We start from the raw sequence: 57457 nt of genomic DNA on the forward strand, positions 1-57457 counted from the left end.
GTCTACTCCACCAACCTCGATGCCGCCCGACGCGCGTGCGACCGGCGGATGGTCACATTCGCCCACACCGCGCCCGACTGTGCCGAGATCATGTGGAACGAGGAGCACTGGACGCTGGTCTCCATGCCGGTGACCAGCACGCGCGCGCAGTGGGACGAGGGTCTGCGCACCGTGCGCCAGTTCAACGACCTTCTGCGCGTCCTGCCGCCGACCCCGCAGGCCATGGCGAGCCAGGGCAGCCAGGGCGCGCTGGCCCGGCGAAGCGGCTCGCCCAGCCGCCCCCTCACCCCCGCGGCCGGCCGCGGCGAACCGGCGCCGGGCGTCGAGGCTCCGGCCCGCCCCGAAGCGGCGCGCTACCCCCAACAGCCGCCCCGGCCCGACGCACGGCGTCAACCGCCGTCGCGCAACGGACGGCAGTCACCGCACTATCAGCGGTAAGTGGTCTCGCCCGGATCGCGCGACCAGGGGAAGTAGCCTGAAGCCATGTCTCGCCCCGTCGCCCTGATCACCGGACCGACGTCCGGTATCGGCGCAGGCTTTGCGCGCAGGTTCGCCCGCGACGGCCACGATCTCGTGCTCGTCGCACGCGACGCGGCCAGGCTCGAGCGCCTTGCCGCCGAACTGCGCGACGAAGGCGGTGCGGCCGTCGAGGTGCTCACCGCCGACCTTGCCGAGGCCGCCGACCGCGCGAAGGTCGCCGATCGACTCGCCGCAGGTGTTCAGGTGCTGGTCAACAACGCCGGTTTCGGAACGTCCGGCGAGTTCTGGAGCGCGGAGTATTCACTGCTGCAATCGCAGCTCGACGTCAACGTCACCGCCGTCATGCAGCTGACGCACGCGGCGCTGCCCCCGATGCTGGACGCTGCGCGCGGCACGGTGATCAACGTCGCCAGCGTCGCCGGCCTGGTACCCGGCCGCGGGTCGACGTATTCGGCCTCCAAGTCCTGGGTGGTCGCATTCTCCGAGGGCCTCGCCAACGGCCTGGGCGGCACCGGAGTCGGAGTGCACGCGCTGTGCCCGGGCTTCGTGCGCACCGAGTTCCACCAGCGGGCGGGCATCGACATGGACGGCACACCGTCGTGGTTCTGGCTTGAGGTCGACGACGTGGTTCGCGAGACGATGGCCGGCGTCGCGAAAGGAAAGGTCGTGATCATCCCCGGTGTGCAGTACAAGGTGCTCACGACCGCAGGACGGGTGGTACCGCGAAACCTGGTGCGCGCCATGACTAAAGTCGTGGGCCGGGGTCGTGGTCGGACATAGGGCACCGCGTACGTGCGTGCGCTGATCGTGGCGCTGACCGCGATCGTCGTCGTCGCGGCATCGGCATGCTCCACAGACGATGCGTCGATTCACCCCTACGGCGCGCAGACCGCCACCTTGGGCGAATCCCTTGCCACACTGGGCTGGAACATGTCGGTGTCGAACCTGCGCTTCGACGGCGACTACGTGCTGTTCGACGTCGACGCGTCACCCGCGGACGCCGACGGGCCGCACGCCAAGCCGGAAGACATCCGGTTCGGCCTGTACGGGGCGCTCGCGCACCCGATCGAGGCCAACGGCATCGGAAGCTGTCGTGATGCGACCGACCTTGAGCTGCAACCACTCTCGGCCCCCACGCCCGACCGCCTTACCGGCACGGTCTGCATAGGGCCCGCGCGTGACCAGGTGCAGGTGCGCGGCGTGTACGTCTACTCGCCGCGCGACCGGACACCGGGAACCACCGTCGCCCATCCCGCGGCCTTTCCCGTCGGACTGCCCGCGGTCAGGGACAACGACACCGGATTGTCGATCCGCACGACGAGTCTGGATGCGTTCCGCGCCGACGGCGCCATGCTCGCCCCGGCGGCGCTGGGCGATCCGAACGCGTTCACCGGAAACGGCTACATGCTGATCGGTCTCGAGATCAGCGGTGTGGCAGAGCAATACCGCGAGGTCTCGCAGCAGCGCGGTGGGCCGGCGATGGTGCTGGTGTCGCCGACACTGCCGGCACCCGGGCTGAGTCACGCATGCGACGTCTACGGCGCCTCGGTGTTGGTGCTTCCCGATGCCTCCCGCGAGGCCGTCCAGGTGCGGGCATCGCTGTGCACCCAGGGCGAGATCAACAAGGCGCTGCTGTACGCGACCGTTTCGCTCGTCGGGACCCACGCCGCGCTCTGGACGAAGGATGACTGACCCACCGGAACCCGAAGCCGCCGGCCCCACCGAATGGGGCGAGGCGCCCGGCGTCGGCCCGTGGCAGGGGCCCCCACCCGACGACCCGCGCTACGACCCGGCCTTGCTCCGCGACGGGGACACCCGCAATGTCGTTGACGCGTACCGCTATTGGACACGCGAAGCGATCATCGCCGACATCGACCAGCGCAGGCACGCCCTGCACATCGCGATCGAGAACTTCGGCAACGATGCCAACATCGGCGCGGTCGTGCGCACCGCGAACGCGTTTGCCGTCGACACCGTGCACATCGTCGGAAGGCGACGGTGGAACCGTCGCGGCGCGATGGTGACCGACCGCTACCAACGGCTGCGCCACCACGACACCACCGCCGCGATGCTCGCTCACGCGGCCGACGCCGGCCTGACGGTCGTCGCCGTCGACAACGTCCCGGGCGCGGTGCGCATCGAGACCACGCCGTTGCCGCGCGACTGCCTGCTGGTCTTCGGCCAGGAGGGACCGGGGATCACCCCCGAGGCGAGGGCCGGCGCCGCCCTGACCGTGTCCATCGCCCAATTCGGCTCGACGCGAAGCATCAACGCCGGCGTCGCGGCGGGTATCGCGATGCACACCTGGATCACCCAACACGGGGACCTTTCGGCGGCCTGGTAAGGCAGGATCGACACCATGGATCAGCTCTGGGCCAACCGCGCAGCCAGCGCTGAGGCCGCGATCGCCACCCGACACATCAGACGGCTGTGGGGCCTGCCGGGCACCCAACTGGGCGTCGTCGCCTGGCCCGCGACGCGGCAGCACCGGCTGTTCGGGACGTGGCACTACTGGTGGCAAGCGCATCTGCTCGACAACCTCGTCGACGCCCAACTGCGCGACCCCCGGCCCGAGCGGCAGAAGGCGATCGCGCGCCAGATCCGCGCACACCGGCTGCGCAACAACTTCTCCTGGGTCAACGACTACTACGACGACATGGCGTGGCTGGCGCTGGCGCTGGAACGCGCCGCCGCGCTCGCATCGGTCGAGCGGCCCAAGGCGCTGAAGAAACTCTCCGAGCAGTTCATGAACGCGTGGGTGCCCGAAGACGGTGGCGGCATCCCCTGGCGCAAACAGGACCAGTTCTTCAACGCGCCCGCCAACGGCCCGGCCGCGATCTTCCTGGCTCGCTACGACCGGTTGCGCCGGGCCCAGCAGATGTCGGACTGGCTCGACGAAACCCTGATCGACCCGGACACCCACCTGGTGTTCGACGGCATCAAGGGCGGCTCGCTCGTGCGGGCGCAGTACACGTACTGCCAAGGCGTGGTGCTGGGGCTGGAGACGGAGCTGGCCGCGCGCACCGACGACCCCGAACACGCCGCCCGGGTGCACCGGTTGACCGCCGCGGTCGCCGAACACATGGCGGTCGACGGCGTCATCAAGGGCGCAGGCGGTGGTGACGGTGGCCTGTTCAACGGCATCCTTGCCCGCTATCTGGCGCTCGTCGCGACCACGCTGCCGCAGAACGGCGAAGACGACGCGGCGGCCCGTGACACCGCCCGCTCGCTGGTGCTGGCCTCCGCGGAGGCGGCGTGGCAGAACCGCCAGGTGATCGACGGGCTGCCGCTGTTCAGCGCATTCTGGGACCGCACCGCCGAGATCCCCACCGCCGCCGGCGAGCAGGCACAGTTCGTCGAGGGCGCGGTCAACGCCTCCGAGGTGCCCGAGCGCGACCTGTCGGTGCAGCTGGCGGGCTGGATGCTGATGGAAGCCGCCCACGCGGTGGCGGGGGCGTGAGCACCGAAGCCGGTCTACGCATCGCCCGCGTGCTGCCCGCTCGGTTCAGCGCCGGCGCCAAAGCGGCCAAGACCGGGGAGAACGCCGCGGCCGGCTTGCTGCTGCTCTTCACCCTCGCGGCGCTGCTGTGGGCGAATTCGCCATGGGCGCACAGCTATTGGGCGCTGCTGGACACCCATGTCGGGTTTACCTTCGCCGAGCACCGCTTCGAGCTGACCGTCAAGCATCTGGTCAACGACGGTCTGATGGCGTTCTTCTTCTTCATCGTCGGCCTGGAGGTCAAGCACGAGTTCGCCATCGGCGAGCTCACCGACCGGGCCAGGGCCGCCGTACCTGTGGTGGCGGCGTTCGCCGGCCTGGTGGTGCCCGCCGCGATCTTCTTGTTGATCAACCCTTCCGGACAGGACGCGCAGGCGTGGGGTGTGGTGATCTCCACCGACACCGCGTTTTTGATCGGCGCGCTGGCGATCATCAAACCGAAGTTCCCGGCCCGGTTGCGGATCTTCCTGCTCACCCTGGCCGTCGTCGACGACGTCGGCGCGCTGTGCGTGATCGCCCTGTTCTACTCCGACCGCATCGACGTTGTGCCGCTTGTGATCTCGCTGGCGCTGATTGCGGCGATCGCGGTGGTGCGCTTCATGCCCGCCGGCCGGGGACCGGCCTACGCCGTGCTCGGCTTCTCACTGTGGGTGAGCCTGTACATGGCCGGCGTGCACCCGACGCTGGCCGGCGTGGCGGTGGCCCTGCTGATTCCGGTGTTCTCACCCGAGCGCAGCCAGGTCGAGGAAGTGGTCGCGCGTATCCGCGCGTTCCGGCAGTCGCCGAACTCCCGCTATGCCCGCGAGGTGACTCGCGGTCTGCGCGACTCGATCTCGATCAACGAGCGGCTTCAGACCAGCGTGGGCCCGTATGTGTCCTTCCTGGTGCTGCCGCTGTTCGCGTTGGTCAACGCCGGTGTGCAACTCAACGCCCAGACCGTCTCGGCGGCGTTGCGCTCACCGCTGACATGGGGTGTCGTCGCCGGTCTGGTGGTCGGCAAGTTCATCGGCATCACCGCCGCGACATGGATCATGCAACGCAGCGGCGTCGGTGCGCTGGCCCCCGGCCTCACGTTGCGCCGGATCGCCGGCGGCGCTGCGCTGTCCGGAATCGGTTTCACCATCTCGCTTTTCATCGTCGACATCGCGGTCGACGATCCGGGCCGTCGCGAGCAGGCCATCATCGGCGTGCTTCTCGCGTCGGTGATCGCGTTCTTTCTCGGCTGGTTGATCTTCCGGATCACCGACCGGCTCAGCCCGCCCGACCCGGTCGGCCTGAAACTGTTGCGGCCGATCGACCCGGACCGAGACCACATCGCGGGCGAACCCGACGCCCCGCTGACACTGGTGGAGTACGGCGACTTCGAGTGTCCCTTCTGCAGCCGGGCCACCGGTGCCATCGACGAGGTGCGCGAGCACTTCGGCGGCGAACTACGCTACGTGTGGCGCCACCTACCGCTGGAGCGCGTCCATCCCCGGGCCTTCGACGCCGCACGGGCCAGCGAGGCGGCCGCGCTGCAGGGCAGGTTCTGGCAGATGGCCCACGAACTGTTCGGCCACCAGGACGATCTGGAGTGGTCGGACATCTACCGCTACGCCGTGGCCGCGGGCTGCGATATCGAGCGGTTCGACCAGGACGTGCGGGTGCACTCGTCGAAGGCCTATCACCACGTTCAGGACGACGCGCAGGACGCGGAATTGATGGACCTGAACTCGACGCCGACCTTCTTCATCAACGGCAAACGGCACAAGGGTCCGTGGGACGCCGCCAGCCTGATCCGCGCGCTCGAGAACAGCCGAGGCCGCTAGCCCGGCTGCTCTCCGGAGGTGGAGTCGAGCGGGGGCGCGGCGATCCCTGCACGTTTTGCCGCGCGGCGCCGCTTGAACCACTCGATGAACATCGGCAGCACCGAGATCACCACGATCGCGATCACGATCGGCTCGAGCAGCTTCTGCACGGTCTCGAACCGGCCGAGCCAATATCCGAGCAGGGTCAATCCCACGCCCCACACGACGGCGCCGACCACATTGAACAACGTGAACACCGGATAGCTCATCCGGGCCGCGCCCGCGGTCAGCGGTGCGAGCGTGCGGACGATCGGCACGAAACGGGCGATGACGATCGCGAACGGCCCGCGCTGCTCGAAGAACACGTGTGCCTCTTCGAGGTACTTCTGTTTGAGGATCCGCGCATCGGGTTTGAACATCGCGGTGCCGATGTTGCGCCCGATCCAGTAGCCGACCTGACCGCCCAGCACCGCGGCGATGGGGATGAACAGCAGCAACTGCCAGAGCTGGAAGTTGATGACCTCGCCGCCGCCTTCGGCCAGCGCGGCCGTGCCCGCGGCCAACATGCCCGCCACGAACAGCAGCGAGTCGCCAGGCAGGATCGGGAACAACACCCCGGATTCGACGAAGATGACGACCAGCAGCCCGATCAGTGCCCACGTGCCGAAGTAGCCCAGCAGCGTCATCGGGTCGAGGAAGTCCGGCATCAGCGCCAGGTGGTCGGTCGCCGCGAGGGCCATCGACGGTGAGGGGGTGGTCATGGCTCACCAAGATACCGGCGCCGGGGACCGAGTCCCGCGTCCGTGCGTAGGGGATGCGTACACGGGCGCTGCGTCACTAATGTCTGCCTATGCCCACTCACAAGGCGGTTCTCGTCGAATCCGTCGGCGGTCCCCTCACCCTGGCCGACGTCGAAACCACTTCACCGCCGCCGCTGCATGTGCGCATCGCCGTCGCCGCATGCGGCGTGTGCGGTACCGACCACGGCTTCGTGGCCGGCGGCTTTCCCAATCTGAACTGGCCGATCACGTTGGGCCACGAGATCGCCGGGACCATTGCCGAGGTCGGCGAGGGTGTCGGGGATTTCGCGGTCGGTGACCGGGTGGCCGTCGGATGGTTCGGCGGCAACTGCAACCGATGTGTGCCGTGCCGCAAGGGCCAGTTCATGCAGTGCGAGCGCATGCAGGTGCCGAGCTGGCACTATCCGGGCGGCTACGCCGAATCGGTCACCGCGCCCGTCACCGCGCTGGCCCGCATCCCCGAGGGGTTGTCGTTCGTGGAGGCCGCGCCGATGGGCTGCGCGGGCGTCACCACCTTCAACGGGCTGCGGCAGACCAAAGCCAAGCCCGGTGACCTCGTCGCCGTGCTCGGTGTCGGCGGCCTCGGTCACCTCGGTGTGCAGTTCGCCAGGGCGATGGGTTTCGAGTCCGTGGCGATCGCCCGCGGTGCGGACAAGGAGGCCGACGCCCGCGAACTCGGCGCGCATCACTACATCGACTCCAAGGCCGTCGACGTCGCCGCGGCGCTCCAGCACCTCGGCGGTGCGGCCGTGGTGCTGGCGACGGCAGCGAATTCACAGGCGATGGCCGACACCGTCGGCGGGCTGGCGGCCCAGGGCGAGCTCGTCATCATCGGCGTCACCGCCGACCCGCTGCCGATCGCCCCGGTCCAGCTGATCACCGACGGTCTGAGCGTCAGCGGCCATCCGTCGGGCACCTCGCGCGATGTCGAGGAGACGATGCACTTCGCGGTGCAGAGCGGGGTGCGCGCCCGGATCGAGGAGCGCCCGCTGACCGAGGCCGCCGAGGCGTACGCCGCAATGGAGGAAGGCCGGGCCCGATACCGCATGGTCTTGACCATGTGAAACGGCCGTCGCGGTGGGATAATCGCCGAAACGGCGAGAGGACGGCTCATGCCCATCGCAACGCCCGAGGTGTACGCGCAGATGCTCGACCGGGCCAAGGAGCACGGCTACGCGTTTCCGGCCATCAACTGCACGTCATCGGAATCGGTGAACGCGGCCATCAAGGGCTTTGCCGACGCCGGCAGTGACGGGATCATCCAATTCTCCACCGGTGGAGCCGAATTCGCGTCGGGACTCGGGGTCAAGGACATGGTCACCGGTGCGGTTGCGCTCGCCGAGTTCGCTCACGTCATCGCCGACAGGTATCCGATCACGGTGGCGTTGCACACCGACCACTGTCCTAAGGGCAAGCTCGACACCTACGTGCGGCCGCTGCTGGCCATCTCGCAGCAACGGGTTTCCGACGGTGGGCAGCCGTTGTTCCAGTCGCACATGTGGGACGGCTCGGCGGTCCCCCTCGACGAGAACCTCGAGATCGCACGCGAACTGCTCAAGGACGCCGCGGCGGCGAAGATCGTGCTGGAGATCGAGATCGGTGTGGTCGGCGGCGAGGAGGACGGCGTCGCCAACGAGATCAACGACAAGCTCTACACCACCGCCGAGGATTTCGAGAAGACCGTCGAGGTGCTCGGTGCGGGCGAACACGGCAGGTACCTGCTGGCCGCGACGTTCGGCAACGTCCACGGCGTGTACAAGCCGGGCAACGTCAAACTCCGGCCCGAAATCCTCGACGAGGGGCAGAAGGTCGCCGCAGCCAAACTCGGATTACCCACGGATGCACAGCCTTTCGACTTCGTCTTCCACGGCGGCTCGGGCTCGCTGAAGTCCGAGATCGAGGACGCGTTGCGCTACGGCGTCGTGAAGATGAACGTCGACACCGACACCCAGTACGCCTTCACCCGCCCGGTGGCCGCGCACATGTTCACCAACTACGACAAGGTGTTGAAGGTCGACGGGGAGGTCGGCGACAAGAAGGCCTACGACCCGCGCAGCTACCTGAAGAAGGCGGAGGCCTCGATGAGCGAACGCGTGGTCGAGGCGTGCCGCGATCTGCACAGCGCGGGCCGATCAGTCACCGCGAGCGCGTGATTTCGGTGTAGTTGGTTGCGGTCGGCGCGACGAACTACACCGAACTCGCTTATTGGGGGGCCTGGCAGATCTTCCACTGGTCGTCGCGGAATTCCAGGTCGAAGCTGCGCGTCGACCGGGTCTGGGGCGCGTAGGCCATGAACGCGGTCACGTTCGCCTCGGCGTGGTCTCCGTTGATCACCACCTGGTCGATGCTGGCGACCACCGGATACTGCTTGGCTGCGGCGACCCGTTCGTGGATCTCCTCCCACGTCTTGTCGTCGTATCTGACGTAGCTGTCGCGCTTGCTGCCGCAGGTGATACTGCGCAACTTCGCCAGGTCGCCGCTCTGGATCGCGGTATCGAACTCCTCGATGGTGTTGCGGACCATCTCCTCCTGCGACGCCCCCGGCTCCGAGTTCCTGGTCAACAAGACGGTGCCGAGCACCGCGATCGCCACCAGCGCGGCGATGACCAGCACTACGGCCACCACCCATCCCCAGCTGCGGCGCTGCTGCGGAGGGCCGGGAGCATCGCCACGCGGCGGAATAACCTGCGGGGCAACGGGTTTCTGCTGTCCTGCGATGCCGGGAGAGGAGAACACCTCAGTGGCCGGTTCCGCCGGGGTGTCGATCTTCTGGGTCGTGCCCGCGTCGAATCCGGAGGGCGCGGTGAATCGGCGCTCACCCTGCTCGGCGCCCGGCGCCGACTCGGGGTGCGGTTGAGCGGTCGACATCACCTCGGTCGCGGGCTCGTGGTCGGCGTGCGGTTCGATCACCTCGGTGGCCGCGTCGGCGTCGTGAACCTCGCCGGGCTCGTCGCGGGTCTCGTCGGCCAGCGAGTCGTCGTCAGCGGAGTCGGCGGGCCGGGCATCGTCGCTTTCGGGTGTTTCGGGGTTCTCGGAGGCGTCAACGTCCGAGGCGTCCGACCCTTCGGGACCATCTTCCGGCTGGTCAGGCCCTGATGGATTCGACATGCCTGTTGCGGTCCTCCCTTACGACGCTACGGCGGGAAGCTTAGTCACCGCCGCCCAGTCCGCGCTCGGACCCCGTGCGGCGCCGCCCGCAGCGGCGCGCACGGCACAATGGGGGCCATGACTGGGATGGGAGATCTTCTGGGGCCGGATCCGGTGCTGCTGCCCGGCGACAGCGACGCCGAAGCCGAACTCGCCGCGGGGGAGAAGCCCGCGATCGTGGCGGCCGCGCATCCCTCCGCGTCGGTCGCATGGGCGACGCTGGCCGAGGACGCGCTCTCCGAGGACAGGGCGATCACCGCCTACGCCTATGCGCGCACCGGCTATCACCGCGGGCTGGATCAGTTGCGCCGCAACGGCTGGAAGGGCTTCGGCCCCGTGCCCTACAGTCACGAACCGAACCGCGGATTTCTGCGCTGTGTCGCGGCGCTGGCCCGTGCCGCCGACGTGATCGGGGAGACCGACGAGAACCAGCGCTGCCTGGACTTGCTCGACGACTGCGATCCGTCGGCGCGGGCCGAGCTCGGGCTTGCCTGACTATTCCGCTTCGCAGTTGCAGTCCCCGGTGCCGTCGCCGGGTTCCACCTGAACCGTCGCATGATCTAGACCGCGTTCGGTCAGCACGGCGCGCGCATCGTCGAGCACCAGCGCCGAATCGCGGTTGCTGGTCAGGTGAGCGGTGACCATGTCCTTGCCCGGCACCAGGGTCCACACGTGCAGATCGTGCACATCGGTCACGCCCTCGACCGCGCACAGGGCGACCCGCAACTCCTCGACGTCGATGTGAGCGGGCGACGACTCCGACAAGATCCGCAAAGCGGCGCGCGCCAGTGCGAACGCCCGCGGCAACACCCACAGCGCGACGAACACCGCGACCACGACGTCGGCGTACGGCCAGCCCGTCGTGACCGTGACGATGCCCGCGATCAGCACACCGATGCTGCCGACGGTGTCGGCGACGACCTCCATGTAGGCGCCCTTGACGGCCAGGCTCGTCTCGGAGTGCGAGCGCAGCAGCAGCACGACGACGGCGTTGGCCACCAGCCCCGCCAGGGCCACGACGATCATCGGCACGCCGGGCACCTCGGGCGCGTCGCCGATCCGTTCGATCGCCTCGATGAGGATGAACGCCGCGACGCCGAGTAGCAGTACCGCGTTGGCCACGGCGGTGAACACCTCGGCGCGGTGCCAGCCGTACGTGCGGGCCGGGGAGGTACTGCCCCTGCGGGCCAGCAGTACCGCGGTCAGGCCCATGAACATCGCGACCAGATCGGTCAGCATGTGGCCGGCGTCCGCCAGCAGCGCGATCGAGTTGATCATCAGCGCCGTGACGAGCTCGATCACGAAGAAGGCGGTCAGGATCGCCGCGGCGACCGCCATCCGGCTGACTCGGGTGTCGCCTCTGCTGTGATCGTGACCGGCACCCATGCCAGCAATATATGCGGAGATACGCATATGTTGCAAGGAGGTGGCCCGCCCGGCGCTCATCGCGGCGGGATCAGAACCAGGCCGACCAGAACCGGGTCAGATCGCTGCCCAGCCACACCAGCGGGCGCGGCACGCCGGTGAAGTCGAAGAACCACAGCACCACCTGCCAGAACCACGTGTTGAGTCCCGGGGTGAAGAGCAGCAGCAGCAAGACCAGCAGGCCCCACTGCTTGGCCGGAGCCACCGCTCGTTGGGTCTGCGGGCTCAGGTGCGGCTCGAGCGCGCCGTATCCGTCCAGTCCGGGGACCGGCAGCATGTTCAGCACGAAGGCGGTGACCTGGAGGAAGCCCAGGAACGCCATGCCGGCCCAGAAGACGCCGTGCGCGGGGTCGTAGAGCACGCTCGTCAGTACCAGCAGCAGCACCGCGAACACCAGGTTGGTGGACGGTCCCGCCAGGCTGACCAGTGTGCGCTGGCGTCGGGTCATCCAGGCGGTGTGGACATACACCGCCCCGCCGGGCAGGCCGATCCCGCCGATCGCGATGATCGCGACCGGCAGCCCGATCGACAACAGTGGGTTCGAGTACTTGAGCGGGTTGAGCGTGAGGTAGCCGCGCACCGCGACGTCGCGGTCGCCGAACCGCCATGCGGTGTAGGCGTGCGCGAACTCGTGCACGCACAGCGACACCAACCAGCCCGCGATCACGAACGTGAACACCCCGACATAGGCCAGCGGTCGCGAGATCTCCGTCGCGGACCCCCATGCCAGTACGCCGCCGGCCACGGTGGCCGCCACGATCGCGAGGAACACCGGGCTGGGCCGCACCGACCGGTGCAGCGGACGAACGCTCACGGGTCGAAGCTACCCGAGGTCAGCGCACCCGCAGCCAGCCTTCGGTGTGCCGGTAGAACGTCGAGCGCTTCACCGGACGCGCGGCCTTGACGCCGTCGCGGACCACGATGGCGCCGGTGGCGCCGAGCTGGGCCGCCCGTCCCGTCACCCACCGTTGCGGCCGCATGTGACGCGACAGCACGCTGGCGCGCAGACCGGGCATCGTCGGTATCGGTTCGATGCGCACTCCGGTCGCCGCTCCGTCGAAGAGCACCTCGTCGTCGACCACGGCCTCGCCGATCAACTCGGCGGGCGGCGAGCCCTTCTCGAGCCCGCTCTCACCGAGCCAGAACGCGGCGCCGACGAGCGCGGTTCCCCGGTCGTCACGGATCAGCGGCACCCGCGTGGCGCGGCCGCGCAGTGCCCGACGCGCGTGCCACGGCCTGCGCACGTGGGCCACCTCGACACCGAGCCGATCGGTGCGCAGCAGCCGGGTCAGCACCGTCGCCACCTCAGCCTCGGAGCCGACGACGACGAGGCGACGGCAGGGCACATCCGGTGTCTCGGCAACCGGCAGGCCGCGCAGCGCGGTCGGTATCCGACGTCGGCCGAAACGCAACACCACGACTTCAGCGGTGCTCAAGTTCGGCTCCTCGCAAGTTGCTGGGATAGGGTGTCTCACCGGCTGCAACAAGGTTTTGGGTGCAAGGGTAGCCGGAATTGCGAGGTCCAAGTCATGCCGGCAATCGTGCTCATCGGCGCGCAATGGGGCGATGAGGGCAAAGGTAAAGCCACCGACCTGCTCGGTGGACGCGTCCAGTGGGTGGTGCGCTATCAGGGCGGCAACAACGCCGGCCACACCGTCGTCCTGCCGACTGGTGAGAACTTCGCCCTCCACCTGATCCCGTCGGGCATCCTCACCCCGGGCGTGACCAACGTCATCGGCAACGGCGTGGTGGTCGACCCGGGGGTGCTGCTCACCGAACTGCAGGGCCTCGTCGACCGCGGCGTGGACACCGAGCGCCTCCTGATCTCCGCGGACGCACACCTGCTGATGCCGTATCACGTCGCGATCGACAAGGTCGTCGAGCGGTATGCGGGCAGCAAGAAGATCGGCACCACCGGCCGCGGTATAGGCCCCTGCTACCAGGACAAGATCGCCCGGATCGGCATCCGCATGGCCGACGTGCTAGACCCCGCGTTGCTGGCCGAGAAGATCGAGGCCGCACTGGACTTCAAGAACCAGGTGCTGGTCAAGGTCTACAACCGCAAGGCGCTCGACGCCGCCGAGGTGGTCGACAGCCTGCTCAACCAGGCCGAGGGTTTCAAGCACCGCATCGCCGACACCCGGTACCTGCTCAACACGGCGCTGGAGAACGGCGAGACCGTGCTGCTCGAGGGCTCCCAGGGCACCCTGCTCGACGTGGACCACGGCACGTATCCCTATGTGACGTCGTCGAATCCGACGGCCGGTGGCGCCGCGGTGGGGTCGGGCATCGGGCCCACCCGGATCACCACGGTGCTCGGAATCCTCAAGGCTTATACGACGCGCGTCGGCTCGGGTCCGTTCCCCACCGAGCTGTTCGACGAAAAGGGCGAGTACCTGTCCAAGACCGGTGGCGAGTTCGGTGTGACGACCGGCAGGCGACGCAGGTGCGGTTGGTTCGACGCCGTCATCGCCCGATATGCCACCAGGGTCAACGGCATCACCGATTACTTCCTCACCAAACTCGACGTGCTGTCCAGCCTGGAGACCGTGCCGGTGTGTGTCGGGTACCGGGTGCACGGCCGGCGTCTGGACGACATGCCGATGACCCAGTCCGAGATCGCGCTTGCCGAGCCGATTTACGAAGAGCTGCCCGGTTGGTGGGAGGACATCTCCGGAGCGCGTGAGTTCGACGACCTGCCCGCCAAGGCGCGCGATTACGTACTGCGGGTCGAAGAGCTTGCCGGAGCGCATGTTTCGTGTATCGGCGTGGGCCCCGGCCGAGACCAGACGATCGTGCGTCGCGATATCCTGGCCCAGCCGTGATGTGGGGGCACCGCCCGCTTGCGGGGGACGCTTGCGCGAAGAGCCGACAGCGATGACGGATCCGCACCTCGAAGATCCCGACTACGACAAGCACGGCGGATTCCCGAACTATAAACGGGCCGAGCCCGGGCCGGGATTCGGCCGGTTCCTCACGGCGATGCGTCGCGCACAAGACCTCGCGGTGTCGGCCGATCCGGACAGCGACACCTGGGACCGAGCCGCCGAGCAGGCCGAGGCCTTGGTGGCTCTGCTCGACCCCTTCCGCGCCGCCGAAGGTGTCGGCCCGGCCAACCGCGTGCCGTCGCTGCCCGGTGCGGGCAGCCTGCTGATGCCGCCGTACCGGGAGGTGGAGCTCGACCCGACCGGGGTCACCCTCAAGGTCCAGTTCAGTCGGTATCACGTCGGAGGCAACTCCGCCGTGCACGGCGGGGTGCTGCCGTTGCTGTTCGACTCGGTGTTCGGCATGGTGATCCACGCCGTCGGCCGGCCGATCAGCCGCACCGGCTTCCTGCACGTCGACTACCGCAAGGTGACCCCGATCGACACCGAGCTGTCGGCCCGCGGCTGGCTGCGGGAAGCCCAGGGACGCAAGGCGTTTGTCAACGCCGAGCTGCGCGACCCCGACGACAACCTGCTCGCCGAGGCGAACGGGTTGATGATCCAGCTTCTCGCCGGTCAGCCGTGAGGCCGATGACGTGACAACCGACGACACCGGTCCGCGGCCTCGCAACCTGACCGCCCCTCGCTCGGCCGCCCTGGCCGGTGTCGCGTTCGCGCTGCTGTTCGCGACGGCGCTGGTGCTGATCCGCATTGCCCTACCCGAGGGCCGGGAGCCGGGTTCGCAGTGGGTGGCTGAGCACAGCGTCAACATGCGGATCGCGGCGATTTTGATGCCGTTCGCGGGGATCGCGTTCCTCTGGTTCATGGGCGTCCTGCGGGACGGCATGGGCCGCTACGAGGACAAGTTCTTCGCGACCGTATTCCTCGGAAGCGGCCTGCTGTTCTTGGCGATGATGTTCGTCGCCGTCGCCTTGGGTGTGGGTCTCGAACACAGCGGCGCGGCAGCGTATCCCGGTGTCGCCGCGTTCGGACAGATGACGTTGATGACGATCTCGAAGACCTACGCGCTGCGCATGGCGGCGGTGTTCATGATCTCGTTGGCCACGATCTGGTTGCGGACGCGGCTGATGCCGCGGTGGTTGAGCATCGCCACCTACGTCGTGGCGGTGGCGGTGCTACTGGCCGCCGACCTCAGCATGTGGTCGGTGCTGATCTTCCCGGCGTGGGTCCTGGTCGTCAGCGTGCGACTCCTCGCGCACCGACCCGACCCCGACTAATCGACGAGCCGCAAAGCCTGTGACGGGCAGAGTTTCACGGCTTCGCGGGCGTGGTCGAGCTCATCGTCGGGCACCTCATCGACCAGCACCACGACGATGCCGTCGTCGTCCTGGTCGAAAACCGCGTCGGCTGACATCACGCAGTTGCCCGCCTGGATGCAGACGTCGCGGTCGGCGTGCACCTTCACATCCGTCACCTCCAATCCACTGACAACGATTTGAGACCGTAGATGAAGTGGAACGACCGGAACTGCACATCGGCGAAGTCCTCGGCCAGCCGCAGTGCCGGAAAACGTTGCAGCAGAGCGGGAAACGCGATCCGCATCTCCATGCGGGCCAGCGGCGCCCCGAGGCAGTGGTGCACCCCGTGACCGAAGGCGAGATGTCCGGCGGCGCCGCGGCCGATGTCGAGCACATCCGGGGCGTCGATGAAGTCGGGATCGCGGTTGCCCGACGGTAGCGACGCGAACACCAACTGCCCGGCCGGGATCGCGACATCCGCGATCTCGACGTCGGTGGTGGTGATGCGCGGTATCGCGGTGTGCACGATGGACAACCAGCGCAGCAGCTCCTCGACCGCGGGCCCGACGGCGTCGGGATCGTCGCGGACGACGGCGAGTTGTTCGGGATGGCGCAACAGGGCCAGCGTGCCAAGACCGAGCATGTTGGAGGTGGTCTCGTGGCCGGCGAGCAGCAGCAGCCCGGCGATGCCGACCAGTTCGTCGTCGGTGAGCTCGTCGCCGTGTTCGCGAACCAACATGCCGAGGATGTCGTCCCCGGGCTGTCGCCGTGCGCGTTCGACCAGCGACCGCATGTAGGCCCGCCCGGCCCGCTGCAACTCGAGGCGCTCGGTGAACGGCAGCGACAAGTCGAGCTGGCGCGCGCTGCGGTGCTGGAAGTCGTCCCGGTCCTCGTAGGGCACCCCGAGCAGTTCGCAGATGACCAGCGACGGGATCGGCAGCGCGAAGTGCTCGACGAGATCGGCCGGGGCTCCGGCGGTTTCCATCATGTCCAGGTGTGTCTGGACGATCTCGACGATGCGAGGCTCGAGCCGTTTGATCCGCCGGATCGTGAACTCCGGGGTGAGCATGCGGCGCAGCCGCTGATGCTCGGGCGGGTCCAGACCGAGCAGGTTGCCGGCCCTGGCGCTGGCGAGCTCTTCGTCCGACAGCGCCGGAGCGCCGGGGACGACGAATCCCGGAGGGCGGCCGTTGGAGAACCTCTCGTGGTCGGACAGCACCATCTTGACATCGTCGTGCCGGGTGACCAGGTACACCGTCATACCGAAGGCGTTGACCACCGTGCGGACACCGGCGGTGTCGCGGATCTCGGCCAGCGCAGGGGTCGGATCGAAGGCGTCGCGACGCATATGCAGAGGCGGCAGCTCCGGTGCTTGCGTCATGACCCGACGCTACCCGCGAAACGCGGCGTCGCCGAGACCGACGCTTTGGTCGCTTTCACTCGCGTGAATCGACCGAAACGTCCCTTTCGGCGTCCTGCCCCTTGAGCGCGGGCCACCAGATGCGCGGTCCGATCAGCGTGAACAGGGCAGGGATGATCACGGTGCGCACGATGAAGGTGTCGAGCAGGATGCCAAGGCCGACGATGATGCCGATCTGCGTGAGCACGATCAACGGCAGCACGCCGAGCACGCAGAACACCGCGGCCAACACGATGCCCGCGCTGGTGATCACCGCCCCGGTCGCGGAGACGGCGCGCACGATCCCGCCGCGCGTGCCGTGCTCGGGAGTCTCCTCTCGCGCGCGGGTGACCAGGAAGATCGTGTAGTCCACCCCGAGCGCCACCAGGAACAGGAATGCGAACAGCGGTGTGGTGTTGTCGAGCGCGGGGAAGCCGAACACGTGCACGCTGGCCCAGCCGCCGAGCCCCAGCGCGGCCAACGCGCTCAACACCGTGACCGCCACCAGGATCAGCGGTGCCAGCGCGGCGCGCAGCAACACGTACAGCACCGCGAGCACCACGACGAGGATGGCCGGTACCACGACCGCCCGGTCGCGGGACGCGGCGGCGCTGGCGTCGCGGGCGGTGGCGTCCGAACCGCCGACCAACGCCTCCGGATCGGCGGTTTGCACCGAATCGCGCAGCGCATCAACGGTTTCGAAGGCCTCGTCCGAGGCGGGGTCGGCGTCGATGACGACCGACCACTGCGTCAGACCGTCGGGGGTCCGGCCCGCGGGGTTGGCCGACACCACGCCGGGTGTCTCGGTGATCACGCGCTGCACGTCAGCGGCGCGCTCGGTGGACGCGATGACACGGGTGGGATCGGTCAGACCGCTCGGGAAGTGGTCGGCCAACCGCTCGTATCCATAGACCGACTCGGCCTGCACCCGGAACTGTTCGGTCTGCGACAACCCGATCGGGGTGCCGACCAACCCGATGCACAGCACCGCCAGACCGCCGATCGAGATTGTCGCGACGGCACCGGGTCTGCGGGCCACCGCCTCGGCGATGCGGTGCCAGATACCGCTGTCGGTGAGCACCCGGTCGCCGATCTTGGGGATGAACGGCCAGAACAACCGCTTGCCGAACAGACCGAGCAGCGGTGGCAGGACCAGCAGCACGAACACCGCGGCCACGATGAGGCCCGCTGCTGCTTGAACACCCAGGCTGCGAACGCTCGGAGACGACGCGAACACCAGCGTGAGCAGCGCCAGCACCACCGTCGCGTTGCTGGCGATGATCGCCGGACCGGCCCGTCGCACCGCAGTGTCCAGCGCGTCGTGATGGTTCTCGGTGCGGCCCAACTCTTCCCGGTACCGGGAGATGAGCAGCAGCGCGTAGTTGGTACCCGCGCCGAACACGAGCACGCTCGTGATGCCCGAGGTCGAACCGTCCGGGCTCATTCCGACCGCCTGGGTCACCGCGGTGCCGAGCACGGCGGCCACCCGGTCGGCGAATCCGATCACCGCCAGCGGCACCAGCCACAGCACGGGAGAGCGGTAGGTGATGATCAGCAGCAATGCGACAACCGTGGCGGTCACCGCGAGCAGCGTGAAATTGGCGCCGGAGAACGAGTTCGCGATGTCGGCGCCGAACGCCGGGCCGCCGGTGACTTCGCTGCGCAGGTCGGCGGGCAACCCCTCGGAGGCCTCCGCGCGCACGTTTTCGACCGCGTCGGTGAGGTCGAACCCCGACAGCTCGGCGTCCATCGGCACTACGGCCAGGCCGGCCGCGCCATCCTCGGAAATCTGGGCCGCGGGCCACTTCTGCTTGACCGCATCGACGTCGGCCGGGCTCAGCGGGGCACCGTCGGTGCGGGTGATCACGACGATCGCGGGCACGCGGTCGCCGCCGGGGAACTGGGCGCGCAGCGCGTCGACGCGCGCGGACTCGGCGGAGTCGGGTACGGGTACCGGTGACTGCGAGCTCGAATCGTCGCTGCCGACGAGGCCCATCAGGGCACCCGAAGCGAGCACCGCGAGTACCGCGAGTATCCAGGAGAGGCGCCGGGACATGTCTACGAATATTTCAAAAACTTAACTAACAATCAAACCACTCCCGCCGGGTCGGCCTATGCTTTCGGCGTGTCAGAGGACCGCGGCGCGCTGGAGGCGACGATCGCCGCCGACATGCGCGCGATGAACGCCGAATCCGACGAGATCGGCAGGCTGTTCGCAAGCAGACATGATGTCGCGGCCAACGACTTTCGGGCATTACTGCATGTGATGGTCGCCGAGACCGACGGGGTGCCGCTGACGGCGGGGGAGCTGCGCAAGCGGATGGGCATGTCGGCCGCAGCGATCACCTACCTGGTCGAGCGGATGATTGCCTCCGGGCACTTCCGTCGAGAGTCCGATCCGAGGGACCGCCGGAAGGTCATCCTGCGTGTGGCAGATCACGGAGTGGACGTCGCTCGAGGGTTTTTCACCCCGCTCGGTGAACAAACCCGCGCCGCGCTGGCGGATTTATCGGATGACGAGCTGACCGCCGCCCACCGCACGTTCACCGCACTCATCGACGCCATGCGGCAGTTCCGCGGTCAGCTGGAACGGTCCGCCATCCCGAACTGAGCACGCCTGTTCGACGGCGGTCGCCGGTGCGCGACGGTGTCTGGCAGGCTTGAGCCCCGATGACTGATACCCCGCAGACAGCGGTCGAGCCCGCCGATCCGGTGACCGACCCCGAACCGGTCGCCGGCACGCCCGGCGCCTCATCGGTGATGCTGCTCGGCTCGGGCGAACTGAGCCGGGAGCTGGCGCTGGCGTTCCAGCGGTTGGGCGCCGAGGTGATCGCGGTCGACCGCTACGCCGACGCCCCGGCGCACGGCGTCGCCGATCGCCCGGTCGTCGCGAAGATGAACGACGCCGAGGAGCTGACCGCGCTCATCGAGAAGGAGAATCCGCGCTATGTGGTGGCCGAGGGCGGTGTCATCGCCGCCGACGCGCTGATCGCCGTCGCCGAGCGCGGTGTCGCCGAGGTGCTCCCGACCCCGCGCAGCACCCGGCTGTCCCTGGATCGGGAGGGCCTGCGCCGGTTGGCCGCCGACGAGCTGGGCCTGCCCACCGCACCGTTCTGGTTCGCCGGATCGCCCCAGGAACTCAGTGCGGTCGTTCAGCACGCCGGTTTCCCGTTGGTGGTCAAGCCGATCGCTTCGGCCGCGGGTGAGGGCGAGTCGGTCCTGGTGCGCGCCGAGGACGTCGAACCCGCGTGGCAGCGCGCGGTCGCCGCCGGCCGGATCCCGCACAACCGCGTGATGGTCGAGTCGGTGGTCGAGATCGATTTCGAGGTCACCCTGCTGACAATCCGCACAATCGGGCCGACGGGACCCGCGGTGCACTTCTGTGAGCCCATCGGGCACCGCCAGGCCGACGGCGACGCGCTCGAGTCGTGGCAGCCGCAGCGGTTGGCGCCGGCCGCGCTGGACGCCGCGAAATCGATCGCTGCGCGCATCGTGAACTCGCTGGGCGGGCGCGGTGTGTTCGGTGTCGAACTGTTGGTCCGCGGAGACGAGGTGTACTTCGACAACGTGCGCCCGCGCCCGCACGACAGTGGCCTGGTCACGCTGCGCTCGCAGCGGCTTTCGCAGTTCGACCTGCACGCTCGCGCGATCCTGGGCCTGCCCGTCGACACGATCATGATCTCGCCCGCCGCCGCGGAGATCGTCTACGCCGGCGCGGAGGCGCGACCCGCGAGCGGTCAGGACCCGCATGCGGTGCTCGCCGAGGCGCTGGCCGTGGCCGAGAGCGACGTCGCCTTGTTCAACCGCCCCGACGAGACCGAGGACAGGCGGCGACTCGCGGTGGCGATGGCGACCGCGCCCGATCCGATTGTCGCCCGTGACCGCGCTCGACGCGTCACCGCCGCGCTGCGCAGGCTCTGGTAGCGATGGCCGAATCCGAATCCACACCCCGCGACCGGCCCACCGCGGCGCCGTTTCTGATCGGACTCACAATCTTTGTGCTCGTCGTGATCGTAATCGGGCTGCTGAACCTGTTCAGCGGCGAACAGGAGCCCGCCGACCAGCAGGTGGCCCGTGCCGCGGTCGGGCAGAACGACGCACTGCAACGGCAGAACTACTCCGACTACCGCGGCTACACCTGCCCGGAGCAGGCCGGTACCGAAGCGCAAGTGCTTGGCGCGCAACGGGATTCCGTCGCTCAGCGCGGTGAGCGGTTCGTCGATGACGTCACCGAGGTCGCCGTCGCCGGTGACCGCGCCACGGCCAAGGTGACCTACCATTTCAACAACGCGCCCGACGACAAGAAGGTTGTCGAGATGGTGTTCATCCGCGACGGCGACGCCTGGAAGGTCTGTTCCCCCGGTCCCAGGTAGCTGTGGGACACTCAACGACCGTGAGTTACGCCGGAGACATCACGCCCGAAGAGGCTTGGAAGCTGCTGACCGGCACCCCCAACGCGGTGCTGGTGGATTGCCGCACCGACGCCGAGTGGCGCTTCGTCGGCGTACCCGACCTGTCGTCGCTGCAGCGCGACGTCGTGTTCATCGAGTGGAACCGCGCCGACGGCACGCACAACGACGCGTTCGTCTCCGATCTGCGGCGTGAGATCACCGACGCCGGTTCCGGCGTGGGGCCGGTGGTCTTTCTATGTCGCTCCGGCAACCGGTCGATCGGCGCGGCCGAGGCCGCCACCGAGGCCGGGATCGGGCCGTCGTACAACATCCTCGATGGCTTCGAGGGCCACCTCGACGCGAACGGGCACCGCGGCGGTACCGGGTGGAAGGCAGTCGGACTTCCCTGGAAACAGTCATGACGCCGGAGCCCGACGACACCGTCCCGTCGGTCCGCATACCCGCCGAGCTGCCGGAGGGAGTCAGCCAGGCGACCATCGGTGTGCGCGGCGGGCTGTTGCGCTCGGAATTCGAAGAGACCGCCGAGGGGCTGTTCCTCACCTCGGGCTATGTGTATGCCTCGTCTGCTGACGCCGAGAAGGCGTTCACCGGTGAGATCGACCGATATGTGTACTCGCGCTACGGCAATCCGACTATCTCGATGTTTGAGGAGCGACTCCGCCTGATCGAGGGTGCGCCCGCGTGCTTCGCAACCGCGACGGGCATGGCGGCGGTGTTCACGTCGCTCGGGGCGTTGCTGGGCGCCGGTGACCGGCTGGTGGCCGCTCGCAGCTTGTTCGGCTCGTGCTTCGTCGTGTGCGACGAGATTCTGCCGCGCTGGGGTGTGGAGACGGTGTTCGTCGACGGGGACGACCTGTCGCAGTGGGAGCAGGCCCTCTCGGTTCCCACGCAGGCGGTGTTCTTCGAGACCCCGTCCAATCCGATGCAGTCGCTGGTGGACATCGCCGCGGTTTCTGAGCTCGCTCACGCCGCGGGTGCAAAGGTGGTGCTGGACAACGTGTTCGCGACGCCGATCCTGCAGCAGGGTTTCCCGCTGGGGGCCGACGTGGTCGTCTACTCGGGGACCAAGCACCTCGATGGGCAGGGGCGTGTGCTCGGCGGTGCGATCCTCGGCGGCAAGCAGTACATCGACGAGCCGGTGCAGAAGCTGATGCGCCACACCGGGCCTGCGCTGAGCCCGTTCAACGCGTGGACATTGCTCAAAGGACTGGAGACGCTCGCGGTGCGGGTGGACTACCAGAACACGTCGGCGCAGCGAGTTGCGGAGTTCCTGGAGGATCACCCCGCCGTGAGCTGGGTGCGCTATCCGTTCCTCGAGTCGCACCCGCAGTACGACCTGGCCAAGCGCCAGATGACGGGCGGCGGAACGGTTGTCACGTTCGAAGTCAAGGGGGGCGCTAAGGAGCACGCATTCAAGGTGATCGACAAGCTGCGCATCGTCGACATCTCGAACAACCTCGGCGATGCCAAGTCGTTGGTCACCCACCCGGCGACCACCACCCACCGCGCGATGGGGCCGGAGGGCCGCGCTGCGATCGGGTTGGGCGACGGTGTCGTGCGGATCTCGGTGGGCCTGGAGGGAACCGACGACCTGCTCAACGATCTCGATCAGGCGTTGAGCTGAGTGTCCAAGCGCAGCGACGCGAAGAAGGCCCGCCGGCGCAAGCGGCAGGCGGCCCGCAACGAGCGTTGGATACCCGACACGGTTATGGACGCGCTGACCGAACAGACCGCGACGGCGGCGGTGCTCGAGGCCTTCGACGAGCGAATCACCGAGCGCGGCTGGGTGTTCGACGACGAGCTCTCCGACGAGGAGTCCGCGCTGTGGTTCTACCCTCCGTCGCAGGCCGAGGTGGCTGACGAAGATCTGGTGTCGGTGACGACCGTGGTGCTGACCGCTGACGACGCCGCCGACGTCGCGCACGTGGTGTTCGTAGGCACGGCCGACGACTACCAGTTCAACTTCGACGAGCTGTTCGAGTCGCTTGACGTCGTCGAGGCCTACCGGTTGGGCGATCCCGCACCGACCTTCCCGGTCTAGCGCCGGTCAGTCCTCGACGACGCCCTGCGCGGTGCGTGCCCGGTCCTCGTACTTCTTGCGGGCGGTCGTGTCGAAATCGAGGAACACCCGGTCCAGTCCCAGCTTGTTGTTGAGCCAACGACGCCCGCGCGGGCCGAGCATCTGCGCGGCCTGGGCGGTGAAGCGCAGCGGAGTCGGCACGGAGACATGGGTTTTCGGCTTGTCGAGGGTTTTGACGATCGCCGCGGCGATGTCCTCGGGCTCGACCGGTTTGATCGCCCCGCCGCTCTTGGTGCCCGAGATCAGCTCGGTGTTGGTGAACGGCGGCATGATCACCGACACGTCGACGTTGTGCGCTGCGACCTCGTCGGCCAGCGCGGCCGTCAACCCGACCACACCGAACTTCGCGCCCACATATACGACCTGGCCCGGCACCGGGATCAGCCCCGAAAGCGAGGCGATGTTGATGATGTGTCCGCTGCGCCGCGCGATCATGTCCGGCAGCACCAGCTGACAGCCGGTGATCACGCCGTAGAGGTTGACCTCGAGGGTCGACCGGATCGACTGCTCGGTCTCGTCGACGAACGGTCCGATCGGCATCACGCCGGCGTTGTTGATCAACACGTCGATGCGACCGCCGCCCTCGGTGCGGGCCTTGTCGAGGAACGACGCGAACGACTCCCGGTCGGTGACGTCGAGCGGATAGCCTGACGCCTGCCCCAGGTTGCCCAACTGGGCGACGGCCGATTCCTGCAGTGCCACGTCGCGGTCGCCGATCACTACGCGGGCGCCGCGCGCCAGCAGCGCCTTGGCGGTCGCAAAGCCGATCCCGCGGGCGGCACCGGTGATCGCGATGGTCTTGCCCCTGATGTTGTCCATGCGGCCAAACTTTACACGTGTCAAGTTTGGTGGGGAAGTGGCCATTCTCGGATCGGACCGAGCCGTCGCGAGGTACTGGAATGGACGTGCCCGGTTCGCGTTGGACAGTTAGGTGAAACCCGTGTCGACCCAGCCCACGTTCGTCGCCGTCCGCCAGGACGACCCCTTGGCTGAGCCGTTGCTGGCGGAGTTAGCGGTCGAGTACTCGCAGCGCTACGGCTCGCCTGAGAACGCTGTGAGCAGGTGGCTGCGAGGGCATCCGGCCGACGCGTTCGCCCCACCCAACGGTGACCTGGTGGTCGGGCTGCTCGGCGACCGGCCCGTCACCGGCGGTGCCTTCTGCCGGTTCGACGACACCACCGCCGAACTGAAGCGGATCTGGACCGACAGCCGACACCGCCGACAGGGCCTGGCGAAGGCGCTGCTCGTCGAACTCGAGGCCCGGATCGTCAGGCGCGGCTATCGGCGGGTCTACCTGACCACCGGTGACCGCCAACCCGAAGCGGAGGCGCTGTATGCCTCCGCCGGGTACCAGAGGCTGGACCCGCTGCCCGCCGAGGGCGATGTGTTCCCGGTGGCGTTCGCCAAGGCGCTGCGATGAGGGAGCGCCGGCCACCCGCTCTCAGACCGGTCATGTCTGCAACCGGCCTATAGGCTGGGCTGCGGCGCCGGCCCGGAACGGACTTCCGCGGCGCCGGGGGTGATGGTGGCGTTGTCGCAAACGATGATCGGCTGGCTGCTGGTGCTGGGCGGTCTGCTGACGTTCCTGTTCGGAGTGGCCTCGCGCGTGTTCATCGGGCGCCGTCGCGAAACGAAGGCCGTCCGCGTCATGGTGCACACCTTCCGCCGGACCGGGGTGGCGCGCGTGCTGTTCGGGCGGTTCGAGAGCGACGTGCTCGACGACGACGAACTCGACGCCATGATCCTGATGCCGACCATCGTCATCGCATCCGGGCTGTGCTTGACCGCAGTCTTTCTGCTCGGCTACCAGAACCTGGTCTAGGACGTGCTTTGACGCGCGGCCCGTTCGGCGGCGTCGCGGATCGCCCCACGCCATACCGGGCCGTGCCCGGGCAGCAGCACCTCGGTGTCCAGCAGGCTGAGCGCCGACAGGCTACGCACGCAACCGTCCTGGTCGTGGTTGAAGAGCCCAGGCAGAAGCTGCGGCCCTGCGCGCGTCGACAGCGGGTGCCCGGTGACCAGCGCGTCGCCACTCACCAGAACGCCGTCGACCAGGAACGAACAATGCCCACCGGTGTGACCCGGCGTCGGAAGCGCCATCGGCTTGCCGGGCAGACCCGCCGCCACCTCCTCGGTCAGCACCTGCGCGGTGGGTATGCCGTCGCGCACCATGGCGCCCTTGCGGGTGATCGCGACCGACCACGTGAGATAGCGCGGACGCCAGACGTGCTTGGCGATGTCGGCTGGGGAGGCTTGTTCGAGATACTCGCGCTTCGCGTGGCCGACTTCGGCGGCGTGGCAGAAGACCGGGGTGCCGTACGTCTTCGCGAACCAGATCGCCGAGCCGAAGTGGTCGATGTGGGCGTGCGTCAACAGGATTGCGCGCAGATCGTCGACCCCGAAACCGAGCTCACGCAGCGATGCGAGCACATCGTCGCGGCTGCCGGGGAATCCCGTGTCGATCAACATGACGCCCGCTTCGTCGGCCACCAGTGTCCAGTTGACGAGGTCGGTGAACGCGAAATGGACGGTGTCGGTGATGGCGCTCAGGGCTGCTGCCATGCCGCGAGTGTAAGCAAGGGAGTAGAAACGAATCGTGGCTGAAACCAAACCTGGACTGAAACTGGGCTACAAGGCGTCGGCGGAGCAGTTCGCGCCGCGGGAGCTGGTCGAGCTGGCCGTGGCGGCCGAAGAGCACGGCATGGACAGTGCGACGGTCAGCGACCATTTCCAGCCGTGGCGTCATGAGGGTGGCCATGCGCCGTTCTCGCTGGCGTGGATGACCGCGGTCGGCGAGCGCACGACGAACCTTCTCCTCGGGACGTCGGTGCTCACCCCGACGTTCCGCTACAACCCCGCGGTGATCGCGCAGGCGTTCGCCACCATGGGCTGTCTATACCCCGACCGGATCTTCCTCGGCGTGGGCACCGGCGAGGCGCTCAACGAGATCGCCACCGGCTACGAGGGCGACTGGCCCGAGTTCAAGGAGCGCTTCGCACGCCTGCGGGAGTCGGTCAAGCTGATGCGGGAGTTGTGGCTGGGCGACCGGGTCGACTTCGACGGCGAGTACTACCACACCAAGGGTGCCTCGATCTACGACGTGCCAGACGGCGGCATCCCGGTGTACATCGCCGCGGGCGGGCCGGTGGTGGCCAAGTACGCCGGCCGTGCGGGTGACGGGTTCATCTGCACCAGCGGCAAGGGTGAGGAGCTCTACAAGGACAAGCTCATCCCCGCGGTCTCAGAAGGTGCCGAGGCGGCGGGCCGCGACCCCGACAGCATCGACCGGATGATCGAGATCAAGATCTCCTACGACACCGATCCCGAGCTGGCGCTGGAGAACACCCGGTTCTGGGCGCCGCTGTCGCTGACCGCCGAACAGAAGCACTCCATCGACGATCCGATCGAGATGGAGAAGGCCGCCGACGAGCTGCCCATCGAGCAGGTCGCCAAGCGCTGGATCGTCGCATCGGACCCGGACGAGGCCGTCGAGAAGGTGAAGGACTACGTCGACTGGGGACTCAACCACCTGGTGTTCCACGCCCCGGGCCACGATCAGCGCCGGTTCCTCGACCTGTTCCAGCGCGACCTCGAGCCGCGGCTGCGCCGCCTCGGCTGACAAGCGAGAACCACGCTCACACAACATGATTCGAGTACCGGCGACGGTCCTCGCCGTGCCTGCATTCGCGTTGGCGTTCGCCGGTCTGGTGTCGCGCTATCTGCCGGTCGACAACGAGATCGTGCTGGTGCTCGCCTCGGCGTCGCCGTACCTGACCGCCGCGGCGCTGGCGTCGATGGCGCTGTTCGCGGTGGCGCGGCGATGGGCGGCGACGATCCTGGCCGCGGCGCTGTGCGTGGTGATGCTCGCCGTGCTCGCGCCCCGCTATCTGGGGCCGGAGGAGACCGGTGTTCCCGCGGTCTCGGTTCGGGTGCTCACCGCCAACCTCGGGATGGGTGGCGCCGACGCGCGCGCGTTGGTGGCGTTGGCGTCCTCTGCGGCCGACGTCCTCGTCGTACAGGAGATGACTCCGCAAGTGGCCGAAGCCATGTCGGCCGCCGGACTCGACAGGGCCTTCGTCCACCGGGCGATCGACCCCCGCCCGTCGGCCGACGGGATCGGGGTGTGGACCCGCCATCCGATCGTGGCCTCGGCCGCCGTCGAGGGCTACCAGATGCCGATGCTCAGCACCCGGATTCGCGTGCCTGGCGTCAGGCTCGACGTCACCGTGCTCGCCGTGCATCTGGCCGCTCCGTGGGTTCAGCCGCTGCGCTGGTTCTCCGACGACATCGCGCGATTTCCCGAGACGCTGCGGGCGTTAACCGATACCGCCGGCTCCGGTGCGGTCGTCGTGGCGGGCGACCTCAACGCGACCTACGACATGAGTCCCTTCCGTCGGCTGTTGGACGAGGGCTACCGCGACGCGGCCGAACAAGCCGGTGCGGGTCTGGTCCGCAGCTACCCGAGCAGACCGTGGCTGCCGTCGGTGGTCGGCATCGACCATGTCCTGCTGCGTAATTGCGCGGCCTCGTCGGCGTACACCGTGGAGGTGCCCGGATCCGACCACCGCGGGCTCGCAGCCATCGTCAACATCCCCGCGGACCCGCCAGCTGACGGTTTAGACGTTTCTCCAACGTAGTTGAGACAGGCAACGTGAGTGGTTCGGTCGGCGCGAATCTTAGGCCGATAGCGAGCTCAGGTCGTCGTACCCGGTTACTGTTCGGCTATCGTTCGCTGAGCGTCTACTGGGGTTCGGCAGAGTCATCATCTGAGTGAATCACTCGAGAGCATCGGAGCGTCATGCCCGCGTCTGTCGCATTGATCAGTCCAGTGAATCCGTATCCCACTGATGCCGGTAAGAAGGTCGTTCTCGCCGGTTTCGTGGATTATCTGACCGACCGGGTCGGCGCGAACAACGTGTTCTACATGATGGTCGGCGGTGAGTGCGACGATCACTTTCCGGCGGTGCTTCGCCGACTGGGAAAGCCGCGTGGCCGCGCGGCGATCGCCACCCTGGTGACGCGGACGCTGACTGGGCGGTCCAGTATGCAGGAGTCCCTCCTGAACACCCCGCGGCTTCGCGATGCCATCCACCGCACTCTGCGGGACATCAAACCTGACCTCGAGATATACGACACGGTCCGGATGGCGCAACACGTACCCGACACGAGCGGCCGTGCGGTCTGCTACCTCGACGACCTGTTCTCAGAGCGGTACCGCGGGATGCTTCAAGCGGCCGCACGGTATCCCGACGTCGAGCTCCAAGCGATCGGCAATTTTGGAGTTCACGTACCCCGGGGGCTGCGCCCTTTAGCCTCGTGGCAGCCCAGCCAGCGCGCGTTGCTTCGCGTGGAACAGCGGCTCGTGCGGCGAAGCGAGGACAGGGTCGCGCGCCGCTTCGACACCACGTTGTTGATCAGCGAGCAGGAGGCGGCGCTGCTCCGCGCTCGCGCAGGCGTCGACGACACCCGCATCCATGGAATACCACCGCTGCTGAGCGACCGCCCATCGCCGGTGCGGAATTACCGGGGTGCTCCGGATTTCGTCTTCCTGGGGCAACTCTCCCTGACGCACAACGACGACGGCCTCAGGCACTTCCTCACCGCGGTATGGCCCCTCGTTCTCAAGCAGCGGCCCGACGCCAAGTTGACCGTCATCGGCCGCGACCCCTTCCCGAATCTGACTGCGTTGGCGGCACAGTATCCGGACAGCGTGACCCTCGAGGGCTATGTGCCGGAGCTGACGAGCATCCTTTCCCGCAGTGCTGCGCTGGTCAGTCCACTTCGATTCGGCTCGGGCGTCAAGCTGAAGATCATCGAGGCGCTCGGCGCGGGGATGCCGGTGGTCTCGACGTCAATCGGCGCCGAGGGTGTGACGGTGGGAGCCGAATACGGTGTCCTGGTGGGTGATTCAGCGCCAGATTTCGCGCAACTCATGCTCGAGGCAACGGATACTCCGTACAACGCCGACCTGTCCGCTGCGGCACGGCAGCACTTCGACAGCACCTACTCCCGCAAGGCGGTCTTCGCTCAATACGACATGGTGTTCGGTCTGCGCTGACGTCGACGAAGCGTCACCGTCGCCGATCTGGCAGCGCCTGCAGGAACCGGGCGGCGACTTCGTCCCAGGATGCGCGTGTCGAAAGCGCTTGCGCTCCTGCGTCTCCCATTCGACGGGCTTCTGCAGGATCGGAGAGCAGTCGGATCAGAGCATCGGCCAGCGCCTCGGGATCCTCCGGCGGTACCAGCAGGCCTGAGACGCCGTCGTCCACCGCGGTCGGGATGTCACCGACGCGCGATGCCACCACCGGCCGGGCGAAGGTGTGCGCCAGATGTGCGACACCGGACTGACTGCTGCGCTTGTAGGGCAACACGACACAGCGGGCCCCGGCGAAATAGGACGCCACGTGGGGGGTGGGGACATAGCCGAGGTCCAGTCGGATCCGCTCGAGGCGTGACACCCGCATGCGCAGCTCGTGTTTGTCGATGTCGGTGTCGGCGGCGCCGGCGATGACGAGCTCTGCCCCGGGCACGGCTTTCAACACCAATGGCCAAGCGTCACAGAGTGTATCGGTTCCCTTGTAGCGGGTGATGGTTCCGAATGCCAGCGCCACCTGCTCGGTGGCGTCGGCAGGAGGGACAGGAGTGGCGAACAGTCCTTCGTCACCGTGCGGTATGACGTGGATAGGAGCACGCACCGGCCACGTCTCTTTCAGCGCCCGCCGAGCGGTCTCGCCCAGCACAACAGCCACGTCCAGGTCGACGTATGCCCGGCTGAGCGCGCTTCGGGTCACCGATGCGGTGTGGTACATCCCCTCCAGTTCTCGGCGCCGCACCAACGGCCGTGGTTCGTGCGATATCAGAGCCAGGACGGCATGCGGAAGTAGACGCCGTACGACCTGAACGCCGAGGCCGTCGAGTGGAAATTGCCAGATCGACCAGACAACCACGTCCGGTCGTTTGACAAGCAGATAACCGAGCAGCACGACCCAGGCGGTAGCGTGTTGACCGGCTCGTACGCCACGGCGGGCCCGGCGCCACCATTCCGGGGCGTTCTCGCCCGCGTTCGGGTGCCACGTGGGCAGGATGCTGCGGACACGGCAGCCGGGCACTCGCGATGCGAATTCCGGTGTAGGCCCGGTGATGACGTCGACGTCCTCGCCGGCGCTCGCGAGGCCTTCGCCGAGCTGTAGGGCGAAATGGAACAGTCCACCAGAAGGCGCGAACTGCACCAGCGCGATGCGCCGCCGGAGCGCGGTGTCGTCGCCCCCCGCGATGACCTGTCCGTACAGGTCCTGCAACCTCGACGCCCACGTCGTTGCGCTGAAGATGGTCTGGTAACGCTGCCGGGCCGCATTCTCGATGCGCTGCAGCCGGGGTCCGCCTTCTTCGATGATCCTCGCCATATCGGTGATCGCCGCGCCCAAAGCCGCCGGTGCGCCGGGTTCCACGAGCACCCCGCAGTCGGGTGCGACGATGTCGGTGATTCCTCCTGCCCTGGTCGCGACGATCGGTCGCGCCGCGGCCAGCGCCGAGATGAGCGCGGTGGGCAAGGCGTCTTCCCGGGACGGGTGCACGACGAAGTCACAGGCACCGATCAAATCACCGATGTCCGAACGGAACCCGAGTATGCGGACCCGCTCGCGAAGCGACGGGTCTGAGTCAACGGTCGCGGTGATCTGTTCGAGTAGCGGGCCGTCACCCGCCAGCGCCACTGTCAGCGGCGGCTCGTCGGGCACCGTGCGCATGGCTTCGAGAAGATCGGAGTGGCCCTTCTCCGGGCGAAGGAGGCTGACGCACACCGCCAGCAAGCCATCGGGCGTCACACCCAGCTCTTCTCGAACGCTCGCCCGGTCCCGGGTCGTATCGGGTTCGTTCACGCCGTTGGGCAGCACGGTGATCGGTACGTGCTCGCCGGCGATCTCGGTGTACCAGCGGCGTTGGGCCTGCGAAAGGGCGATGACGGTCCGTGCCAGCCGCCGGCGAGCGCTCAATGCCGCACGGACTCGCAGCCGCTGTCTGCGCGAGGTGGCCTTGTCGATGACGTGCAGGGTGGAGACCGCGGGGACACCGGCCAATCGCGCCGCAAGTCCGCCCACCACGTCGGCATGTTTGAGGTGGGTATGGACGATGTCGACGCGCTCCGCACGCAGGATCCGTGCCACGCGCAGCGCTGCGAACGCGTCGTAGCGCGGTGAGTGCAGTTCGAAGACGGCCACGCCCTGAGCCCGCAACGGGGGTACGACGCGGTTGTCGACGCCCACCGATGTGTGGACGTCCGATAATCCGATCACGACCATCCGCATCCCAGCGGCCGGCGCGACCCGCGCGAGTTCCACGAGCACCGCTTCCGCGCCGCCGGCGCCAAGCGAGTGGATGACATGGGCGACGGTGATCGCCGTGTCCGCGCGGTCAGGCCTCACGGATCACCTCTGCATACAGTCGGTTCAGGTTCTCGATCCAGCGGGCCAGTGAATACTTCTCATTGATCAGGGCCCTTCCGGCTCTACCGTATTCAGCAGCGCGCACCGGATCGCCGATGGTGCTCACCAACGCCTCGGTGAGCGCGCGGACATCGCGAACCGGAACGAGGCGGCCCGTGACGTCGTCGATGACGATTTCACGGGTGCCACCGGCGTCTGCGGCCACGACCGGCAGCGCGCAGGCCGCGGCCTCCAGTAGCGCGGTGGGCAGCGCTTCCTCGACCGACGCCGAGACCACGCCGTCAACGGTGGCCAGGACGGCGGCGACGTCCTCGCGGCGTCCCAGAAGCGTCACCGAATCCTGGAGGCCGAGTTCGGAAACCGCGCGTTCGATGTCCGGGCGGGCGGGGCCGTCACCGACGATCAGTAGGCGCGCGCCGGGATGAGCGACCGCCACGTCGCCCCAGGCCCTCAGCAGATCGGCGTGGTTCTTGTCGGGGCGCAGCGCCGCGACGCATGCCCAAACGGGCGCATCGGTGTGGTCACCGGAGCGCCCAGCGCTGAAGCGATCGGTGTCCACACCGTTCGGGATCATCCGCCATGTATGCCGCGCCGGACCGTGCAGCCTGGCGTACTCATCGAATGCGTACTGCGACACCAGGATCAGCCGGCCCAGGCGGGCCGGGATCCGTACCGACAGCCGCTCCTTGAGCCACTCTCGTCGGTTGGTGTGTTTCTGCGGGATGAGGTGGAGGGTGGCGACGACGGGTTTGCGCGCCAGAAGACCGGCGAGCGGCACGAGGATTGCCGAGTATCCGAGGTGCGCGTGTACGACGTCGGCCGAGGTCCGCCGCAGGGTGCGCACCAAGCGGATGAAGCCCCCGATGTCGGCCAACTTCTTCACCCCAAGGTAGGTCGGCTCGAGGCCGGCCTCTGCGATGCGACCGAAGAGCGCGGTGCGGGTGCCGACGGGAGGAGCCAGGCTCGCGGCCGAGATCCTCATCGAGGCGGGGGCGTGTGTCCCCAGTTCGGCGACGAGATTCTCGGCACCTCCGAAACTGAAGGAGTCCAACACCATCAACACGTGTATCGGACGTGATGTGGTGCCGTCAGCCCGCAAGGGTTCCGACATCCTCAACCTCCAAGGCTTGATCGACGGGTGAACGAGCGGGGTTTCAGGCCAAGACCTCCAGGTGCTCCCAGGGGACTTCGATCATGCTGTAATCCCACGGCATGCCGAGGTGCCCGTAGGTCTCGCCCGGGTGGTGATGGGCGGCCGCGGGGTCACGTTCGAAGGAGACGCTCAGAGGCGCGCCGCCGTAGTCGACGACGAAAGCGCCGTAGGTCTGCAACGCCTGGGCGACCACTTTTGCTGCGGGCGCGAGTCCGAGGGCGTCGATGTCGACGTCGGGATCGAGACGAAGCCGAGCGCCCTCGGGAATGCAGTCCGGCCCGTCGTAGGTGCCGTCCGTCTTCACCGCCGGCGCCCGGAAAGTCTCGGCGCATACGCTGTTGCTCTGCAGCGCCAGCGCATGCGGGATCACACCGCGGCGCATCTCGTCGACACGGATCACACCCCCGAGCCGGGATGCGCCGGATGCCGTGCTGAAACCGTTCTCGTACGTGCCCCACCCGGAGCCGTCGAGGTCGTTGATCGCTCCGAAACTCGTTGTCCAGTGGTCGCCGTGACGTTGTGCCCGCCAGAATTCGTAGACAAGGCGCCTGTCGTGGTCGATCACGACCATCGCCCCGTCGGACCCGGGTGAGGGAACGGCCTCCTCGGGGATCGGCACGCGGCGACCGTCGAACGGGCATGGACCCCAGTCTTTGATCCGGCATGACACGCGAGTGCGCGGGGTGTCGTCGTCCGCGGAGTAGATGGGTATCGCGAACTCGACGAGGTTGGCATACATCACGCCGTCTCTGGATATCCGCGCCACCATCGCTGCGCTGTTCGCGTCGACAGGCGCGTCGGTCGCGACAGGAGTTCGAAATGGGCTGTCTTCGGCGAATGGCTCGCTCGGTGGTTTCGTGCGTGAGGAGTCGGTGACGATGGCCACCGCCAGAACAAGGACCAGACACACACCGACGATGATCGGCAGCGCAGACTTGGGCCGACCCATGGCCTGCATTGGGGAACTCCCATCCGCACCGCTGCTTCAGAGCCAGAATACGCAGCCTGCCGTGGTGCCATCCGGGTCAGTGAGTCGGCATCGGAACAGGCGGAGGAACGACCGGGGCCGGACGACGGGCCCGCGGGCGCAAACGCCGATTCAGCAGCGCGAAAGCGCCCAGCCCGACGATCGCCCCCGCCGCCAGCGCCAATGCGCCCGCCAGGGGTGACTGCTCGTTCTTGTCGCGTTGGACGATCGGTCCCACCGGTTGCACCGTGTACAACGATTCGGCGCCGAACCTCTTGAGGTTGGCTTCTGCATCCGTCAGCGCCACTCGGATAGATTCCACGGCGGCGTCGTGGCTGGACGCGGTGACCTCGATCGTGATGATGCCGCGCACGGTGTCGGCGACAGCGGAGGTCTCCGGGCTGTTGGCGCCCATCAAGGCGGCGTAACTCGGCAGCACGACCTCGCGGCTCCGGACGTCGAGCACATAAGCCTTGCCGTACTCGACATCGGTGCCGGGCAGCAGCGTGACGCGCTGACTCGCGGTATGCGTGCGCGTGGTCGACGCCGTGAGGCAGGTGGCTACGACCACCACTGCGAGCAGAACCGCGGCGGTGGCCGCGGTGATGATCCGGCCGCACTCGCGCAGAGGTTCCCGCCATTGGCTCCCCGTCTTCGCCGCCATCGCTGCGGCCAGCGCCAGGAAAATCCCGAACGTACGCAGATACGACAGATGGATGAAGATGCTCGCGACCGACCAGGCGACAATGGCCGCCAACACGGCAGCCGCCAGCGAACGTTCGACGGTTACGGACTGCAGGGCGAGCTGCGCGACCCGAATCGCGATGCACAGAACGACCCCGATGACCAGGACTGCCCACCCGAACAGGCCGACGGCGCCGCTCTCACTTGCCATTTGGGCATACAAGTCGTGCGCTGCGGCAGTGGGGGGATTCGTCACGGCGGTCGGCACGAGCCCCGAATAGCGCTCCACCAGGAGCTGGAACCCGCCGGGCCCGAAACCGAATACCGGGCGGTCGTCGAATATCGCCCAGGCAACCTCGCCGGCGGCCATGCGACTCGCGACCGACGGGTCAATGGAATAGCTCGGCTGTGACCCGTATACATCGAACAACAGGGCGAGCAGTCGGTTACCGATGCCCGGTAGCAGCAGGACCAGCAGCGCGACGGGCAGCACCTTCACCGCTGCGCGCCGGGCACCGGGACCGCTGAGAACGGTCCACACGGCGAGCGCGACGAAAGTAGCGATGAAGGTTCCGCGCGATTGCGTGAGGTAGATCCCTGCCAGCAGCGCGAGGATCGCTGCAGCCCAACCGATCACCGACCACCGCAGGCCCGCACGTTGGGCGCGCACGATGAGCGCGCCCGCCAGCGGCAGTCCCATGATGAGGTGACGACCCCAGAAGTTCGAGTCGGGCAGCGGACCTCCGTAGCGCAACGTGGTCACCAGTTCCCCGCTTGCTTGTGTGACGGTTGCGAATCCGCCGAAGGGCATGGCTCCGCTGAAGAGGACCTGGTTCAACAGGGTGAGCACGCTGAGCACAGCGAAGGAGATCACCACCGCGGCGGCGACCGTCCACTGGCGCTCGGTCATCTGTATCAACACCATCACCATGACGACGAACGCCAAATCGGCGACTTCGTTCTTCAGCAGGCCGAACGCGCCGGCGACGTCAGCAGCACCGATCGAAGCGAGGAGCCGGGTCGTCAAGAAGACGCCCACGAGGCCGATGAACATCAGCGTCCAGCGGTTCAGACGGCCGCGGGCGACCGGGTCGCGCAGCGCCAATCCGAGAGTGATGAGCCCGATGAGAAGTGAGATGCGGAAAAGCGAGATCGGCCCCCAGGGGCCGATCACGCCACTTAAGTTGGCCACCTCGCACACGGCCATCGCCACCACGGCCCACTGCGGCCGCCGCACGAGGTAGATGGCCGCGGCCACCGCGCAGGGCAGGCCGACGACGAGAAGCACCAGGGCAATCCCGATGACCCACGCGGCGGCTGCCAAGACGGCCGCGCCCGCGGCTGCGCCGACGAGGATCTCACTTCGCCCCGCCAACGCGGCGACGTTGTCGGGCACGGCCGGCCTCACCGCGAGGACGGCTCGGATGACATCGGTTCGGTGTGAAGGGTGGACTCTTCAGCGGTGTCGGCGTAGCGAGATCCGGCGGCGTGACGGGCGTATTCCGAGGACTCAAGATTTCTGTTCCCTGCCCGTCGGCCGACAAGCAGTCCCACGCCGGCGCCCAACGCCAATCCTGCGAGACCCGCAGCGCCATAGGCCTGTAGGCCGCCCGGCCCCAAGGCCTGGGCGCTGCCGGCGGGTTGCCTGACCACCTCGAGGCGGAATGGGCCGGCGACAGCGGTCGCGGGCCCGCTCGCATCGCTGAGGACGGAACTCAGCGCTGCCTCGGCGGCATGGGGGGAACCGGCCTCGACGCTGACCTCGATCAGGGTGGTGTCTCGGACTGCGCCGGCGGACGTGGACAGCTCTGACGGCGGCACGTCGGCGGCGGTCGCCGCGGCCTGAAGCCAGTTGCTCTGACCGAACACGATCGCCGCGGACCGCGTCGCCTGCCCGTGGTTCAGCACATCCCAGTACTGTGCGGCCTCGCTGGTGGGAATGTAGGAGGCCGGCAGCATGGCGAGTGTGGCCTGCGCGGAGTATCTCTTCGAATGCCCAAGCAGCACATAGGCAACCAGAAGACCGGCCAGCATCCCGATGACTGTGCACAAGGCTACGATTGACCACCGCCGCCCGGAAAGCGTGTTGACCACTTAGGTGTCCTTCCCCGACTCAGGTGTACTGATCGGAGCAGCCAACTGCGCCGATCGCCGCCGCAGCGAGCGAATGACCGTCATTCCCTGGTCATAAAGCCCGCGTGCGGTCAGCCTCAGCATCAATAGGTAGCAGATTAGCCCGACCGGCACGGCCAGACTCAGTTGAACGGGCGCGGGCCAATTCTCAGTGACGTAGGTGATGCCCACCATCGCGAGTGCCATCACCGCCGCCGCGGGCATCGGACGCAGCGTCGCGGCGATCAGCGGGGTGAACCGAAGCCCGGTCACAGCGCGCACCAGCACCATATTCGCCACCAGCGGAACCAACTCGACCAGCAACAGCACGACGGCGACCATCACGATGCTGTGGCCGGCCGCCCACCAGATCGGCCAGATCAACAGCGCGAGCTTCACTGCGCCGGTCGCTGTCAGGAGTCCAGGACGTCCGATCGCTTTGAAGACATCACCGGCGTGGTAGGACGCCGAGTGGATGAGGGCGTATACCGCCAGGATCGACAACACCGGAGCCGCATCGGCGTAATCCGATCCGTACAGGGTGGCGATCACCGCCGGCGCGGCGGCACCCAGGACGACACAGATCGGTGCCGTCAGCGGCACGACGATCGTCAACACCTGCAGATAGTGCTCGCCGACATGGCGGCGGTCATGCTGGAGCCGGGACAGCGAGCTGAACAGCACCTCGCTGATCACGATGCACAAGCTGAGTACCAGTAATTCGGGGATCCGAAAGGCCAGCGTGTACAAGCCCAGAGCGGTGTCACCGAGTCGCACACCGACAACCGCGTAGTCGACGTTGGCGATGCCGAACGCAAGAAGGGTGACTCCCGTTACGGACAGCCCGTACAGCACCAGCTGTCGCGCCTCGCGCGTGTCGAAGCCGTACTTCAGGGGGGTGCGGGCCACCCACCAGTACAGGCACGTCAGCGCGACGGTTCCTACAAGCTGCCCGTAGACGAGGCTCCACACGCCGAAACCTGTGGCGGCGAGCGCGATCGTCAGAACGGCCTTGACGATCGCGGCGATGAATTCCGGCCAGAGCCTGCGCTTGAAATCGAGCCTTCTTCGTAATAGCGCAGCGGGTAGCACACCGAGTGCGGAGATGGTGACGGCAATGGCAAGAACACGCACCATGTTCGTGAGTTCCGGCTGGTTGAGCGTCGAGGCCGCCAGCGGCGCCGCAACGGCAACTGCTACACCAGCCACCAGGCCGGTCGCGGTGACGAGAGTCAATGCCGTGGGCGCGAACCGTTTCCACGAACCGGGACTCTGCACAAGTGCGGCGCCGACACCGAGGTCTTTGAGGTAGTCGAAGAAATTGATGATGAGGAGCGCGAGTGCGAACAAACCGAAGTCGGCGGGGTCGAGTAATCGGGCGACGATGACGGTGGTGATGAGAGCGGAACTCTTACTCAGGCCGAAGACCAGGTAGTTCCAGGCGGCTTGCCGCCCCGTCTGCGGCGGTGCTAGCCGCGCTGACTCGGTGGCACCGGCGGGGACGGCTTCATCGCCGACGAGGGGGGATACGGCCTGCGCTGGCCGTGCCTTCCTGAACTTCATAGGACGCCGGCTACCAAATCACCCGGCCTGAGGGACAGCGTCAAAACCTCTTCGGCCAGTTGGCGGTTCAACGGGAGGCAAACAGGTAGTCCCTTGCCCAGGGGCGGGGATCGTCATCCCGCCGACGCACGGTGAATCCCGCATTCACCAGCAACTCGTAGACGGCGTCCTTGGTCCGATACGAGTCGTCGCCGGTCTCGTCCGCAAGAAAGTCGTGGCAGCCTATCGCCGCGTTGTGGATGAGCGGGAGGACTTCCGAGCCGCCCTGCAGCGCAGGCAATTCCGCACCCTCGATATTCATCTTCAGGAAGTCGACTCGATCAAGGTCGTACTTGCGGATCAAGCCCGCGAGCGTGAGCGCGGTGACTTCGATACCGTTCGTACCAATCCTGTTCTCGTAGCCGACTTCACTCGGCAGATCGGTGATCATCACCGGCTTGTCGGAATCCATGACTGCTGCGTGAAGGAGTTCGACGTTGCGTACGTCGTTGATCTGACATGCCCGCTTCAGGGTGGCAAACGTCGCCGGATGTGCTTCCACCCCGATGACCTTTCCCGAGGCGCCGACCCACCGGGAGAATGGCAGTGTCTCGGAACCGATTCCCGCGCCGATGTCGAGCACCACGTCGCCAGGCTTGACCGCGTAGTGTCGAAGAAAGACGTCCTGGGTGAAGACTTCGCTTTGTTCGATGCCCATCCCCTGCGGACGTGGCAGCAATATCACTCCCGCCGGTGTCTGCTTCAGCCATGACCCCGTGGCGGGGTCGTAGCTGAACCGTGCTTGTTCCCCCGCGACCCGCGCCCGTCGGTTGGCCACCATTCCGATCAGCTGCCTGCCGGGGCCCCGATCGAGCGCGCTGTACAGCACGTGTTTGAGCGCCACGGCCGCGACCTTAACATCGCTGGTGACGCGCGGCTGTCCCATCGATGAATCCGCCAGAATGATTGCGGCGGTTCGGAACATTTGATGTGATTCCACGGCGTCGCTGCCGGTGCCCGCCGTAGCCTCGCTCAGTCGGCGTAGAAGTCATGCCATTGCGGCATCCAGCGTTGGAGTATGTGGTGAGAGTTCTCGTCACTGGTGGGGCCGGATATATCGGAGCGCACGTAACTAGGGCCCTCCGGTCCATCGGGCATGACGTCGCTGTCCTTGACGACTTCTCCACCGGGAGTCGTGGTCGTCTGACGCCCGACACTTCGGTCTACGAGGGCTCGTTGCTGGATACCGCGTTCGTCGAGTCGGCGTTGCGCTCTTTTTCCGCTGACGCAGTCGTGCACATCGCCGCCAAGAAGGCGGTGGACGAGTCGGTCGCGAACCCCTTGTTCTACTACCGCCAGAATGTCACCGGCATGCAGAGCGTGCTCGAAGCGATGGTCGGCACGGGGACGGGGCGCATCCTGTTCTCGTCGAGTGCGGCGGTCTACGGACAACAGGCCGTCAGCCCAGTGACCGAAGCGACGCCGACCAGTCCATCGTCTCCCTACGGCTGGACGAAATTGATTGGTGAACAGTTGCTCTCCGACGTTGCGGCAGCGCACGGGCTCAGCTGGTCGGCTCTGCGTTACTTCAATGTGGCGGGCGCAGCGACACCGGAGCTGGCCGACCGCGGAGAGAACAACCTGATACCGATGGTCTTTCGGGCGATCAGCTCGGGCGTTCATCCGAGCGTCTTCGGTGCCGACTATCCGACGCCGGACGGGTCGTGCGTCCGTGACTACATCCATGTCGAGGATGTCGCAGATGCCCATGCCACGGTGCTGAACCAGATGGCGGTCGGTGATCTGGCCGCCATCTACAACATCGGCACCGGGAAGGGCACGAGCGTCTTCGAAATCATGGCGGCGGTACGTCAGGCCACCGGCGTCGATTTCGAGTGCGACGTGATAGGGCGTCGTCCCGGTGATCCTCCCGATGTCGTCGCCGATCCCGCGAAGATCCAACGCGACTTCGGTTGGCAATCTCGCCACGGCCTCGCCGGCACCGTTCAGAGCGCTTGGGAGGCGTGGGTCGTCAACGACCAGACCTGAGGTCCGGCACATTCCGGCGGGTTTGTGGACGATCGTGCGATTTTCGCAAACATTCGGACCAACCGAAGCGCCAGATCCCACGCGCCTTTTGGGTCGTTAGCGCTACTATCAGTCGACTCAAAGGGAATGCCTCGGGGCCTTTGGTCGAGCTCGTGACGTCACCCGGTTCTGCGTAGGAAGGTACGTGTTTGATACGGCGTATAGCGTCATCGCTCGTCGCAGTCGGGTGCGTGGTTGCCGTCTCGATGACGGGGGTCCCCGGTCTGGCCGTCGGTCAGCCCGCCGACGACGCCCCGCCGCCGGTCACCGCGTTCGGCTGGCAGCAACTCGGAATCAACCCGCAGTTGTCCTTCGTGGGCCACGACATGACGCAGAGAGTCTCCATACCCGTGCCGCAGGGCCTTGTGCCGACCACGCTCTCGGGTTTGATTGGAGCGGTCACCAATATTCCGTCGGGATTCGTCGAAGCTCAGACCCAGGACGGGCGGTTCGTGGGTTCGGTGCCGATACCCATCGTCCCGCCCGGTCAGCCCCCGGCGCCGTTCACCTTCGACATCAGTTCAGTTCCGGTGGTGCGCGGCGAGATCCAATTGAACTTGGTGTTGAGGGTTAACGACGACGACGTCTGCGATCCCCTGCCGACCCTGGTCATGAGCGAATTGAGCGCGGCCTTCACAGGTGCCGTGCAGCCCCCCAGGACTATCGAGGAATTCCTTCCGGCCATCGCGCCGGTGATCGACCTGTACGTCGACCCGGTACCCACTGACGCCGAGAAGTCCACGACGCTCACTCTCGTCGCCGCATTGTCCACGTACTACCAACCGGGGGTGGTCGGGGTGAATGTGCGTGCGCTGCCTCGAACCGATGCGGGACCACCGCCGGATCGTGACGTTTCGGTCCGTGCGATCGTCGTCCGTGACGTTGCCCAGCCGGAGCCCGGCGTGCGGCTGGTCACCGATACCGGCGCACCTTTTCTCATCCTGAGCGGACAGGGCGACGGCCTCGTCCAGCAGGTCGGTCTGTTCCGGGATGGACTACAGAAGCTGGCCCAGACCGACACCGTCACAGTCGAATCGACCGAAGGCGCTTCGGGCGAACAAGCAGGATCGACCTCGACGTTCGGGCAGCTTCGTATGGGTGGCAACACGACCGTTCTAGGTGAGTCGTACATCTTCTTGAACATCGCTCCCGCCTTGTCCAGAGCAGGCGAGCCGGGCATCGTCGACGTCCGTCTGTTGGCGAATTACACACCGGTTGACGAGAACGAGAAGGGAACGATGGTCGTCACCGCCGGCGAGCTCGTGCTCGCCACCGCCCGTCTCGACGCGTCTGGGCAAGTGGACAGCCGCTTCTCGATTCCTGCCGATGTCGCCGCCAGGGATCAGGATCTGACCGTGACGGTCAGGTATGAGCCGGGGCCCGGGTGTAATCCGCTCACCCTGCCGATGGAGTTCGAGATCGATCCGATGTCGACTGCGAGAGTTCGGCCGGGCGGCGCAGTGGAGATGGGCGGGTTTGCGGCCCTGCCGCAAGGGTTCGTGCCGAGATTCCAAGTAGCCTTCGACGGCAGCGACCCCGACCAACTCGCCCACGCGGCCAAGATCGTCGGGCTGATCCAGAGGCTCACGTCGACGGCGTTGAAACCCGAAGTGGTCAGCGTCGAGCAGGCCGCAACGAGCGATGAAAGCGCTCTGATCATCGCCGGCGCACAAACAGTCGAGGAGAACAACCTCGATCCGCCGATAGCGCCGCGAGGCGGCATGTCGGAGGTTGACCTGCCTTCTTCGACCGTCATCGACATCTCTACCGGCCTAGCGGCGCTTCAGAGTTATGCGCAGAACAACCGGACGATCGTTCTACTGACCACCTCGGGGCCGTGGAGTCTCGCGATCCCTTTGCTCGACTACCTAGCGGGTCTCTCCAAAGGCTGGCGGGACCTGGATGGTGACGTGCTGGTCGTTGGCCAGGGACAGGTCCCCCAGCAGCTGACCGTGCGGGCCGACGGGCCGGTGATGGCAGGCTCGCCTGGCATCAACGCGGATGCGGTCGAGCAGCAATCGGACACGCGCGGATGGTACGAGTGGACACTGCTCGGGGCAGGCGTGCTTGTGATCCTCGCCCTTATCGGCGGCACAATCGTGTTGCTGAGGAAGCGATCTCGCCCCACCGCAAGCGTCGGCCCTCAGTCCTGACCGCCGAACCTTGGGTTGTCACGCCGTGACGATCGGCGGTACGCGAGGGCTGATCCTGATACCTTGTCGACGAATTATGTAAAGCGGGGGCTGCCGATGCGCCGGACAATTCAGATCGAATTCAACGAGTTGAGTCCGACGCTGATCGACGAGTTCATCGGTGCTGGGGAGCTGCCCAACTTTCGGCGGCTGCATGAATCGTCGGCGGTCTTCGTCACCGACGCCTCCGACGAGAACAACCTCGAACCCTGGGTTCAGTGGCCGACGTTGCACACCGGCATCGCGGACCGTGACCACGGTATCCAGCAACTCGGTGAGGCGAAGCGGGTCATCGGCCGAGGCGTTGCCCGCGAGTTGGCCGATGCCGGGTTCAAGGTCGGCGTTTTCGGCTCGATGAACTTGGACTACGGGCCCTTGGACGGCTTCGTCGTTCCAGACCCGTGGAATCCGAGCGCCACCCCGCATCCCGCCGGCCTCGGTGCGTTCACGAAGTTCGTCGTTTCGGCCGTCCAAGAGAACTCCGCGAACACACTGGACAAACAGGCCGCCGTCCCATTCCTCGCCTACATCGCCACCCACGGCTTGGCGCCGGCTACCGCCGCGTTGGCGGCGCGACAGCTCATCAGCGAGCGGCGGGACCCGGGACTGAAGTGGCGCCGATCCATTGTGCTGGACGCGATTTCGTACGACGTCTTCCGGAAACTGGTGCGCCGCCACGACGTCGCCTTTGCCACCTTCTTCTCCAACTCGACCGCCCACTTCCAGCACTACTTCTGGCGTAATTTCCGGCCCGAGAGTTTCTCGGCGCCGCCCCCGCCTGAAGACCATCCGTCGCTGACGGAGGCGGTGCTCACCGGTTACCGCAACTATGACCGTCTCATCGGACGCTTCATGGCCGACTTCCCCGACGACCGGCTCGTGTTCGCCACCGGTTTGAGCCAACAGCCCTGGGACACGACGAAGTGCACCTACCGGCCAAGGGATTTCGACCGGCTGTTGGACCTGTTGGAACTCGACCGGAACCGGACCTCGGTCGCGCCGGTCATGGCCGAGGAGTTCTTGCTGTCGTTCTCGGACGAGGCATCGGCTGGAGAAGCTTTGACACGGCTGAAGGGCTCGTTGGTGGGGGACCAACCGCTGTTTCGATTCGAGCACGCCGAGCCGTTGCGAATCAAAGTGGGTTGCGCGGTCAACGAATGGTCGCCGAGTGTCGGGACAGTGACCCTGCCAAATGGAAGGCAGGCACCGTTCGAAGAGCTCTTCAGTCGCATCCATACGATCCGCAGCGGCCGCCATCATCCCGACGGCTGCTTCTGGGTGAAATGCTCCACACCGCGCAAATGGGGGGAGAAGATACCGCTCACGTCGGTGGCACCCACCATCCTTCGGCTGTTCGGAGTCGATCCTCCCTCCTATATGAAGGACCCAGCGGTCGAGTTCCTCGCCGTGCAAAAGATTGACGTGGTCGTAGCGCCGTCGATCACAGCTCAACGGCGGTTCTGTGGCCAGGTAGCTCGAAACGCCGCCTCGCCGGCCGTACGCTAACGTCGCGTCAGCAGTTCCACCGTGAAAAGCAGCAAGGCAGCGAGTGAACAATCCACCGAAGCGTCGGCCGGTCTCCGCCGTCTACGTCGCATCCCCGGAAGGCGACACCGGTAAATCCACGATCGCGCTGGGCATCCTGCACCGGTTGACCGCCACGGTGGCCAAGGTCGGTGTCTTCCGCCCGATCACGCGGCTCGGCGAGGACAGTGACTACATCCTCGAACTGCTGCTGTCCCACACCACGGCGGGCTTGGCCTACGACGACTGCGTGGGTGTCGGCTACGAGCAGCTGCACGAGGACCCCGACGGCGCGTTGGCCGAGATCGTCGACCGGTACCACCGGGTGGCCGACCAGTGCGATGCGGTCCTGATCGTCGGCAGCGACTACACCGACGTCGCCACGCCCAGCGAGTTGTCGACCAACGCACGCATCGCGGCCAACCTCGGCGCTCCGGTTGTGCTGGCGGTCAAGGCCAAAGATCGCAGCCCCGACGCCGTCGCGAACATCGTCGATATCTGCCTCGACGAGATCACCGCCCAGCATGCGCACACCGCGGCGGTCGTCGCCAACCGCTGTGACCCCGCACAACTGACCGCGGTGCTCGACGCTTTGAAGGATTTCGATCCCGAGTGCTACGCGCTGCCGGAGGAACCGCTGCTGGTCGCCCCGTCGGTCGCCGAACTGCAGCAGGCCGTCGAGGGTGAATTGATCAGTGGCGATCCGGCGCTGCTGTCGCGTGAGGCGATGGATCTGATGGTCGCCGGGATGACGGCCGAACGCGTCCTGGAGCGGCTGAGCGAGGGCGTGGCGGTGATCGCGGCCGGCGACCGATCCGACGTCGTGCTCGCGCTCGCCAGTGCCCATGCCGCCGAAGGCTTCCCGTCGTTGTCCTGCATCATCCTCAATGGCGGGCTGGAACTACATCCCTCGATCTCGGCCCTCGTGTCGGGGCTGGGGCTACGGCTGCCGATCATCGCCACCGAATTCCGGACGTTCGAGACCGCCAGTCGGGTGGCCTCCGCACGCGGCAGGGTGACGGCGACCTCCATGCGCAAGATCGACACCGCCATCGCGTTGATGGAAACCCACGTCGACATCGCGGACATGCTGGATCGGTTGGCCATCCCGATTCCGCAGGTGGTCACCCCCCAGATGTTCACCTACAAGCTGTTGGAGTGGGCCCGGTCGGACCGTAAGCACATCGTGTTGCCGGAGGGCGACGACGACCGCATCCTGACCGCGGCCGGTCGGCTGCTGCACCGCGGCGTCGCCGAGCTGACAATCCTGGGCGAAGAATCTCAGATACGGGCGCGCGCAGCGGAATTGGGTATCGATATCTCCGCCGCCGTCGTTCTCGACCCGCAGACCAGCGACCTGTGCGACAAGTTCGCCGAACAGTACGCCGAAATGCGCAAGCACAAGGGCGTCACGGTGGAGCAGGCGCGCGAAATCATCCATGACGTTTCCTATTTCGGCACCATGCTGGTGCACAACGACATGGTCGACGGCATGGTCTCCGGTGCCCGCCACACCACCGCCCACACGGTGCGACCCGCCTTCGAGATCATCAGGACGCTGCCCGACGTGTCGACGGTTTCCAGTATCTTCTTGATGTGCCTTGCCGACCGGGTGCTGGCGTACGGTGACTGCGCGATCGTGCCGGATCCGACCGCCGAGCAGCTGGCCGACATCGCGATCTCGTCGGCCCGCACCGCGGCCAGCTTCGACATCGAGCCGCGAGTCGCGATGCTGTCCTACTCGACGGGTACCAGCGGATCCGGCGCGGACGTCGAAAAGGTCCGGGAGGCAACCGAACTGGTCATGCAGCGGGAACCGGACCTGCTGGTCGACGGTCCCATCCAGTACGACGCTGCCGTCGACGCCTCGGTGGCCAAGTCCAAGATGCCCGACTCGAAGGTGGCAGGCCGTGCCACGGTGCTGATCTTCCCCGACCTCAACACCGGGAACAACACGTACAAAGCGGTCCAGCGCAGCGCTGGCGCAATCGCGATCGGGCCGGTGCTGCAAGGGTTGAAGAAACCCGTCAACGACCTCTCGCGCGGGGCGTTGGTGGAGGACATTGTCAACACCGTGGCGATCACCGCGATCCAGGCGCAGACGCTCTGATGGCGCGCAGCGTACTGGTGCTCAACTCGGGCTCGTCGTCACTCAAATACGCTGTCATTGAACCGGATTCGGAGACGATGGTGATCGACGGCATCGTCGAGCGCATCGGTGAGGGACAGGTACGCGACCATGCCGAGGCGCTGCAGACGGCGTTCGGCCAGATGGCCGAGGCGGGCCGGGGCCTCGACGCCCTCGACCTCGTCGCCGTCGGGCACCGCGTGGTCCACGGCGGCCCCGACCTTTATGAGCCGACACTGATCGACGACGCTCTCGTCGCCAGGATCGAGGAACTGTCTCCTCTTGCCCCGCTGCACAATCCGCCGTCTCTGCTGGGAATCAAGGAGGCACGCAAGGCGCTGCCCGATCTGCCGCATGTGGCGGTCTTCGACACCGCCTTCTTCCACGACCTACCGGCCGCGGCGGCGACGTACGCGATCGACCGCGACGTCGCTGAGCAGTGGCATATCCGTCGCTACGGTTTCCACGGCACCTCGCACCAGTACGTCAGCGAGCAGGCCGCGGCCTTTCTGGGTGTGCCGTTGGACTCGGTGCGCCAGATCGTGCTGCACCTGGGCAACGGCGCTTCGGCCTCTGCCATCGTCGGGGGCCGACCGGTGGACACCTCGATGGGGCTGACCCCGATGGAGGGCCTGGTGATGGGGACCCGGTCCGGCGACATCGACCCCGGTCTGATGTTCTACCTGTGGCGAACGGCGGACATGAAGGTCGAGGACATCGAGGAGATGCTCAACCGTCGGTCCGGGGTGCGTGGGCTCGGCGGCGAGGTCGACTTCCGGGTCCTGCACCAGCGCATCGAATCAGGGGACTCCTCTGCGCAACTGGCGTACGACGTATACATCCACCGGCTGCGCAAGTACATCGGCGCCTATCTTGCGCTACTGGGCGGCGCGGACGTCATCACCTTCACCGCCGGAGTGGGGGAGAACGACGCGGCGGTGCGGCGCGACGCGTTGAGTGGCATGGCGCCGTTGGGCATAGAACTCGACGAGGTGCTCAACGCCAAAGCCGACAAGAAAGCCCGGCGGATATCGGCCGATCGGTCTCCGACGACGGTGCTAGTTGTTCCCACTGATGAGGAGCTCGCGATCGCCCGCGCTTGCACGAACCTCGTCGAGCACTGAGCGCGGCTTCTCGAGCGGCAGTTCCTGGGCGGAATCGCAGATGGCCAGCAGCCGGCGGACCTGCCTGCCGCAGCGCACCTGCCAGTCGATTCCGTTCCGGGAGCAGATCACGTTGATGTAGTGCAGCGCGGCGAAGCCTGCGCTGCCGAAGAAGTCGACGAGCCGCAGGTCGATCACGAGACGCCGGGTGCCGGCCACCTGACCTTCGACGTAGGTGGCCAGCGCTCTGCTGTTGGTCGCATCGATCTCGCCTTCGACCGTCACGAGCACCGTCGAGCCTTGTCTGTGCGACGCGGTGAAGCTGGCGCGATGGTGGTGTTCGCACTGATCGAAGGACCGAGGGTCGGGACGGAACACCCGGCAGGTTCCTACAGCGGACACGGTGCACTCCTGTTGTCGAGATGCAAATGAAACCGCGGAGGCCGTCAGCGATGCCTGACAGCTGCTAGCCGCAAACGGCGAATGATCCCCGATGGCCTCTGCAGTTTGGCTGTGACCTCAACCTGTGATGCAGATTACTACGAAATCCGCGGCGTGACCATTGAGTGTTACGACATGGGCAAATCCCGTAAAGTCGGCGTGCTGTCCCCAACGGTTTGCTGTAAGCGCCACTGAATCCGTAGTTCTCACACGGCTCGGGGTGGTACCGGTGAGATTGAATTTGCCCCGCTGGCAACGCGTCGAAATCCGCACGCAACCGCCGTCGGCTGGAATGTGTCGATCCGGTGCGACGAAGGGGCACACATGCCGAGTATCTACGAGCAGATTGGCGGCCACGAGGCCCTCGAAGGCGTGGTCGAGGACTTCTACATCCGCGTGCTGGCCGACGACCAGCTGTCCGGATTCTTCACCGGAACCAACATGGCGCGGCTCAAGGGCCGGCAGGTCGAGTTCTTCGCCGCCGCGCTGGGCGGGCCCGAGCCCTATACCGGCGCGCCGATGCGCCAGGTCCACCAGGGCCGCGGAATCACGGTCCACCATTTCAACCTTGTCGCGGGCCACCTGGCGGACAGCCTGACCGCGGCCGGGGTGCCGTCGGAGACGGCAGGGCAGATTCTCGAAGCCATCGCCCCGCTGAGTGACGAGATCGCGACCGCCAGCGTCGCCTGACCGTCAGAACGTGCTGGTCGGACGGACGCTGTTGGCCAGATCCACGAGCGCGTAGCGGTGCGCCTGGGTGGGGGCCACCCGCGCAAGAGCGCGCAGCGAGGCCTCCACGCCCAGCTGCAATCCGTGTTCGGTGAACGGGAACCCCAGGATGTGATTGGTGCTGGCGGTGTTGTCGGCCAGCCAGTCCATCGCGGTGCCCAGCACCAGCGCGCGGATCTGCAGCACCCGCGGCTCGGTGTCGGGCAGCGCCTCGACGCGCCGTGCGGCATCCCGGATCTGCTGTTCGGTGATCTCGCTCGACGAGCGACCGGACAGCAATGTGACTGCGCTGGTCAACCGGGCCGTCGTGAAGTGCCGCGACATCGCGGGCACCTTGTCCAGGGTCTTCACCGCGTCATCGCGCTCGCCGGCGGCCGACTGCGCGCGGGCCAGCCCGAATCCCGCCGAGATCACCCCGTTGTCGGTCGACCACACGGTGTTGTAGAACTTGCCCGCGTCGGGGGTGCCTGCCAACTCGGCGGTGGCGGCCAAGGCCAATTTGGGTGCCAGCTCGCCGGGCATCGTGTCGAGCACCTCGGTGAAATGCTTTGTCGCCGAGTCGTAACCGGCGGTCAGCAGTTCGGACACGGCCTTGAACCAGACGAGCCGCCATGGCCAGCCCACCCGCTCGGTGAGGTCGTCGAGCTTGCGCGTGGCCTTGGCCACGTCGCCGAGGTCGAGCAGCGCGCGCACTTCCATCAGCGGCAGTTCGACCGAGTCCGACAGGTCGATGCCTTCGGAGTCCAGCGCCCCGTGCCTGGCCGCGCGCAGCTGGTCGAGGGCCTGTACGGGCTGGCTCACCACGCTGGCCGACAGCACAGGCGCACCGACGTCGGTCGGGTCGACCAGGGGTACGGGGAGAGCCCTGACGATCTCCTGGGCGGTAAGCCGTTCCGAGTGCACCTGCCCGTCGAGGTAGACGTCGGTGTGGGCGACCAGAAGATCGATGCCGAACGTCGATCGCGTGGGCGAAAACACCGTGGACAGACCGGGTTTGGGGGACCCGGTGTCCTTCGCCACGACTTCGCGCAGCACGCCGAGCAGCTGTCCGGACATCTCGTCGGCGCTGCCGAACCGCCGCCGAGGGTCCGGATCGATCGCCCGGCGCAGCGCCCGGCCGAACGAGTCGTACTCGGCCAGGACCGGATCGTCCTCGGGCAACCCGTCGACGTAGCGGCCCCTGCGCGTGCGCAAATTCAGCGTCAGCGCCGCGAGCGTGCGCCCGACGGTGTAGATGTCGGTGGCCACCGTCGGCCCCGTCCGCACGATCTCGGGAGCCTGGTATCCCGGGGTTCCGTAGAGATAGCCGAAGGAGTTGATGGTCGACACCGCACCGAGGTCGATCAGCTTGAGCTGTTCCTCGGTGATCATGATGTTCTCGGGCTTGAGGTCGTTGTAGGTCAGGCCGAGCGAGTGCAGATAACCAAGCGCAGGCAAGATTTCGAGCATGTACCCGATGGCCTGGGCCACCGGCAGCTTCTCACCCTTGGCCTGTTTGAGCGACGTGCCGCCGACGTACTCCATCACGATGTAACCGACGGGGTTGCCGTGCTGGTCGGCGTGCTCGACGAAGTTGTAGATCTTCACGATCCCGGGATGGGTGACCTCGGCCAGGAACTGGCGCTCGGCCATCGCGATCTTCTGCGCCTCGGCGTCGCCGGAATGCACCAGACCCTTGAGCACGACCGGCCGTTCGTTGACGTTGTGGTCGAAAGCCAGATAGACCCAGCCAAGGCCGCCGTGCGCGATACAGCCCTTGATCTCGTACTGGTCGGCGACCATGTCACCCGGATTCAGTTGCGGCAGAAACGAATACGGGCTGCCGCAGTGCGGGCACCAGCCTTCCGACCGGGCGGGCTTGCCATCGCTGGAACGGCCGACGGGGCGCCCGCAGTTCCAACAGAACCGCTTGTTCTCCGCGACCACCGGGTTGGTCATCAGCGCGTCTAGCGGGTCCTTGGCCCGCACCCGCGGGATCTCGACCAGCCCACCGCCCAGGCGGCGCGTCCGCGACAACGCCCGCGTCGTGGTGGTGGTCTGCTCCTGCGGCTCGGTGTCCCCGGTGCCCACCGACTCGCCGTCGTCGTCGTCGAGGTGGGGCCGGAACACCGCCTCGGTCGCCATCGGGCGGATGGTCGAGGCGGAATCCATGCTCATGTCGTCGAAGCTCGCCGGCTGAGTGCCCGGGCTCTCTTCGTCGTAGTCGTCCAGCTGGGTTTCGGACATCAGTCGTAATACCTCGCGACCGGAGGAGCCGGCGCAGGCCCGAGCACCGTCAACCATTTGCGGTACAACGTGTTCCAGGTGCCGTCGCGGCGGATCCGCTCCAGCGTGCCGTTGACGTACCGGATCAGGCCGGTGTTCTGCCGGTTGACCCCGATGCCGTAGGGCTCCTCGTTGAGGCTCGGTCCGACAATGTGCAGGTACGGATCCTGTGACACCAGACCGGCGAGGATTGAGTCGTCGGTGCTGACGGCGTCGACCTGCCGCTGCTGCAACGCCACCAGGCAGTCGGCCCACGCGACCACCCCGACGATGATCGGCGGCGGCGTGATCTGGCGGATCCGCTCCAGCGATGTCGTGCCCTTCGCGACGCAGACGCGGCGTCCCGAAAGGTCCGACGCCTGCCGGATCGTCGAGTCGCGCGGCGCCAGGATGCGTTGATTGGCGGTCAGATACGTCGTCGAGAACCCGATCATCTTCTTGCGTTCGCACGTGATGGTCATGGTCTTGACGACGACGTCGACCTGATCGTTCTGCAACGCCGCGATGCGGTCCGCCGACGACAGGATGCGGTACTCCACCTGCGACGGGGTTCCGAAGATGTCGCGGGCGATCTCACCGGCGATGTCGACGTCGAACCCGGTGATCTGCCCGGTGATCGGGTCCCGGAACGAGAACAGGTTGCTGCCGATGTCCAGGCCGACGATCAGCCGTCCCCGTGCGCGGATGTTCGCGACGGCCTCCTCGGCCTCGGCCCGGTTGCTGAACGGGCGAAGGCTCGCCGTGCGCTCACAATCCTCGGTGTCGTCGCGTGGCGGGTGCACCGGTTGCGGCGGCAGCTCCTCCATACCCGCCGGCGTGGGCGGCCCAAGCGTCACACCGGGTGTGGAGGTCACCGACGCCGCCTGCCCGCAGCCGGTGAGCACCAGCGCGGCGGCGACGAGGATGGCGAAGAACTTCGTCACCGGTACTCACTCAGCCTCGGCCACAACCCCAGCGCCACCGCGACCGCCGCGACGACGCTGAGCACAGCGGCGCCGACGGTCGCACCCGATAGCACCCGGTGTGCGTTGATGATGTCGTCGCGGAGTTGCTTACGGCTCTCTTCGATGCCCTGGCTCAACGCCTCGTCGAGCTTGTTGAACGCCGGCGTCGAGTCGTCTGCCCCGGTGCCGAGCGCCACCTGTGTGGCGGCCTGATAGTTGCCGACGCTGATGTAGGCGTTGATGCGATCGTCGGCGGCGCGCCAGCGCTTCAGCAGCTGCTCGGCCTCGCCGAGGTCGGTCTTGTCGATGGCGTCCTCGCGGGCCAGGTAATCGGCAAGCTGCTGCTGCATCATGTCGATGCGCTGGTAGTACGACTGTTTGCGCACCGTCTCGTCGCCGCGCCGGATCAACGACAGTGTCTCGTCGGCGCGGGCCTGCTGCGCGGTGATCGCCAGGTTTGTCACCGTCTTCAACGACTCGGCGGCCGTGTCCTTGGCGCTGCGACTGTCCGAGGTCGAGATGACCAGGGCCGTGCCCACCCAGATCAGCATGGTCAGAACCGCGAGACCGCCCGCGACGAAGCCGATGTTGATCCGCCTGCGCGTGCGCCTGGCCAGCCAACGGTTGGCGAACACCCCGAACAGCAGGGTCGCCAGGACCACCAGGATGACCGGGCCGGGGATGCGGGTGGACGCGCTGGTCTCGGCGTCCACTCGCTGTGAGGTCTCCTCGTAGAGCCGTTGGGCCCCGGGCAGGATCTGCGTCTGCATCAACGCCGACGCTTCCGACAGGTACGAAGAACCCACCGGGTTGCCCGAACGGTTGTTGGTGCGGGCGGTCTCGACCAGGCCCGTGTACACCGACAACTCCGCGTTAAGGCGGCCGAGCAACTGCACCAGATCCTCGTCAGTGAGCCCGCTCGACGCCCGAGTCACGGCCACCGACGCGTCCGTGATCGCCTGTTCGTACCGTTGCCGGACGTCGCGCGGTTCCGCTCCGGCGATGAAGGCGGTGGCCGCCGCGGCGTCGGCCACCGAAAGCGTCGTGTAGAGCTGCCCGGCGGCGAAGGACAGCGGCTCGGTGTGGTTGAGCACGGTCATCAGCGCCTGCTGCCGGTCGTTGATCGTCGTCGAGGTGGCGAACGCGCTGGCGATGACGAGCGCGGACAGCACGACCCCGATGGTCAGGATGCGGCCGGGCGTGGTCCACAGGAACCACCAGCGTTGTTGTGCGGGCGTCGACGGCGACCGCGACGCGAGCGGCTCCGTCGACGGGTGCGCCAACTCCACAGTCACGTGCGCGCGGACCTCATCAGCATCGCTTTCCAGCTCGTCGTTTTCGACCGGTCCCACTCTATGAAAGAAGTCTAAGAGTTTCCGGCAGGCAGGGCGGCCCTATTGTTGAGGCGTGCGTGGCGACGGTGACGGATGGGTGGTTTCCCAAGGCCAGGCCTACTGGGGCAGGTACGGCGCGGCCGGCCTTCTGCTGCGGGCCCCCGGGCGCGACGGCGCGCCGGTGGTGCTGCTCCAACACCGGGCGGCCTGGAGCCACCAGGGCGACACCTGGGGTCTACCGGGCGGGGCGCGCGACAGCCACGAGACTCCGGAGCAGGCGGCCATCCGGGAGGCCCACGAGGAAGCGGGGCTGCCCGCCGAGCAGTTGACCGTGCGCAAGGTGGTGGAGACCAAGATCGTCGCGGGCGACGGGGTCAGCTGGAGCTACAGCACGGTCATCGCCGACGCCCAGGAGATGCTGCACACCGTGCCGAACCGGGAGAGCGCCGAGTTGCGCTGGGTGGCCGTCGACGACGTCGCGAAGCTGCCCCTGCACCCTGGCTTCGCCGCCAGCTGGCAGCGGTTGCGCGACGAGTTCGCCTCGATCCCTCTCCTGGTCAACCGGCAGCTCTGAGCGCGGCCTTCAACTGTGCGGCCGCGGCCCGCGGGTCCTCGGCCGCGGTGATCGCCCGCACCACGACGACGCGCCGCGCGCCGGCCGCCAGCACCTGCGGTAACCGGTCGGTGTCGATTCCGCCGATCGCGAACCACGGCTTGTCGCTCTTCAATTCGGCGGTGTGCCGGACCAGGTCCAGGCCGGGCGCCGGGCGGCCCGGCTTGGTCGGGGTGGGCCAGCACGGGCCGACGCAGAAATAGTCGACGGCCTCCTCGACCGCCGCCGCGACCTGGTCCGCGTCGTGGGTGGAGCGCCCGATCACCGGCGCCGCACCGACGATGCCGCGCGCGACCGCCAGCGGAAGGTCGTCCTGGCCCAGATGAAGCACGTCGGCGCCGGCGGCCAGCGCGATGTCGGCGCGGTCGTTGACGGCCAGCAGCGCGCCGTGGCGGCGGGCGGCGTCGGCGAGCACCTCGAGCGCCTCGAGTTCCTGACGCGCCTCCAAGGGGCCCAACCGCTGTTCGCCCGGCGAACCCTTATCGCGCAGTTGGATGAGGTCGACCCCGCCGGCGAGGGCGGCGTCGGCGAACTCCGCGAGGTCACCGCGCTCGCGCCGGGCGTCGGTGCACAGGTACAGCGACGCGCTGGCCAGGCGTTCTCGAGGTTCGTGCACACCGCGACGCTAGCGGCTCGTCGTTGGGGGCCTAACCAGCGGGTACTGTGGGTTGACGAACGCGGGAGTCCCGGGAGCGGGGACTGAGAGTGGGCATTCGAACCTGCCTTTACCGTCGCACCTGATCCGGGTCATGCCGGCGAAGGGAGGGATGTTGACCAACGCAAGCCTGGCCGTGATCGGCGGCGGCGTCATCGGGCTTGCCGTCGCCCGGCGCGCCAGCAGCGACGGCTGGGACGTGCGGGTGCACCGCACCGACGATCGCGGTGCGTCGTGGGTCGCAGGCGGCATGCTCGCACCCCACAGCGAGGGCTGGCCCGGCGAGGAGAAGCTGTTGCAGCTCGGCCTGGAGTCGCTGCACCTGTGGCACGGCGGCTTCCTCGACGGGCTGCCCGACGAGGTGGTCACCGCCCGCGAATCAATGGTGGTCGCCGTCGACCGCGCCGACGCGAGCGACCTCAAGACGGTGGGCGAGTGGCTTGCGGCTCAAGGGTATCCGGTGACGGCGACGACGTCGGCGCGCGACATAGAACCGCTGCTGGCCCAGGGCATCCGGCACGGATTCCGGGCCGAAACCGAACTGGCCGTTGACAATCGGCTGCTGGTGCGAGCGTTGGCCGTGCTGTGCGAAGGGCTCGGCGTGCAGTGGGCGCCCCCCGTCTCCGACCTCACCGAGGTGCAGGCCGACGCCGTGGTGATCGCGAACGGTATCGACGCCCCGACGCTGTGGCCCGGCCTGCCGATCCGGCCGGTCAAGGGTGAGGTGTTGCGGTTGCGGTGGCGCCGCGGGTGCATGCCGGTGCCCCAGCGGGTCATTCGGGCCAGGGTGCACGGCAGGCAGGTATACCTGGTGCCGCGGGCCGACGGGGTCGTCGTCGGCGCGACGCAGTACGAGCACGGCCGCGACACCGCGCCCGCTGTGAGGGGGGTGCGGGAACTGCTCGATGACGCCTGCGCGGTGATGCCCTCGCTGGGCGAATACGAACTCGCCGAATGCGCTGCGGGCCTGCGGCCGATGACGCCGGATGGATTACCGCTCGTCGAACGCCTCGACGAGCGCACACTGGTCGCCGCGGGCCACGGGCGCAACGGATTTCTTCTCGCCCCATGGACGGCCGAACGGATCGCCGCCGCACTCGATGTCACGATTGGAGCAATCAGATGAAGGTACTGGTCAACGACGAAGCGGTGGAAGTGGACGCCTCGACGACGGTCGCCGCGCTGCTGGCGCGTCTCGGCTTTCCGGAGAAGGGCATCGCCGTCGCGGTGGACTGGTCGGTGCTGCCGAAATCGGACTGGGACACCGCGCTGTCGGACGGTGCTCGCGTGGAGGTGGTGACGGCGGTGCAGGGTGGCTAGCCCCGACACCCTTCGCGCGCGCGGAGCATCGGTCACGAAGTTGACCATCGCCGGCCGAGAGTTCGGTTCGCGGCTCATCCTCGGCACCGGAGGCGCGGCCAATCTCGCCGTGCTCGAAGAAGCGCTTGTCGCATCGGGGACCGAGCTCACGACGGTGGCGATGCGGCGCGTCGACGCCGACGGCGGCACCGGCGTGCTCGAGCTGCTCAACCGGCTGGGTATCACCCCCTTGCCGAACACCGCGGGCTGCCGGGGCGCGGCCGAGGCGGTGATGACGGCGCAACTTGCCCGCGAGGCGTTGCACACCGACTGGGTGAAGCTGGAAGTCATCGCCGACGAACGCACGCTGCTGCCCGATGCCGTCGAACTGGTAAGGGCGGCCGAACAATTGGTCGACGACGGTTTCACGGTCCTGCCGTACACCAACGACGATCCGGTGCTCGCGCGACGGCTCGAGGACATCGGGTGCGCGGCGGTGATGCCGCTGGGATCGCCGATCGGAACGGGACTGGGAATCGCCAACCCGCACAACATCGAGATGATCGTCGACGCCGCTTCGGTGCCGGTGGTGCTCGATGCGGGCATCGGCACCGCGAGTGACGCCGCGATGGCGATGGAGTTGGGGTGCGACGCCGTGCTTTTGGCCACTGCCGTGACCCGCGCCGCCGACCCGCCTACCATGGCGGCGGCAATGGCCGCTGCGGTCACCGCGGGACGGCTGGCTCGACAGGCCGGCCGCATCCCGAAGCGGTTCTGGGCGCAGGCGTCCAGCCCATCTCGATGAGACGCTATGTCGCACTGGGCAGCTCGATGGCGGCCGGTCCAGGGATCGGACCCCGCGCCGACGGTGCGCCCTGGTCCGCCGGCCGTTCGGCGCGCAACTATCCGCATTGGGTAGCCGCGAAGCTGGGTCTCGACCTCGTCGACGTGACCTACTCGGGCGCGACCACCGCGAACATCCTGCGCGAACCGCAACACGGTGCGCCGCCGCAGATCTCGGCTCTGACCGGATCCGAAGACCTGGTGACGGTGACCATCGGTGGCAACGACGTCGGCTATGTGCCGATGCTGTTCGCGGCGGGCCTGCCACGCGTTACCCGCAAGCTCCCGCTGCTGGGGACGGTGCTGCGCGGGCAACTGGATCCGCGGGCGCGCGATGACGCGCTGACGCAGGTCGCTGTGGCGCTCGAGGAGGTCGGCCGGACGGTGCGGGCCCGCTCACCTCGCGCGACGGTGCTGTTCGTCGACTACCTCACGCTGCTACCGCCGCCGGGTGTGCCCGCACCACCGTTGTCCGACACCGACGTGGCGACCGGACGCCACGTCGCCGACACGCTGGCGCGGCTGACCGCGGAGGCGGCCGCAGCCACCGGCTGCGGCCTCGTGCGGGCCGCCGAGCACAGCGCCGCGCATCATGCGTGGTCGGCCGAACCGTGGACGACCCGGTTCGGGCTGACCGACTTGGTGAGACCGGGAAGGCCCGCACCCCTGCACCCCAATGCGGCGGGCATGCGCGCCGTGGCCGACCTCATCGTCGCGCAGCTGACGGGTTAGCGCCCGGGCGACGCTAACGTAGTGGGCAATGAGCCACACGAAGGTTTCCAAGCTGTCGAAGACAACGAAGACGATCGCCCTCATCTCAGCCGGCGTCGTCGCACTCGGGGGCTGCGGTCGTGACGAGGAGCCCCAACCGGTGGTGCAGCCGCCCACCACCCAGGCGGGGGTGTCGCAGGCCGCCGTGAACTTCGCCAGGTCGCTCGCGCAGCGCACCTCCGCCGACGCCATCTACCAGCATCTGGCCCGGCTGCAGGAGATCGCCGACAACAACGACGGCAACCGTGCCCTGGGTACCCCTGGCTACGACGCCAGCGTCGACTACGTCGCTAACACCCTGCGCGACAAGGGCTTCGACGTGCAGACACCCGAGCTCGAGGTGCGGCTGCCGTTCGCCGACGAACCCGCGCTGACCGTCGGCGGCGACGCGGTCAAGGCCAGACCGTTGAACTTCAC

General features: G+C 67.3%; 57 protein-coding genes, 1 pseudogene and 1 riboswitch (1 of these 59 cut by a window edge). Of the genes and pseudogenes, 35 read left to right on the forward strand and 23 right to left on the reverse strand.

Going from position 1 to position 57457, the window contains the following annotated elements; genetic code table 11:
• From A5790_RS16035 to nhaA, 6 genes and pseudogenes are all read left to right on the forward strand, one after another.
• Positions 1-438: pseudogene (locus tag A5790_RS16035) on the forward strand (hypothetical protein); the annotation flags it as partial.
• Positions 439-483: 45 nt separating this feature from the next.
• Positions 484-1260 (forward strand): SDR family oxidoreductase, encoded by a 777-nt coding sequence (locus A5790_RS16040; protein ID WP_066846092.1) that lies wholly within the window; start codon positions 484-486, stop codon positions 1258-1260.
• Positions 1261-1272: 12 nt separating this feature from the next.
• On the forward strand, positions 1273-2172 hold the full coding sequence (locus A5790_RS16045; protein WP_066846095.1) for a hypothetical protein: 900 nt from the start codon (positions 1273-1275) through the stop codon (positions 2170-2172).
• The gene (locus A5790_RS16050; RefSeq protein WP_066846098.1) at positions 2165-2824 is read left to right on the forward strand and encodes an RNA methyltransferase; all 660 of its coding nucleotides are present in this window, start codon (positions 2165-2167) and stop codon (positions 2822-2824) included. Before A5790_RS16045 ends, A5790_RS16050 begins: the two co-directional genes overlap by 8 nt.
• Before the next feature lie 15 nt (positions 2825-2839).
• Positions 2840-3940 (forward strand): glycoside hydrolase family 76 protein, encoded by a 1101-nt coding sequence (locus tag A5790_RS16055; RefSeq protein WP_066846101.1) that lies wholly within the window; start codon positions 2840-2842, stop codon positions 3938-3940.
• Positions 3937-5787 carry a Na+/H+ antiporter NhaA gene (gene nhaA, locus A5790_RS16060; RefSeq protein WP_066846103.1) on the forward strand — a complete coding sequence of 617 codons (1851 nt, stop codon included), beginning with the start codon at positions 3937-3939 and terminating at the stop codon, positions 5785-5787. Before A5790_RS16055 ends, nhaA begins: the two co-directional genes overlap by 4 nt.
• Here the strand turns inward: nhaA and A5790_RS16065 are convergent.
• On the reverse strand, positions 5784-6527 hold the full coding sequence (locus A5790_RS16065) for a DedA family protein (protein ID WP_066846105.1): 744 nt from the start codon (positions 6525-6527) through the stop codon (positions 5784-5786). The two genes, nhaA and A5790_RS16065, sit on opposite strands and share 4 nt — an antisense overlap.
• Before the next feature lie 89 nt (positions 6528-6616).
• Here A5790_RS16065 and A5790_RS16070 point away from each other — a divergent pair, with 89 nt between their 5' ends.
• On the forward strand, positions 6617-7630 hold the full coding sequence (locus A5790_RS16070) for an alcohol dehydrogenase catalytic domain-containing protein (RefSeq protein WP_066846107.1): 1014 nt from the start codon (positions 6617-6619) through the stop codon (positions 7628-7630).
• Positions 7631-7678: 48 nt separating this feature from the next.
• Positions 7679-8719: a class II fructose-bisphosphate aldolase gene (gene fbaA, locus A5790_RS16075; protein ID WP_066846110.1), complete on the forward strand. Its 1041-nt coding sequence runs from the start codon at positions 7679-7681 to the stop codon at positions 8717-8719.
• A gap of 49 nt (positions 8720-8768) precedes the next feature.
• Here the strand turns inward: fbaA and A5790_RS16080 are convergent, their stop codons facing one another.
• A complete protein-coding gene (locus A5790_RS16080) occupies positions 8769-9674 on the reverse strand; it encodes a DUF4878 domain-containing protein (RefSeq protein ID WP_156656421.1) in 906 nt (301 codons plus the stop codon).
• A 117-nt stretch (positions 9675-9791) separates the two neighbouring features.
• On the opposite strand from A5790_RS16080, the gene A5790_RS16085 reads away from it, so the two are divergent.
• Entirely contained in the window at positions 9792-10208 is a 417-nt protein-coding gene (locus A5790_RS16085; protein ID WP_066846115.1) for a DUF3151 domain-containing protein, read from the forward strand.
• On the opposite strand, the gene A5790_RS16090 is transcribed toward A5790_RS16085, so the two are convergent.
• The 3 genes from A5790_RS16090 to A5790_RS16100 all read right to left on the reverse strand — a co-directional run bounded on the left by A5790_RS16090 (position 10209) and on the right by A5790_RS16100 (position 12574).
• Positions 10209-11099 (reverse strand): cation diffusion facilitator family transporter, encoded by an 891-nt coding sequence (locus A5790_RS16090; RefSeq protein ID WP_066846118.1) that lies wholly within the window; start codon positions 11097-11099, stop codon positions 10209-10211.
• Positions 11100-11169: 70 nt separating this feature from the next.
• The gene (locus tag A5790_RS16095; RefSeq protein ID WP_066846121.1) at positions 11170-11952 is read right to left on the reverse strand and encodes a site-2 protease family protein; all 783 of its coding nucleotides are present in this window, start codon (positions 11950-11952) and stop codon (positions 11170-11172) included.
• 19 nt (positions 11953-11971) lie between these two features.
• Complete coding sequence (locus A5790_RS16100; RefSeq protein ID WP_066846126.1) at positions 11972-12574, reverse strand: peptidase M50; 603 nt, start codon at positions 12572-12574, stop codon at positions 11972-11974.
• Between the two features lie 93 nt (positions 12575-12667).
• Between A5790_RS16100 and A5790_RS16105 the strand changes: the two genes are divergently transcribed.
• From A5790_RS16105 to A5790_RS16115, 3 genes are read left to right on the forward strand one after another with little or no spacing between them, the layout of a single operon-like run.
• The gene (locus A5790_RS16105; protein WP_066846130.1) at positions 12668-13963 is read left to right on the forward strand and encodes an adenylosuccinate synthase; all 1296 of its coding nucleotides are present in this window, start codon (positions 12668-12670) and stop codon (positions 13961-13963) included.
• A 52-nt stretch (positions 13964-14015) separates the two neighbouring features.
• Positions 14016-14648 (forward strand): PaaI family thioesterase, encoded by a 633-nt coding sequence (locus tag A5790_RS16110; protein WP_066846133.1) that lies wholly within the window; start codon positions 14016-14018, stop codon positions 14646-14648.
• A gap of 46 nt (positions 14649-14694) precedes the next feature.
• Positions 14695-15300, forward strand: a complete 606-nt coding sequence (locus tag A5790_RS16115; protein ID WP_066846266.1) for a hypothetical protein — start codon at positions 14695-14697, stop codon at positions 15298-15300.
• On the opposite strand, the gene A5790_RS16120 is transcribed toward A5790_RS16115, so the two are convergent.
• The 3 genes from A5790_RS16120 to A5790_RS16130 are packed head-to-tail and all read right to left on the reverse strand — an operon-like array spanning position 15297 to position 18776.
• Complete coding sequence (locus tag A5790_RS16120) at positions 15297-15488, reverse strand: ferredoxin (protein WP_064402107.1); 192 nt, start codon at positions 15486-15488, stop codon at positions 15297-15299. The two genes, A5790_RS16115 and A5790_RS16120, sit on opposite strands and share 4 nt — an antisense overlap.
• A gap of 5 nt (positions 15489-15493) precedes the next feature.
• Entirely contained in the window at positions 15494-16702 is a 1209-nt protein-coding gene (locus A5790_RS16125; RefSeq protein WP_066846136.1) for a cytochrome P450, read from the reverse strand.
• Between the two features lie 55 nt (positions 16703-16757).
• Positions 16758-18776 carry an MMPL family transporter gene (locus A5790_RS16130; RefSeq protein WP_066846146.1) on the reverse strand — a complete coding sequence of 673 codons (2019 nt, stop codon included), beginning with the start codon at positions 18774-18776 and terminating at the stop codon, positions 16758-16760.
• A gap of 114 nt (positions 18777-18890) precedes the next feature.
• Here A5790_RS16130 and A5790_RS16135 point away from each other — a divergent pair, with 114 nt between their 5' ends.
• Genes A5790_RS16135 through A5790_RS16160 form a run of 6 tightly spaced genes read left to right on the forward strand, consistent with a single transcriptional unit; the run spans position 18891 to position 23173 of the window.
• Complete coding sequence (locus tag A5790_RS16135) at positions 18891-19331, forward strand: MarR family winged helix-turn-helix transcriptional regulator (protein WP_066846268.1); 441 nt, start codon at positions 18891-18893, stop codon at positions 19329-19331.
• Between the two features lie 59 nt (positions 19332-19390).
• Entirely contained in the window at positions 19391-20644 is a 1254-nt protein-coding gene (purT, locus tag A5790_RS16140; RefSeq protein ID WP_066846149.1) for a formate-dependent phosphoribosylglycinamide formyltransferase, read from the forward strand.
• Between the two features lie 2 nt (positions 20645-20646).
• Complete coding sequence (locus A5790_RS16145; RefSeq protein ID WP_066846152.1) at positions 20647-21093, forward strand: lumazine-binding protein; 447 nt, start codon at positions 20647-20649, stop codon at positions 21091-21093.
• A gap of 20 nt (positions 21094-21113) precedes the next feature.
• The gene (locus tag A5790_RS16150) at positions 21114-21533 is read left to right on the forward strand and encodes a rhodanese-like domain-containing protein (RefSeq protein WP_066846156.1); all 420 of its coding nucleotides are present in this window, start codon (positions 21114-21116) and stop codon (positions 21531-21533) included.
• A complete protein-coding gene (locus A5790_RS16155; protein ID WP_066846159.1) occupies positions 21530-22756 on the forward strand; it encodes an O-succinylhomoserine sulfhydrylase in 1227 nt (408 codons plus the stop codon). The genes A5790_RS16150 and A5790_RS16155 overlap by 4 nt, the downstream gene beginning before the upstream one ends.
• A complete protein-coding gene (locus tag A5790_RS16160; protein ID WP_066846162.1) occupies positions 22757-23173 on the forward strand; it encodes a hypothetical protein in 417 nt (138 codons plus the stop codon).
• Positions 23174-23179: 6 nt separating this feature from the next.
• Here the strand turns inward: A5790_RS16160 and A5790_RS16165 are convergent, their stop codons facing one another.
• Entirely contained in the window at positions 23180-24031 is an 852-nt protein-coding gene (locus A5790_RS16165) for an SDR family oxidoreductase (RefSeq protein ID WP_066846164.1), read from the reverse strand.
• Between the two features lie 121 nt (positions 24032-24152).
• Between A5790_RS16165 and A5790_RS16170 the strand changes: the two genes are divergently transcribed.
• On the forward strand, positions 24153-24632 hold the full coding sequence (locus A5790_RS16170) for a GNAT family N-acetyltransferase (RefSeq protein ID WP_197696806.1): 480 nt from the start codon (positions 24153-24155) through the stop codon (positions 24630-24632).
• A 105-nt stretch (positions 24633-24737) separates the two neighbouring features.
• Positions 24738-25034, forward strand: a complete 297-nt coding sequence (locus A5790_RS16175) for a hypothetical protein (RefSeq protein WP_231987810.1) — start codon at positions 24738-24740, stop codon at positions 25032-25034.
• Here the strand turns inward: A5790_RS16175 and A5790_RS16180 are convergent.
• Positions 25031-25774: an MBL fold metallo-hydrolase gene (locus A5790_RS16180; protein ID WP_066846169.1), complete on the reverse strand. Its 744-nt coding sequence runs from the start codon at positions 25772-25774 to the stop codon at positions 25031-25033. The two genes, A5790_RS16175 and A5790_RS16180, sit on opposite strands and share 4 nt — an antisense overlap.
• 55 nt (positions 25775-25829) lie before the next feature.
• On the opposite strand from A5790_RS16180, the gene fgd reads away from it, so the two are divergent.
• From fgd to A5790_RS16195, 3 genes are all read left to right on the forward strand, one after another.
• Positions 25830-26831, forward strand: coding sequence for a glucose-6-phosphate dehydrogenase (coenzyme-F420) (fgd, locus tag A5790_RS16185; protein ID WP_066846275.1), 1002 nt, complete (start codon positions 25830-25832; stop codon positions 26829-26831).
• A 25-nt stretch (positions 26832-26856) separates the two neighbouring features.
• The gene (locus A5790_RS16190; protein ID WP_066846172.1) at positions 26857-27849 is read left to right on the forward strand and encodes an endonuclease/exonuclease/phosphatase family protein; all 993 of its coding nucleotides are present in this window, start codon (positions 26857-26859) and stop codon (positions 27847-27849) included.
• 161 nt (positions 27850-28010) lie between these two features.
• Complete coding sequence (locus A5790_RS16195) at positions 28011-29270, forward strand: glycosyltransferase (RefSeq protein ID WP_066846175.1); 1260 nt, start codon at positions 28011-28013, stop codon at positions 29268-29270.
• A 13-nt stretch (positions 29271-29283) separates the two neighbouring features.
• Here the strand turns inward: A5790_RS16195 and A5790_RS25525 are convergent, their stop codons facing one another.
• The 7 genes from A5790_RS25525 to A5790_RS16230 all read right to left on the reverse strand — a co-directional run bounded on the left by A5790_RS25525 (position 29284) and on the right by A5790_RS16230 (position 39096).
• Entirely contained in the window at positions 29284-31632 is a 2349-nt protein-coding gene (locus A5790_RS25525; RefSeq protein WP_231987811.1) for a glycosyltransferase, read from the reverse strand.
• Entirely contained in the window at positions 31622-32764 is a 1143-nt protein-coding gene (locus tag A5790_RS16205) for a glycosyltransferase (RefSeq protein WP_231987812.1), read from the reverse strand. Before A5790_RS16205 ends, A5790_RS25525 begins: the two co-directional genes overlap by 11 nt.
• A 43-nt stretch (positions 32765-32807) precedes the next feature.
• Positions 32808-33755, reverse strand: a complete 948-nt coding sequence (locus A5790_RS16210; protein WP_231987813.1) for a hypothetical protein — start codon at positions 33753-33755, stop codon at positions 32808-32810.
• Between the two features lie 76 nt (positions 33756-33831).
• On the reverse strand, positions 33832-35853 hold the full coding sequence (locus tag A5790_RS16215; protein WP_156656423.1) for an O-antigen ligase: 2022 nt from the start codon (positions 35851-35853) through the stop codon (positions 33832-33834).
• A gap of 8 nt (positions 35854-35861) precedes the next feature.
• Entirely contained in the window at positions 35862-36491 is a 630-nt protein-coding gene (locus A5790_RS16220) for a hypothetical protein (RefSeq protein WP_066846182.1), read from the reverse strand.
• Between the two features lie 60 nt (positions 36492-36551).
• Positions 36552-38132, reverse strand: a complete 1581-nt coding sequence (locus A5790_RS16225; protein WP_082961754.1) for a lipopolysaccharide biosynthesis protein — start codon at positions 38130-38132, stop codon at positions 36552-36554.
• Positions 38133-38199: 67 nt separating this feature from the next.
• The gene (locus A5790_RS16230; protein ID WP_066846184.1) at positions 38200-39096 is read right to left on the reverse strand and encodes an FkbM family methyltransferase; all 897 of its coding nucleotides are present in this window, start codon (positions 39094-39096) and stop codon (positions 38200-38202) included.
• A 65-nt stretch (positions 39097-39161) separates the two neighbouring features.
• On the opposite strand from A5790_RS16230, the gene galE reads away from it, so the two are divergent.
• On the forward strand, positions 39162-40160 hold the full coding sequence (gene galE, locus A5790_RS16235) for a UDP-glucose 4-epimerase GalE (RefSeq protein ID WP_066846186.1): 999 nt from the start codon (positions 39162-39164) through the stop codon (positions 40158-40160).
• Between the two features lie 274 nt (positions 40161-40434).
• Here the strand turns inward: galE and A5790_RS26255 are convergent, their stop codons facing one another.
• A complete protein-coding gene (locus A5790_RS26255; protein WP_156656425.1) occupies positions 40435-40602 on the reverse strand; it encodes a hypothetical protein in 168 nt (55 codons plus the stop codon).
• Positions 40603-40729: 127 nt separating this feature from the next.
• On the opposite strand from A5790_RS26255, the gene A5790_RS16240 reads away from it, so the two are divergent.
• From A5790_RS16240 to A5790_RS16255, 4 genes are all read left to right on the forward strand, one after another.
• Positions 40730-42352, forward strand: coding sequence for a hypothetical protein (locus tag A5790_RS16240; RefSeq protein ID WP_156656426.1), 1623 nt, complete (start codon positions 40730-40732; stop codon positions 42350-42352).
• 96 nt (positions 42353-42448) lie between these two features.
• Positions 42449-43897: a hypothetical protein gene (locus A5790_RS16245; RefSeq protein WP_066846192.1), complete on the forward strand. Its 1449-nt coding sequence runs from the start codon at positions 42449-42451 to the stop codon at positions 43895-43897.
• Between the two features lie 43 nt (positions 43898-43940).
• Positions 43941-46025, forward strand: coding sequence for a phosphate acetyltransferase (pta, locus tag A5790_RS16250; protein ID WP_066846195.1), 2085 nt, complete (start codon positions 43941-43943; stop codon positions 46023-46025).
• A complete protein-coding gene (locus A5790_RS16255; protein ID WP_066846198.1) occupies positions 46025-47167 on the forward strand; it encodes an acetate kinase in 1143 nt (380 codons plus the stop codon). Before pta ends, A5790_RS16255 begins: the two co-directional genes overlap by 1 nt.
• On the opposite strand, the gene A5790_RS16260 is transcribed toward A5790_RS16255, so the two are convergent.
• Positions 47102-47548 (reverse strand): STAS domain-containing protein, encoded by a 447-nt coding sequence (locus A5790_RS16260; RefSeq protein WP_066846201.1) that lies wholly within the window; start codon positions 47546-47548, stop codon positions 47102-47104. The genes A5790_RS16255 and A5790_RS16260 overlap by 66 nt on opposite strands.
• A gap of 363 nt (positions 47549-47911) precedes the next feature.
• Between A5790_RS16260 and A5790_RS16265 the strand changes: the two genes are divergently transcribed.
• Positions 47912-48277, forward strand: coding sequence for a group 1 truncated hemoglobin (locus A5790_RS16265; RefSeq protein WP_066846204.1), 366 nt, complete (start codon positions 47912-47914; stop codon positions 48275-48277).
• 3 nt (positions 48278-48280) lie between these two features.
• Here the strand turns inward: A5790_RS16265 and A5790_RS16270 are convergent, their stop codons facing one another.
• The 3 genes from A5790_RS16270 to glnX are packed head-to-tail and all read right to left on the reverse strand — an operon-like array spanning position 48281 to position 52820.
• A complete protein-coding gene (locus A5790_RS16270; protein ID WP_066846207.1) occupies positions 48281-50542 on the reverse strand; it encodes a serine/threonine-protein kinase PknG in 2262 nt (753 codons plus the stop codon).
• Positions 50542-51504 carry a glutamate ABC transporter substrate-binding protein gene (locus tag A5790_RS16275; RefSeq protein ID WP_066846210.1) on the reverse strand — a complete coding sequence of 321 codons (963 nt, stop codon included), beginning with the start codon at positions 51502-51504 and terminating at the stop codon, positions 50542-50544. Before A5790_RS16275 ends, A5790_RS16270 begins: the two co-directional genes overlap by 1 nt.
• On the reverse strand, positions 51501-52820 hold the full coding sequence (gene glnX / locus A5790_RS16280; protein WP_066846287.1) for a protein kinase G-activating protein GlnX: 1320 nt from the start codon (positions 52818-52820) through the stop codon (positions 51501-51503). Before glnX ends, A5790_RS16275 begins: the two co-directional genes overlap by 4 nt.
• Before the next feature lie 112 nt (positions 52821-52932).
• Between glnX and A5790_RS16285 the strand changes: the two genes are divergently transcribed.
• Entirely contained in the window at positions 52933-53433 is a 501-nt protein-coding gene (locus tag A5790_RS16285; RefSeq protein WP_066846213.1) for an NUDIX hydrolase, read from the forward strand.
• On the opposite strand, the gene thiE is transcribed toward A5790_RS16285, so the two are convergent.
• Positions 53417-54088, reverse strand: a complete 672-nt coding sequence (gene thiE / locus A5790_RS16290) for a thiamine phosphate synthase (protein WP_066846217.1) — start codon at positions 54086-54088, stop codon at positions 53417-53419. The two genes, A5790_RS16285 and thiE, sit on opposite strands and share 17 nt — an antisense overlap.
• A gap of 51 nt (positions 54089-54139) precedes the next feature.
• Positions 54140-54254: riboswitch (TPP riboswitch) on the forward strand.
• On the opposite strand from thiE, the gene thiO reads away from it, so the two are divergent.
• The 5 genes from thiO to A5790_RS16315 all read left to right on the forward strand — a co-directional run.
• Positions 54240-55253, forward strand: a complete 1014-nt coding sequence (gene thiO / locus A5790_RS16295) for a glycine oxidase ThiO (RefSeq protein WP_066846220.1) — start codon at positions 54240-54242, stop codon at positions 55251-55253. It overlaps the preceding riboswitch by 15 nt.
• Positions 55250-55447: a sulfur carrier protein ThiS gene (gene thiS / locus A5790_RS16300; RefSeq protein WP_064399789.1), complete on the forward strand. Its 198-nt coding sequence runs from the start codon at positions 55250-55252 to the stop codon at positions 55445-55447. The genes thiO and thiS overlap by 4 nt, the downstream gene beginning before the upstream one ends.
• Positions 55440-56231 carry a thiazole synthase gene (locus A5790_RS16305; RefSeq protein WP_066846222.1) on the forward strand — a complete coding sequence of 264 codons (792 nt, stop codon included), beginning with the start codon at positions 55440-55442 and terminating at the stop codon, positions 56229-56231. Before thiS ends, A5790_RS16305 begins: the two co-directional genes overlap by 8 nt.
• Complete coding sequence (locus A5790_RS16310) at positions 56228-57001, forward strand: SGNH/GDSL hydrolase family protein (RefSeq protein ID WP_066846225.1); 774 nt, start codon at positions 56228-56230, stop codon at positions 56999-57001. The genes A5790_RS16305 and A5790_RS16310 overlap by 4 nt, the downstream gene beginning before the upstream one ends.
• Before the next feature lie 28 nt (positions 57002-57029).
• Positions 57030-57457 carry the start of a M28 family metallopeptidase gene (locus A5790_RS16315; RefSeq protein WP_066846228.1) on the forward strand. The gene runs 1108 nt beyond the window's last position, so the window shows 428 of its 1536 coding nt (coding positions 1-428); the start codon lies at positions 57030-57032; its stop codon lies beyond the right edge, outside the window.

Source organism: Mycobacterium sp. 852002-51152_SCH6134967, assembly GCF_001667105.1.
GTDB classification, from domain to species: Bacteria; Actinomycetota; Actinomycetes; order Mycobacteriales; family Mycobacteriaceae; genus Mycobacterium; species Mycobacterium neumannii_A.

Coding starts and splice junctions, on each gene's coding strand:
- A5790_RS16040 (WP_066846092.1), top strand. CDS start 484: ATGTCTCGCCCCGTCGCCCTGATCACCGGACCGACGTCCGGTATCGGC.
- A5790_RS16050 (WP_066846098.1), top strand. CDS start 2,165: ATGACTGACCCACCGGAACCCGAAGCCGCCGGCCCCACCGAATGGGGC.
- A5790_RS16055 (WP_066846101.1), top strand. CDS start 2,840: ATGGATCAGCTCTGGGCCAACCGCGCAGCCAGCGCTGAGGCCGCGATC.
- A5790_RS16065 (WP_066846105.1), bottom strand. CDS start 6,527: ATGACCACCCCCTCACCGTCGATGGCCCTCGCGGCGACCGACCACCTG.
- A5790_RS16070 (WP_066846107.1), top strand. CDS start 6,617: ATGCCCACTCACAAGGCGGTTCTCGTCGAATCCGTCGGCGGTCCCCTC.
- fbaA (WP_066846110.1), top strand. CDS start 7,679: ATGCCCATCGCAACGCCCGAGGTGTACGCGCAGATGCTCGACCGGGCC.
- A5790_RS16080 (WP_156656421.1), bottom strand. CDS start 9,674: ATGTCGAATCCATCAGGGCCTGACCAGCCGGAAGATGGTCCCGAAGGG.
- A5790_RS16085 (WP_066846115.1), top strand. CDS start 9,792: ATGACTGGGATGGGAGATCTTCTGGGGCCGGATCCGGTGCTGCTGCCC.
- A5790_RS16090 (WP_066846118.1), bottom strand. CDS start 11,099: ATGGGTGCCGGTCACGATCACAGCAGAGGCGACACCCGAGTCAGCCGG.
- A5790_RS16105 (WP_066846130.1), top strand. CDS start 12,668: ATGCCGGCAATCGTGCTCATCGGCGCGCAATGGGGCGATGAGGGCAAA.
- A5790_RS16110 (WP_066846133.1), top strand. CDS start 14,016: ATGACGGATCCGCACCTCGAAGATCCCGACTACGACAAGCACGGCGGA.
- A5790_RS16125 (WP_066846136.1), bottom strand. CDS start 16,702: ATGACGCAAGCACCGGAGCTGCCGCCTCTGCATATGCGTCGCGACGCC.
- A5790_RS16130 (WP_066846146.1), bottom strand. CDS start 18,776: ATGTCCCGGCGCCTCTCCTGGATACTCGCGGTACTCGCGGTGCTCGCT.
- A5790_RS16135 (WP_066846268.1), top strand. CDS start 18,891: ATGCGCGCGATGAACGCCGAATCCGACGAGATCGGCAGGCTGTTCGCA.
- purT (WP_066846149.1), top strand. CDS start 19,391: ATGACTGATACCCCGCAGACAGCGGTCGAGCCCGCCGATCCGGTGACC.
- A5790_RS16145 (WP_066846152.1), top strand. CDS start 20,647: ATGGCCGAATCCGAATCCACACCCCGCGACCGGCCCACCGCGGCGCCG.
- A5790_RS16155 (WP_066846159.1), top strand. CDS start 21,530: ATGACGCCGGAGCCCGACGACACCGTCCCGTCGGTCCGCATACCCGCC.
- A5790_RS16165 (WP_066846164.1), bottom strand. CDS start 24,031: ATGGACAACATCAGGGGCAAGACCATCGCGATCACCGGTGCCGCCCGC.
- A5790_RS16180 (WP_066846169.1), bottom strand. CDS start 25,774: ATGGCAGCAGCCCTGAGCGCCATCACCGACACCGTCCATTTCGCGTTC.
- A5790_RS16190 (WP_066846172.1), top strand. CDS start 26,857: ATGATTCGAGTACCGGCGACGGTCCTCGCCGTGCCTGCATTCGCGTTG.
- A5790_RS16195 (WP_066846175.1), top strand. CDS start 28,011: ATGCCCGCGTCTGTCGCATTGATCAGTCCAGTGAATCCGTATCCCACT.
- A5790_RS16205 (WP_231987812.1), bottom strand. CDS start 32,764: ATGTCGGAACCCTTGCGGGCTGACGGCACCACATCACGTCCGATACAC.
- A5790_RS16210 (WP_231987813.1), bottom strand. CDS start 33,755: ATGGGTCGGCCCAAGTCTGCGCTGCCGATCATCGTCGGTGTGTGTCTG.
- A5790_RS16220 (WP_066846182.1), bottom strand. CDS start 36,491: ATGCTGGCCGGTCTTCTGGTTGCCTATGTGCTGCTTGGGCATTCGAAG.
- A5790_RS16225 (WP_082961754.1), bottom strand. CDS start 38,132: ATGAAGTTCAGGAAGGCACGGCCAGCGCAGGCCGTATCCCCCCTCGTC.
- A5790_RS16230 (WP_066846184.1), bottom strand. CDS start 39,096: ATGTTCCGAACCGCCGCAATCATTCTGGCGGATTCATCGATGGGACAG.
- galE (WP_066846186.1), top strand. CDS start 39,162: ATGCCATTGCGGCATCCAGCGTTGGAGTATGTGGTGAGAGTTCTCGTC.
- A5790_RS16245 (WP_066846192.1), top strand. CDS start 42,449: ATGCGCCGGACAATTCAGATCGAATTCAACGAGTTGAGTCCGACGCTG.
- A5790_RS16255 (WP_066846198.1), top strand. CDS start 46,025: ATGGCGCGCAGCGTACTGGTGCTCAACTCGGGCTCGTCGTCACTCAAA.
- A5790_RS16265 (WP_066846204.1), top strand. CDS start 47,912: ATGCCGAGTATCTACGAGCAGATTGGCGGCCACGAGGCCCTCGAAGGC.
- A5790_RS16270 (WP_066846207.1), bottom strand. CDS start 50,542: ATGTCCGAAACCCAGCTGGACGACTACGACGAAGAGAGCCCGGGCACT.
- thiO (WP_066846220.1), top strand. CDS start 54,240: ATGTTGACCAACGCAAGCCTGGCCGTGATCGGCGGCGGCGTCATCGGG.
- thiS (WP_064399789.1), top strand. CDS start 55,250: ATGAAGGTACTGGTCAACGACGAAGCGGTGGAAGTGGACGCCTCGACG.
- A5790_RS16310 (WP_066846225.1), top strand. CDS start 56,228: ATGAGACGCTATGTCGCACTGGGCAGCTCGATGGCGGCCGGTCCAGGG.